Source organism: Oceanobacillus sp. FSL W8-0428 (assembly GCF_038004405.1).
GTDB classification, from domain to species: domain Bacteria; phylum Bacillota; class Bacilli; order Bacillales; family Amphibacillaceae; genus Oceanobacillus; species Oceanobacillus sojae.
In genome coordinates, this window is the sequence record NZ_JBBORB010000001.1 from 4,727,429 (window position 1) to 4,785,099 (window position 57,671).

General features: G+C 38.6%; 53 protein-coding genes, 2 rRNA genes, 2 riboswitches and 1 other annotated feature (2 of these 58 running past the window's edge). Of the genes, 21 read left to right on the forward strand and 34 right to left on the reverse strand.

The genetic code is table 11. From position 1 onward, the window contains the following. The 3 genes from MKY30_RS22760 to MKY30_RS22770 form a co-directional block, all read right to left on the reverse strand. Positions 1-2,678: ribosomal RNA gene (locus MKY30_RS22760) — 23S ribosomal RNA — on the reverse strand; it reaches 243 nt to the left of the window's first position. A gap of 254 nt (positions 2,679-2,932) precedes the next feature. Next, a 16S ribosomal RNA gene (locus MKY30_RS22765) occupies positions 2,933-4,495 on the reverse strand. The 16S and 23S rRNA genes sit together here, the layout of an rRNA operon. A 516-nt stretch (positions 4,496-5,011) precedes the next feature. Further along, positions 5,012-5,320, reverse strand: coding sequence for a rhodanese-like domain-containing protein (locus MKY30_RS22770; protein WP_147211569.1), 309 nt, complete (start codon positions 5,318-5,320; stop codon positions 5,012-5,014). A gap of 121 nt (positions 5,321-5,441) precedes the next feature. Between MKY30_RS22770 and MKY30_RS22775 the strand changes: the two genes are divergently transcribed. Further along, positions 5,442-6,200 (forward strand): hypothetical protein, encoded by a 759-nt coding sequence (locus tag MKY30_RS22775; protein WP_147211570.1) that lies wholly within the window; start codon positions 5,442-5,444, stop codon positions 6,198-6,200. A gap of 103 nt (positions 6,201-6,303) precedes the next feature. Here the strand turns inward: MKY30_RS22775 and leuS are convergent, their stop codons facing one another. After that, a complete protein-coding gene (gene leuS, locus MKY30_RS22780; RefSeq protein WP_156988599.1) occupies positions 6,304-8,718 on the reverse strand; it encodes a leucine--tRNA ligase in 2,415 nt (804 codons plus the stop codon). Positions 8,719-8,828: 110 nt separating this feature from the next. Further along, positions 8,829-9,050 (reverse strand) — a binding site (T-box leader). A 362-nt stretch (positions 9,051-9,412) separates the two neighbouring features. Here leuS and MKY30_RS22785 point away from each other — a divergent pair. Next, positions 9,413-9,979: a class I SAM-dependent methyltransferase gene (locus MKY30_RS22785; protein ID WP_156988597.1), complete on the forward strand. Its 567-nt coding sequence runs from the start codon at positions 9,413-9,415 to the stop codon at positions 9,977-9,979. 21 nt (positions 9,980-10,000) lie between these two features. On the opposite strand, the gene MKY30_RS22790 is transcribed toward MKY30_RS22785, so the two are convergent. Beyond that, on the reverse strand, positions 10,001-10,390 hold the full coding sequence (locus MKY30_RS22790) for a hypothetical protein (RefSeq protein ID WP_147211573.1): 390 nt from the start codon (positions 10,388-10,390) through the stop codon (positions 10,001-10,003). 517 nt (positions 10,391-10,907) lie between these two features. Here MKY30_RS22790 and MKY30_RS22795 point away from each other — a divergent pair. After that, entirely contained in the window at positions 10,908-11,435 is a 528-nt protein-coding gene (locus tag MKY30_RS22795) for a gamma carbonic anhydrase (protein WP_147211574.1), read from the forward strand. 62 nt (positions 11,436-11,497) lie between these two features. Here the strand turns inward: MKY30_RS22795 and metK are convergent, their stop codons facing one another. After that, positions 11,498-12,697 carry a methionine adenosyltransferase gene (gene metK, locus MKY30_RS22800; protein WP_147211575.1) on the reverse strand — a complete coding sequence of 400 codons (1,200 nt, stop codon included), beginning with the start codon at positions 12,695-12,697 and terminating at the stop codon, positions 11,498-11,500. Positions 12,698-12,875: 178 nt separating this feature from the next. Then, positions 12,876-12,981: riboswitch (SAM riboswitch) on the reverse strand. Between the two features lie 182 nt (positions 12,982-13,163). Here metK and pckA point away from each other — a divergent pair. From pckA to MKY30_RS22820, 4 genes are all read left to right on the forward strand, one after another. Further along, on the forward strand, positions 13,164-14,750 hold the full coding sequence (pckA, locus tag MKY30_RS22805; protein WP_156988592.1) for a phosphoenolpyruvate carboxykinase (ATP): 1,587 nt from the start codon (positions 13,164-13,166) through the stop codon (positions 14,748-14,750). Between the two features lie 172 nt (positions 14,751-14,922). Continuing rightward, positions 14,923-15,915, forward strand: coding sequence for an ABC transporter substrate-binding protein (locus MKY30_RS22810; protein WP_341085465.1), 993 nt, complete (start codon positions 14,923-14,925; stop codon positions 15,913-15,915). 12 nt (positions 15,916-15,927) lie between these two features. Continuing rightward, positions 15,928-16,734: an ATP-binding cassette domain-containing protein gene (locus tag MKY30_RS22815; RefSeq protein WP_156988590.1), complete on the forward strand. Its 807-nt coding sequence runs from the start codon at positions 15,928-15,930 to the stop codon at positions 16,732-16,734. After that, the gene (locus MKY30_RS22820) at positions 16,721-17,512 is read left to right on the forward strand and encodes an ABC transporter permease (protein WP_147211579.1); all 792 of its coding nucleotides are present in this window, start codon (positions 16,721-16,723) and stop codon (positions 17,510-17,512) included. Before MKY30_RS22815 ends, MKY30_RS22820 begins: the two co-directional genes overlap by 14 nt. A 42-nt stretch (positions 17,513-17,554) precedes the next feature. Here MKY30_RS22820 and ytkD read toward each other — a convergent pair whose 3' ends face one another. The 9 genes from ytkD to MKY30_RS22865 form a co-directional block, all read right to left on the reverse strand. Next, entirely contained in the window at positions 17,555-18,025 is a 471-nt protein-coding gene (ytkD, locus tag MKY30_RS22825; RefSeq protein ID WP_147211580.1) for an RNA deprotection pyrophosphohydrolase, read from the reverse strand. A 30-nt stretch (positions 18,026-18,055) separates the two neighbouring features. Further along, the gene (locus MKY30_RS22830) at positions 18,056-18,568 is read right to left on the reverse strand and encodes a hypothetical protein (RefSeq protein ID WP_147211581.1); all 513 of its coding nucleotides are present in this window, start codon (positions 18,566-18,568) and stop codon (positions 18,056-18,058) included. Positions 18,569-18,745: 177 nt separating this feature from the next. After that, a complete protein-coding gene (locus MKY30_RS22835; protein ID WP_147211582.1) occupies positions 18,746-19,060 on the reverse strand; it encodes a hydrolase in 315 nt (104 codons plus the stop codon). A gap of 181 nt (positions 19,061-19,241) precedes the next feature. After that, positions 19,242-20,795, reverse strand: coding sequence for a mechanosensitive ion channel (locus MKY30_RS22840; protein WP_341085467.1), 1,554 nt, complete (start codon positions 20,793-20,795; stop codon positions 19,242-19,244). A gap of 117 nt (positions 20,796-20,912) precedes the next feature. Further along, complete coding sequence (locus MKY30_RS22845) at positions 20,913-22,349, reverse strand: o-succinylbenzoate--CoA ligase (RefSeq protein ID WP_147211584.1); 1,437 nt, start codon at positions 22,347-22,349, stop codon at positions 20,913-20,915. Positions 22,350-22,445: 96 nt separating this feature from the next. Continuing rightward, positions 22,446-23,264, reverse strand: coding sequence for a 1,4-dihydroxy-2-naphthoyl-CoA synthase (menB, locus tag MKY30_RS22850; protein ID WP_147211585.1), 819 nt, complete (start codon positions 23,262-23,264; stop codon positions 22,446-22,448). A 27-nt stretch (positions 23,265-23,291) separates the two neighbouring features. Next, positions 23,292-24,086 carry a 2-succinyl-6-hydroxy-2,4-cyclohexadiene-1-carboxylate synthase gene (gene menH / locus MKY30_RS22855; RefSeq protein WP_341085470.1) on the reverse strand — a complete coding sequence of 265 codons (795 nt, stop codon included), beginning with the start codon at positions 24,084-24,086 and terminating at the stop codon, positions 23,292-23,294. Further along, positions 24,083-25,828 carry a 2-succinyl-5-enolpyruvyl-6-hydroxy-3-cyclohexene-1-carboxylic-acid synthase gene (gene menD / locus MKY30_RS22860; protein WP_341085472.1) on the reverse strand — a complete coding sequence of 582 codons (1,746 nt, stop codon included), beginning with the start codon at positions 25,826-25,828 and terminating at the stop codon, positions 24,083-24,085. The genes menH and menD overlap by 4 nt, the downstream gene beginning before the upstream one ends. A 4-nt stretch (positions 25,829-25,832) precedes the next feature. Then, positions 25,833-27,233: an isochorismate synthase gene (locus MKY30_RS22865; RefSeq protein WP_341085473.1), complete on the reverse strand. Its 1,401-nt coding sequence runs from the start codon at positions 27,231-27,233 to the stop codon at positions 25,833-25,835. A 495-nt stretch (positions 27,234-27,728) separates the two neighbouring features. On the opposite strand from MKY30_RS22865, the gene MKY30_RS22870 reads away from it, so the two are divergent. Further along, the gene (locus MKY30_RS22870) at positions 27,729-28,664 is read left to right on the forward strand and encodes a 1,4-dihydroxy-2-naphthoate polyprenyltransferase (protein ID WP_147211588.1); all 936 of its coding nucleotides are present in this window, start codon (positions 27,729-27,731) and stop codon (positions 28,662-28,664) included. A 41-nt stretch (positions 28,665-28,705) separates the two neighbouring features. Continuing rightward, entirely contained in the window at positions 28,706-29,059 is a 354-nt protein-coding gene (locus MKY30_RS22875) for a hypothetical protein (RefSeq protein WP_341085474.1), read from the forward strand. A gap of 263 nt (positions 29,060-29,322) precedes the next feature. Here MKY30_RS22875 and MKY30_RS22880 read toward each other — a convergent pair whose 3' ends face one another. The 4 genes from MKY30_RS22880 to MKY30_RS22895 all read right to left on the reverse strand — a co-directional run bounded on the left by MKY30_RS22880 (position 29,323) and on the right by MKY30_RS22895 (position 34,216). Further along, the gene (locus MKY30_RS22880; RefSeq protein ID WP_147211590.1) at positions 29,323-30,126 is read right to left on the reverse strand and encodes an alpha/beta fold hydrolase; all 804 of its coding nucleotides are present in this window, start codon (positions 30,124-30,126) and stop codon (positions 29,323-29,325) included. Between the two features lie 14 nt (positions 30,127-30,140). Beyond that, positions 30,141-31,223 carry a Gfo/Idh/MocA family protein gene (locus MKY30_RS22885; protein ID WP_147211591.1) on the reverse strand — a complete coding sequence of 361 codons (1,083 nt, stop codon included), beginning with the start codon at positions 31,221-31,223 and terminating at the stop codon, positions 30,141-30,143. Between the two features lie 30 nt (positions 31,224-31,253). Then, a complete protein-coding gene (locus tag MKY30_RS22890; RefSeq protein WP_156988581.1) occupies positions 31,254-32,072 on the reverse strand; it encodes a TIM barrel protein in 819 nt (272 codons plus the stop codon). A 98-nt stretch (positions 32,073-32,170) separates the two neighbouring features. Further along, complete coding sequence (locus MKY30_RS22895; RefSeq protein ID WP_147211593.1) at positions 32,171-34,216, reverse strand: PTS transporter subunit IIABC; 2,046 nt, start codon at positions 34,214-34,216, stop codon at positions 32,171-32,173. A gap of 486 nt (positions 34,217-34,702) precedes the next feature. On the opposite strand from MKY30_RS22895, the gene MKY30_RS22900 reads away from it, so the two are divergent. After that, positions 34,703-35,455: a DeoR/GlpR family DNA-binding transcription regulator gene (locus tag MKY30_RS22900; protein WP_147211594.1), complete on the forward strand. Its 753-nt coding sequence runs from the start codon at positions 34,703-34,705 to the stop codon at positions 35,453-35,455. Between the two features lie 209 nt (positions 35,456-35,664). Here MKY30_RS22900 and MKY30_RS22905 read toward each other — a convergent pair whose 3' ends face one another. After that, positions 35,665-36,246 carry an ECF transporter S component gene (locus MKY30_RS22905; RefSeq protein WP_147211595.1) on the reverse strand — a complete coding sequence of 194 codons (582 nt, stop codon included), beginning with the start codon at positions 36,244-36,246 and terminating at the stop codon, positions 35,665-35,667. Between the two features lie 163 nt (positions 36,247-36,409). Beyond that, a riboswitch (FMN riboswitch) is annotated at positions 36,410-36,533 on the reverse strand. Positions 36,534-36,624: 91 nt separating this feature from the next. Further along, positions 36,625-37,689, reverse strand: coding sequence for a M20/M25/M40 family metallo-hydrolase (locus MKY30_RS22910; protein ID WP_341085475.1), 1,065 nt, complete (start codon positions 37,687-37,689; stop codon positions 36,625-36,627). Positions 37,690-37,874: 185 nt separating this feature from the next. Here MKY30_RS22910 and MKY30_RS22915 point away from each other — a divergent pair, with 185 nt between their 5' ends. From MKY30_RS22915 to MKY30_RS22935, 5 genes are all read left to right on the forward strand, one after another. Beyond that, entirely contained in the window at positions 37,875-38,429 is a 555-nt protein-coding gene (locus tag MKY30_RS22915) for a thioredoxin family protein (protein ID WP_147211597.1), read from the forward strand. Positions 38,430-38,562: 133 nt separating this feature from the next. Beyond that, positions 38,563-39,561, forward strand: a complete 999-nt coding sequence (locus MKY30_RS22920) for a potassium channel family protein (protein WP_147211598.1) — start codon at positions 38,563-38,565, stop codon at positions 39,559-39,561. A 195-nt stretch (positions 39,562-39,756) separates the two neighbouring features. After that, a complete protein-coding gene (gene yugI, locus MKY30_RS22925; protein ID WP_147211599.1) occupies positions 39,757-40,125 on the forward strand; it encodes a S1 domain-containing post-transcriptional regulator GSP13 in 369 nt (122 codons plus the stop codon). 297 nt (positions 40,126-40,422) lie between these two features. Beyond that, complete coding sequence (locus MKY30_RS22930; RefSeq protein WP_147211600.1) at positions 40,423-41,769, forward strand: glucose-6-phosphate isomerase; 1,347 nt, start codon at positions 40,423-40,425, stop codon at positions 41,767-41,769. Between the two features lie 339 nt (positions 41,770-42,108). After that, on the forward strand, positions 42,109-43,296 hold the full coding sequence (locus MKY30_RS22935) for a MalY/PatB family protein (protein ID WP_147211601.1): 1,188 nt from the start codon (positions 42,109-42,111) through the stop codon (positions 43,294-43,296). Positions 43,297-43,398: 102 nt separating this feature from the next. On the opposite strand, the gene MKY30_RS22940 is transcribed toward MKY30_RS22935, so the two are convergent. From MKY30_RS22940 to MKY30_RS22950, 3 genes are all read right to left on the reverse strand, one after another. Further along, positions 43,399-44,007, reverse strand: coding sequence for a superoxide dismutase family protein (locus tag MKY30_RS22940; RefSeq protein ID WP_246145193.1), 609 nt, complete (start codon positions 44,005-44,007; stop codon positions 43,399-43,401). A gap of 72 nt (positions 44,008-44,079) precedes the next feature. Further along, positions 44,080-44,304 (reverse strand): hypothetical protein, encoded by a 225-nt coding sequence (locus MKY30_RS22945; RefSeq protein ID WP_307725852.1) that lies wholly within the window; start codon positions 44,302-44,304, stop codon positions 44,080-44,082. 118 nt (positions 44,305-44,422) lie between these two features. Continuing rightward, positions 44,423-44,686: a phosphocarrier protein HPr gene (locus MKY30_RS22950; protein ID WP_147211602.1), complete on the reverse strand. Its 264-nt coding sequence runs from the start codon at positions 44,684-44,686 to the stop codon at positions 44,423-44,425. Positions 44,687-44,892: 206 nt separating this feature from the next. On the opposite strand from MKY30_RS22950, the gene deoD reads away from it, so the two are divergent. Next, complete coding sequence (gene deoD, locus MKY30_RS22955) at positions 44,893-45,600, forward strand: purine-nucleoside phosphorylase (RefSeq protein WP_147211603.1); 708 nt, start codon at positions 44,893-44,895, stop codon at positions 45,598-45,600. A gap of 141 nt (positions 45,601-45,741) precedes the next feature. Then, positions 45,742-46,221: a divergent PAP2 family protein gene (locus MKY30_RS22960; RefSeq protein ID WP_147211604.1), complete on the forward strand. Its 480-nt coding sequence runs from the start codon at positions 45,742-45,744 to the stop codon at positions 46,219-46,221. Between the two features lie 58 nt (positions 46,222-46,279). On the opposite strand, the gene MKY30_RS22965 is transcribed toward MKY30_RS22960, so the two are convergent. Both MKY30_RS22965 and MKY30_RS22970 read right to left on the reverse strand, forming a co-directional pair. Then, positions 46,280-46,591, reverse strand: a complete 312-nt coding sequence (locus MKY30_RS22965) for a YuiB family protein (RefSeq protein ID WP_147211605.1) — start codon at positions 46,589-46,591, stop codon at positions 46,280-46,282. 394 nt (positions 46,592-46,985) lie between these two features. Next, positions 46,986-48,194, reverse strand: coding sequence for an NAD(P)/FAD-dependent oxidoreductase (locus MKY30_RS22970; protein WP_147211606.1), 1,209 nt, complete (start codon positions 48,192-48,194; stop codon positions 46,986-46,988). A gap of 310 nt (positions 48,195-48,504) precedes the next feature. Between MKY30_RS22970 and MKY30_RS22975 the strand changes: the two genes are divergently transcribed. Then, positions 48,505-49,488 carry an NAD(P)/FAD-dependent oxidoreductase gene (locus MKY30_RS22975; RefSeq protein WP_147211607.1) on the forward strand — a complete coding sequence of 328 codons (984 nt, stop codon included), beginning with the start codon at positions 48,505-48,507 and terminating at the stop codon, positions 49,486-49,488. Positions 49,489-49,711: 223 nt separating this feature from the next. On the opposite strand, the gene MKY30_RS22980 is transcribed toward MKY30_RS22975, so the two are convergent. From MKY30_RS22980 to MKY30_RS22990, 3 genes are all read right to left on the reverse strand, one after another. Further along, the gene (locus MKY30_RS22980) at positions 49,712-50,068 is read right to left on the reverse strand and encodes a HesB/IscA family protein (RefSeq protein WP_147211608.1); all 357 of its coding nucleotides are present in this window, start codon (positions 50,066-50,068) and stop codon (positions 49,712-49,714) included. Positions 50,069-50,145: 77 nt separating this feature from the next. Further along, positions 50,146-51,000: a diaminopimelate epimerase gene (gene dapF / locus MKY30_RS22985; RefSeq protein ID WP_147211609.1), complete on the reverse strand. Its 855-nt coding sequence runs from the start codon at positions 50,998-51,000 to the stop codon at positions 50,146-50,148. Positions 51,001-51,020: 20 nt separating this feature from the next. After that, complete coding sequence (locus MKY30_RS22990) at positions 51,021-51,347, reverse strand: YuzD family protein (RefSeq protein WP_147211610.1); 327 nt, start codon at positions 51,345-51,347, stop codon at positions 51,021-51,023. 176 nt (positions 51,348-51,523) lie between these two features. On the opposite strand from MKY30_RS22990, the gene MKY30_RS22995 reads away from it, so the two are divergent. Next, complete coding sequence (locus MKY30_RS22995; protein ID WP_040979025.1) at positions 51,524-51,748, forward strand: NifU family protein; 225 nt, start codon at positions 51,524-51,526, stop codon at positions 51,746-51,748. 68 nt (positions 51,749-51,816) lie between these two features. On the opposite strand, the gene MKY30_RS23000 is transcribed toward MKY30_RS22995, so the two are convergent. Continuing rightward, entirely contained in the window at positions 51,817-52,782 is a 966-nt protein-coding gene (locus MKY30_RS23000; protein WP_147211611.1) for a 2-hydroxyacid dehydrogenase, read from the reverse strand. Positions 52,783-52,842: 60 nt separating this feature from the next. Continuing rightward, positions 52,843-53,808: a hypothetical protein gene (locus tag MKY30_RS23005; RefSeq protein ID WP_341085480.1), complete on the reverse strand. Its 966-nt coding sequence runs from the start codon at positions 53,806-53,808 to the stop codon at positions 52,843-52,845. 86 nt (positions 53,809-53,894) lie between these two features. On the opposite strand from MKY30_RS23005, the gene MKY30_RS23010 reads away from it, so the two are divergent. Continuing rightward, positions 53,895-54,413, forward strand: a complete 519-nt coding sequence (locus MKY30_RS23010; RefSeq protein WP_147211613.1) for a phosphatidylglycerophosphatase A family protein — start codon at positions 53,895-53,897, stop codon at positions 54,411-54,413. Positions 54,414-54,465: 52 nt separating this feature from the next. Here the strand turns inward: MKY30_RS23010 and MKY30_RS23015 are convergent, their stop codons facing one another. The 3 genes from MKY30_RS23015 to MKY30_RS23025 form a co-directional block, all read right to left on the reverse strand. Then, positions 54,466-55,233 carry a TIGR01457 family HAD-type hydrolase gene (locus tag MKY30_RS23015; RefSeq protein ID WP_147211614.1) on the reverse strand — a complete coding sequence of 256 codons (768 nt, stop codon included), beginning with the start codon at positions 55,231-55,233 and terminating at the stop codon, positions 54,466-54,468. Positions 55,234-55,294: 61 nt separating this feature from the next. Beyond that, positions 55,295-55,930 carry a helix-turn-helix transcriptional regulator gene (locus MKY30_RS23020; RefSeq protein ID WP_341085484.1) on the reverse strand — a complete coding sequence of 212 codons (636 nt, stop codon included), beginning with the start codon at positions 55,928-55,930 and terminating at the stop codon, positions 55,295-55,297. A gap of 30 nt (positions 55,931-55,960) precedes the next feature. Beyond that, the gene (locus tag MKY30_RS23025) at positions 55,961-56,398 is read right to left on the reverse strand and encodes a HepT-like ribonuclease domain-containing protein (protein ID WP_156988562.1); all 438 of its coding nucleotides are present in this window, start codon (positions 56,396-56,398) and stop codon (positions 55,961-55,963) included. Positions 56,399-56,559: 161 nt separating this feature from the next. Between MKY30_RS23025 and MKY30_RS23030 the strand changes: the two genes are divergently transcribed. Next, on the forward strand, positions 56,560-57,671 hold the 5' portion of the coding sequence (locus MKY30_RS23030) for an amidase (RefSeq protein ID WP_147211617.1). It continues 319 nt past the right edge of the window; the window shows 1,112 of its 1,431 coding nt (coding positions 1-1,112); the start codon lies at positions 56,560-56,562; the stop codon falls past the right edge of the window.

Consider the following 57,671-nt stretch of genomic DNA (forward strand, 5'->3'; position numbering starts at 1 on the left):
TACTAAGGACAGCTCCTCTCAAACTTCCAACGCCCACGACGGATAGGGACCGAACTGTCTCACGACGTTCTGAACCCAGCTCGCGTACCGCTTTAATGGGCGAACAGCCCAACCCTTGGGACCGACTACAGCCCCAGGATGCGATGAGCCGACATCGAGGTGCCAAACCTCCCCGTCGATGTGAACTCTTGGGGGAGATAAGCCTGTTATCCCCGGGGTAGCTTTTATCCGTTGAGCGATGGCCCTTCCATGCGGAACCACCGGATCACTAAGCCCGACTTTCGTCCCTGCTCGACTTGTAGGTCTCGCAGTCAAGCTCCCTTCTGCCTTTACACTCTACGAATGATTTCCAACCATTCTGAGGGAACCTTTGGGCGCCTCCGTTACCTTTTAGGAGGCGACCGCCCCAGTCAAACTGCCCGCCTGACACTGTCTCCGAACCGGATTACGGTCCTGGGTTAGAATGGTCATACAGTTAGGGTGGTATCCCACGGGTGCCTCCACGTAAGCTGGCGCTCACGCTTCAAAGGCTCCCACCTATCCTGTACAAACTGCACAAACATTCCATATCAGGCTACAGTAAAGCTCCACGGGGTCTTTCCGTCCTGTCGCGGGTAATGCGCATCTTCACGCATAGTATAATTTCACCGGGTCTCTCGTTGAGACAGTGCCCAAGTCGTTGCACCTTTCGTGCGGGTCGGAACTTACCCGACAAGGAATTTCGCTACCTTAGGACCGTTATAGTTACGGCCGCCGTTTACTGGGGCTTCGGTTCAAAGCTTCGCTCCGAAGAGCTAACTCTTCCCCTTAACCTTCCAGCACCGGGCAGGTGTCAGCCCCTATACTTCGCCTTTCGGCTTCGCAGAGACCTGTGTTTTTGCTAAACAGTCGCTTGGGCCTATTCACTGCGGCTCACTCACAAGTGAGCACCCCTTCTCCCGAAGTTACGGGGTCATTTTGCCGAGTTCCTTAACGAGAGTTCTCCCGCTCACCTTAGGATTCTCTCCTCGCCTACCTGTGTCGGTTTGCGGTACGGGCACCTATGATCTAACTAGAGGCTTTTCTTGGCAGTGTGAAATCAGGAACTTCGGTACTATATTTCCCTCCCCGTCACAGCTCAGAAATTTGTCAGACGGATTTGCCTATCTGACTTCCTCGCATGCTTGGACGCACATCCATCAGTGCGCACTCCTTATCCTCCTGCGTCCCCCCATTGTTCAAACAATCATGAGGTGGTACAGGAATATCAACCTGTTGTCCATCGCCTACGCCTGTCGGCCTCGGCTTAGGTCCCGACTAACCCTGAGAGGACGAGCCTTCCTCAGGAAACCTTAGGCATTCGGTGAAAGAGATTCTCACTCTTTTTTCGCTACTCATACCGGCATTCTCACTTCAAAGCGCTCCACCAGTCCTCACGGTCTGACTTCTCTGCACTTTGAACGCTCTCCTACCATTGTTCGTAAGAACAATCCGCAGCTTCGGTGATACGTTTAGCCCCGGTACATTTTCGGCGCAGCGTCACTCGACCAGTGAGCTATTACGCACTCTTTCAATGATGGCTGCTTCTAAGCCAACATCCTGGTTGTCTGTGCAACGCCACATCCTTTTCCACTTAACGTATACTTTGGGACCTTAGCTGGCGGTCTGGGCTGTTTCCCTTTCGACTATGAACCTTATCACCCATAGTCTGACTCCCAAGTTGAAGTAACTGGCATTCGGAGTTTGACTGAATTCGGTAACCCGGTAGGGGCCCCTAGTCCAATCAGTGCTCTACCTCCAGTACTCACGATCTTGAGGCTAGCCCTAAAGCTATTTCGGAGAGAACCAGCTATCTCCGTGTTCGATTGGAATTTCACCGCTACCCACACCTCATCCCCGCATTTTTCAACATACGTGGGTTCGGGCCTCCAGTCAGTGTTACCTGACCTTCACCCTGGACATGGGTAGATCACACGGTTTCGGGTCTACGACCGCATACTCATTCGCCCTATTCAGACTCGCTTTCGCTACGGCTCCGTGTCTTCCACTTAACCTTGCATACAATCGTAACTCGCCGGTCCATTCTACAAAAGGTACGCCGTCACCCATTAACGGGCTCCGACTACTTGTAGGCACACGGTTTCAGGTTCTATTTCACTCCCCTTCCGGGGTGCTTTTCACCTTTCCCTCACGGTACTGGTTCACTATCGGTCACTAGGTAGTATTTAGCCTTGGGAGATGGTCCTCCCGGATTCCGACGGAATTCCACGTGTTCCGCCGTACTCAGGATACACTCCGGAGGAAATTCCTTTTCAACTACAGGGCTGTTACCTTCTTCGGCTGACCTTTCCAAGTCGATTCGTTTAAAGAATTTCTTTGTAACTCCAATGGAGTGTCCTACAACCCCAAGAAGCAAGCTTCTTGGTTTGGGCTCTTTCCGTTTCGCTCGCCGCTACTCAGGAAATCGATTTTTCTTTCTCTTCCTCCAGGTACTGAGATGTTTCAGTTCCCCGGGTCTGCCTCATCTACCCTATGTATTCAGATAGATGTCCTGTCCCATTACGAACAGTGGGTTCCCCCATTCGGAAATCCCCGGATCAAAGTTTACTTACAACTCCCCGAGGCATATCGGTGTTAGTCCCGTCCTTCATCGGCTCCTAGTGCCAAGGCATCCACCGTGCGCCCTTATTCACTTAACTAAAGTTTTGGAATAAGTTTGCTGATTACTTCGTAATCAGTTGTGTTGCTATATCAATAGCTTTTTTTGCCTTATTTCTAAAGTTTGATGTCGTTGTTACTCTTATTTAGTTTTCAAGGTACAAGCTTCCACACGGATGTGGTGACTTCTGTGTTGTCACATGGACGTGACGGTTTTAACAGAAGTTCCTTGAGAGATTGCTCTCTCAAAACTGAACCAAACAACCAAGTACAAAATTCCGTTATATATCCTTAGAAAGGAGGTGATCCAGCCGCACCTTCCGATACGGCTACCTTGTTACGACTTCACCCCAATCATTCGTCCCACCTTCGGCGGCTGGCTCCAAAAAGGTTACCTCACCGACTTCGGGTGTTACGAACTCTCGTGGTGTGACGGGCGGTGTGTACAAGACCCGGGAACGTATTCACCGCGGCATGCTGATCCGCGATTACTAGCGATTCCGGCTTCATGTAGGCGAGTTGCAGCCTACAATCCGAACTGAGAACGGTTTTATGGGATTTGCTTGACCTCGCGGGCTTGCTTCCCTTTGTTCCGTCCATTGTAGCACGTGTGTAGCCCAGGTCATAAGGGGCATGATGATTTGACGTCATCCCCACCTTCCTCCGGTTTGTCACCGGCAGTCACCTTAGAGTGCCCAACTAAATGCTGGCAACTAAGATCAAGGGTTGCGCTCGTTGCGGGACTTAACCCAACATCTCACGACACGAGCTGACGACAACCATGCACCACCTGTCACTTTGTCCCCGAAGGGAAAACTCTGTCTCCAGAGCGGTCAAAGGATGTCAAGACCTGGTAAGGTTCTTCGCGTTGCTTCGAATTAAACCACATGCTCCACCGCTTGTGCGGGTCCCCGTCAATTCTTTTGAGTTTCAGCCTTGCGGCCGTACTCCCCAGGCGGAGTGCTTAATGCGTTAACTTCAGCACTAAGGGGCGGAAACCCCCTAACACCTAGCACTCATCGTTTACGGCGTGGACTACCAGGGTATCTAATCCTGTTCGCTCCCCACGCTTTCGCTCCTCAGCGTCAGTTACAGACCAGAGAGTCGCCTTCGCCACTGGTGTTCCTCCACATCTCTACGCATTTCACCGCTACACGTGGAATTCCACTCTCCTCTTCTGCACTCAAGTCCTCCAGTTTCCAATGCACGTTTACGGTTGAGCCGCAAGATTTCACATCAGACTTAAAGAACCGCCTGCGAGCGCTTTACGCCCAATAATTCCGGACAACGCTTGCCACCTACGTATTACCGCGGCTGCTGGCACGTAGTTAGCCGTGGCTTTCTGGTCGGGTACCGTCAAGGTACGATCAGTTACTATCATACTTGTTCTTCCCCGACAACAGAGTTTTACGATCCGAAAACCTTCATCACTCACGCGGCGTTGCTCCGTCAGACTTTCGTCCATTGCGGAAGATTCCCTACTGCTGCCTCCCGTAGGAGTCTGGGCCGTGTCTCAGTCCCAGTGTGGCCGATCACCCTCTCAGGTCGGCTACGCATCGTCGCCTTGGTGAGCCATTACCTCACCAACTAGCTAATGCGCCGCAGGCCCATCTGTAAGTGACAGCAAAAGCCGCCTTTCAACTTACCATCAGGAGATGATAAGTATTATCCGGTATTAGCTCGCGTTTCCGCGAGTTATCCCAGTCTTACAGGCAGGTTGCCTACGTGTTACTCACCCGTCCGCCGCTCGTTCCACGAACGTCCCTCCGAAGAGTTCTGTCCGCTTCCCGCGCTCGACTTGCATGTATTAGGCACGCCGCCAGCGTTCGTCCTGAGCCAAGATCAAACTCTCCATAAAAGTGTTTGTTTCTTTAGCTTTCAGAAGTCAACTTCTGACTTAAATATTCAAGAAAAACGAGGTGTTTTTCTTCTTTCGTACTGGTTGTTTTGTTCAGTTTTCAAAGAGCAATTTCTTTGTCGCTTTAAAAAAGCGACCAAATAAATATATCATATATCCAATATCTCGTCAACAACTTTTTATTGAAATCTTTTAAAAAGTATCAACTGAACATTGGATTTTTATTATAGCATTATCGACAAATTAAGTCAACACATGCCCGGTAACTTTCTTCTCGTTAAAACAAACTGCATTTCCTGTCCTTTTTTATACTTCTTCCTCTATAAAAATACATATAATATACTCACATTTTGTAAGTACCTTCTGTAAACAGAATGCAGAGCTACAATAACTCTCTTTACTTTAATAAAGAATGTCTTCCTGCATTCAAATTTATTCCGCAGGTTTTTCACTTCCCTGCGGAACATTTTCTTTGGCTAATTATATATAGGCCAACGTTTATGATGAGCTTAGTTATTATTTAATAATAACTTCTCCTTGCCAATTTAACATTCCGCCGCTCATATTCCTCACCTTGAATCCCTGTTCTTGTAAAAAAGCAGCTGCATTATAGCTTCTTCGTCCAGAACGGCAAATCATAATATATTCTTTTTCCTTATCTAAGTCTGCATAGACATCTGTTATATCACCTAAAGGAATGTGAAGTGCATTTTCAATGATTCCTTGTGCTACTTCTTCATCTTCTCTAACATCAATAAGCTGAATATTATCATTCTCTTTTATAGCTTCTACTTCCTCCGGGGAAAGCTCTTTAATATCTTCCATTTTCTCTCATCTCCTTTTATTACATTCTTCTTTATCATATTAAATGGATAGTGAATAGGATTCAACTCGTTTGATTAAACTAAAGCAAAACTTAATCTCTTTAGAAATAGAAGGTGACATAATGGTTTATATCAGTTTATTGTTTTTAACTCTATTTTTTGCTCCGGCAGAAGCGACTCCAAATGACGGAATACTTATCCATACTTACGAAGAGGATGTTACAGGTGATGGAGAAGTAGAACTGTTAGAGTTAAAAGGGAAATTATTTGCTGAAGACGGTGTTTATTATCAAGATATTTGGGTCGATATTTCAAGCCATTCTTCTGATAAAACATGGCGGATTAACTATGGCGGAGGTTATGATCCGGAATTACAATTTGCCGATTTAACACATAATGGCGTAACAGATATTCTTTATCAGAGTCCAACTGGTGGAAGCGGTGGACTGTATACTTCTCAACTGAATCAATGGGAAAAAGATAATTTTATTGAGCTTCCTCTTCCTGTAGAACAACCGGTGAAAGGAGAATTTATGAATGATTTTAAAGTATCCGTTCAGTTACTGCCAAAAGAACCCCCTATCATTTTAGATGTCTCCGGGCAGAAAGAAGAATATATTCGTTTGAAATTATACAATGATCAGGGTCAGCTTTTGGAACCGACAACGCTGATGATTGATCCGGTTGCATTTTTTGAAGTAATTGATTTAGAAGATAAAAATGAGGCAGGCTTAAAAAGTTATCAGCAAATCAGCGGGGCTTATCATGCAGACCGAATTGGAACTGTTGAATCAATTTGGGTTTACGATAAGGACAAGTGGATATTGCTAAAAACTGCTTTACAAACGGACCTCCCTCATATAGATGACTCTGCCAGCTAAAAAATTCATTTTTTCCGTTAAAAAACCGGACTAATCATGTTCTCACGGTAGAACGTTGATTATAGTCCGGTTTCTTATAATATACATTTATTTAATAAAGGTATTAATTAGCTACAACATTAACAAGTTTATCTGGAACAACAATTACTTTCCGGATTGTTTTTCCTTCCAACCACTTTTGAACGCTGTCTTCACTTAATGCCATTTTTTCAAGATCATCTTTTGCAGTACCTACTGGAACGCTTAGTTTTGCACGAACTTTCCCCATTACCTGCAGAACTACCTCAACCTCATCTTCAACAAGCTTCGATTCATCATAAGCAGGCCAGCCGGCATAACTAATAGATTCTTCGTTGCCAAGCTTTTGCCAAATCTCTTCACACATATGTGGTGCAACCGGAGAAAGAAGCTTCACAAACCCTTCTGCATAATTTTTGGGAATCGAATCTGCTTTATAGCATTCATTAACAAATACCATCATTTGAGAAATTCCTGTATTAAAGTGAAGGTTCTCAAAGTCTTCTGTTACCTTCTTCACCGTTTCATGATAAACCTTATCCAGCTCTGTTGCGGCATCATCTGTAATTTTATCTGTTAACGAGTTATCGTCATTAATATACAGTCTCCAGACACGGTCCAGGAAACGGCGGGAGCCGTCTAAACCATTTGTTGACCAGGCAACAGATGCATCTAATGGTCCCATGAACATTTCATACAACCTTAATGTATCTGCACCATGAGAAGTAATTATATCATCCGGATTAACTACATTCCCCTTTGATTTACTCATCTTCTCATTACCTTCTCCAAGAATCATCCCTTGGTTAAACAATTTCTGGAAAGGTTCTTTTGTAGAGACAACGCCGATATCATAAAGGAATTTATGCCAAAAACGTGCATATAGAAGGTGAAGTACAGCATGTTCTGCACCACCGATATAAATATCAATCGGAAGCCATTCTTCCAATGCTTTGGGATCAGCAAGCTGTTCTTTATTATGCGGATCAACATAACGAAGGAAGTACCAGCAGCTGCCCGCCCATTGCGGCATTGTATTTGTTTCTCTTCTGCCCTTCATCCCCGTTTCGGAATCTACTACATTCACCCATTCTTCATTCGTAGCAAGTGGAGATTCGCCAGTTCCTGATGGTTTAATCTCTGTCATTTCAGGAAGTTCCAGAGGAAGTTCCTCATCCGGCACTGCTGTCATACTGCCATCTTCCCAATGAATAATTGGAATAGGTTCACCCCAATAACGCTGTCTAGCGAAAAGCCAATCACGCAAACGATACGTAATTTTCTTTGTACCTTTTTCATTTTTCTCCAGCCAATCAATCATTTTTGAAATAGCTTCGTCTTTACTCAGACCATCCAAGAACTCTGAATTTACGTGAGAGCCATCTCCGGTATAAGCTTCTTCTTCTATATTTCCACCAGCAACAACCTCTTTAATTGGAAGTTCAAAAACTTTGGCAAATTCATAATCACGCTCATCATGTGCAGGTACAGCCATAATTGCTCCACTGCCATAACTCATCAATACATAATCTGCTACCCATATCGGCATTTTCTCACCGTTAACAGGATTTACAGCATAGGCACCAGTAAATACACCTGTTTTATCTTTAGCAAGGTCTGTACGCTCTAAATCAGATTTTGTTTGTACTTCATGCAAATAATTTTCCACAGCTTCTTTTTGGTCAGCCGTTGTAATCTTTTTAATAAATGGATGTTCAGGAGCCATTACTGCATATGTTGCTCCGAATAATGTATCTGGACGTGTCGTAAATACAGTAAAGGTTTCATCATGCCCTTCAATAGAAAATGTTACCTCAGCACCTTCTGAACGCCCGATCCAGTTACGTTGCATTTCTTTCAGGCTTTCCGGCCAATCCAGATCTTCCAAATCAGAAAGCAGGCGATCTGCATACGCAGTTATTTTAAGCATCCACTGTTTCATCGGTTTACGGACTACCGGATGCCCTCCTCGTTCACTTTTACCGTCAATTACTTCTTCATTTGCAAGGACGGTTCCAAGAGCCGGACACCAGTTTACAGCCACTTCATCCATATAAGCAAGATCATTTTCATAAAGCTTTTTGAAAATCCATTGTGTCCATTTGTAATAATCAGGATCTGTTGTATTAACTTCTCTATCCCAATCATAGGAAAAACCTAACTCTTTAATCTGTCTCTTAAAGGTTTGAATATTCGCTTCTGTAAACTCCTTAGGACTGTTTCCAGTATCAATTGCATATTGTTCAGCCGGAAGCCCGAATGCATCCCAGCCCATCGGGTGCATGACTTCATAACCCTGCATTCTTTTCATTCTGGCTAAAATATCTGTAGCTGTATATCCTTCCGGGTGTCCAACGTGTAACCCTTGACCGGACGGATAAGGAAACATATCAAGTGCATAAAATTTTTCTTTATTGGAAAATGTATTTGTTTTGAATGTTTTATTTTCATCCCAATATTTTTGCCATTTTTTCTCGATTTCCAAATGTTGAAAGCTCATTGTAATCCTTCCTTTCTTTCATGACTGTTGCATCGTTCAATCACACACGACACTGGTATCTATAACCTAACACCCCTAAAATTAGGTATAAAAAAAGCCACTCATCCCTATGAAGGGACGAGAAGCTGTGATTATTCCCGCGGTACCACCCAAATTAGCGCATCAGCGCTCGCTTGACATCAGTAACGTTGATGAAACGACAGTAACTACTTTATTTTCATTACTGCAAACTAAAAAGGTGAGTTCATATGTTTACCAGTAGCAGTTTTCACCACCCACTGCTTCTCTGGAACTGATACAACCTATTACTGATCCTTTTTCACTGTCTTTAATTTTATGATATTGGAATTATAATGAAATAAACATACCATGTCAAGTTGATAAAAATTTATCTTACCTTTAGTATACACAATTTTATGTATTTGGAAACAGTATATTGAAGAAATTTGGATAAACTTATTTATTTTTCCTTATATAACTAATAAGCATGAACCTGCTTTACTTTGTTATAATAAAAAGAAAACTTCATCATTTAAGACCGAACCAAGTTGGAGCGTTACTGAATGCTTGGTTTCCGCTTAAAATTTTTGCTTTCTTTCCATTTTGGGAGCAGAGGTCATATAGTCAACTACACTGTGATAAATGATGATATTTTGAACACTTGAGTCAGAAAAGTACATAAGGAGACAGCTACATGCTATTAAATATTTTAACCTACGCACATACCCTATTAAGAGAAAGTCTTAAAGAAGGAGATATAGCAATTGATGCCACTTGTGGAAACGGTCATGATACATTGTTTTTAAGTCAGACAGTTGGATCTGCAGGCAAAGTTTATGGATTCGATATTCAAGAGCAGGCTATTCAAAAAACGCAAGAAAAGCTTCAAGAAAATAACTGTCATAATGTATCTTTAATTCAAGACAGCCATGAAAAGATTCCTGAATATATTAAAGAAAACATTTTCGGCGGAGCTATTTTCAACCTTGGTTATTTACCAAAAAGTGATAAATCTATTATTACAAAGCCCCATTCTACTCTTGCAGCTATAGAAGCTATATTGGAAAAGCTAAAAACAAAAGGTCTGATTATCTTAGTTATATATTACGGACACGCCGGCGGATTGGAAGAAAAAGAAGCTGTTCTTTCTTACACTTCGCAATTAAATCAAAAAGAGTATCAAGTACTCCAATACAAATTTATTAATCAACAAAATCAGGCTCCATTTTTAATCGCTATCGAAAAAAAGAAACGCTCCTGAATCAGGCGTTTCTTTTGATTATTAAGCAATCCCTAAAAATAATAATCGGAAGAATAAATTTAAGAAATGTCCGGTTGTCATGATAATAAATATAATAAGTGCAATCATGAGAACGCGGCTCCGCAGTGTTTTATATTTCTTCGGATAGGGAATCCAAATATAAGCCGATACAATCATCAGTGGAACTGAATACAAGTACCCGAATACGTAAACCCATTGTTGCAGTGCAGAAATATCGAATAGTTCAGAGTTCTGCAGACTGTTTAACTCCGTAATATACCCAATTGCAAAAATGATCGTTAACAAAATAATATAACTGTACGTTGTTACGCGCAGCCATTTTTGTTCATCACTAATCAGTATATAAACACCAATAAAAAATAAAATTCCTATGACAATTTGAATTAACATGAAAGTACAACCCCATTTTTTACCGATAAATCAGTTTTCTTCCTGACAGGCCAAAAATTCATTTTCAAAGAAATACTTTTACTTTAAAAGTTCACCTGTTTGAATAATATTTTAATCATTGATAGATTAGACCGATTTATACAATTACTTGTCCCAGTAATAACTGAAACAACTGCCGGTTTCCCCATCTCCAAGATTACGAATGGAATAAACCAAGATAGCATTTATCTATTTATTTATCACTATCGTTATGTAACCAGCTTATTTATTCTACCATAAAAATATTCGTATCTGTAGAGGTTATACAGAAATAAATATACATTCAAACTTATTATTCATAAGAAATAAGCGGTTTAGAATATATGCCTATAACTTAAAAAATCGTTTTAAAATGGTGTAAATATAAATGATTACCCTTTCCATAAACAGCTGAAAATCATCTGTTTTTCAGACTTCTTTCCAGAAAATATTTCCTCTGATATACTTTAATCATTATAAATTAGTTGGAGGAATACAGATGATTGAATCTTATAAAGGAATCTCTCCATCTATTGATCCTGCTGCATTCATTGCAAAAAATGCTGTGATTAATGGTGATGTAACAATTGAAGAAGAAGCAAGTATTTGGTTTCATACTGTTATCCGGGGAGATGTCGCCCCTACAAAAATTGGTAAACGGACAAATATACAGGATCTTTCTATGCTGCATCAAAGTCCAAATATGCCGTTAATACTTGAACATGATGTAACAGTAGGTCATCAGGTGACCTTGCATTCAGCAACTATACGCCATCATGCACTTATCGGTATGGGTTCCATTATTTTGGATGGTGCAGAAATTGGAGAGCATGCATTTGTCGGTGCCGGGAGTCTGGTGCCTCCAGGGAAGAAAATACCTCCTAGAACCTTAGCAATGGGCAGGCCTGCTAAGGTAGTCCGTGAATTAACGGATAAGGATTATGAAGAAATGGAACGTATCCGCAAATCCTACGTGGAAAAAGGACAGTATTATTTAAGAGAAACATCAATGGGGATGGATAAATAGCATCACTACCATCTTGATTGCATGTAAAAAATGTCAGGCATCCTCAGATACCTGACATTTTTTTATTTAGCAGTTAAAGCTTTTAATTCTTCCACTTTATCTGTTTTTTCCCACGGGAATGTAATATCTGTGCGGCCAAAATGACCATAAGCAGCGGTATTTTTAAAGATTGGTCTTCTCAAATCCAGCATACGGATAATACCTGCCGGACGCAGATCGAATAGCTCGCGCACTGCTTCCACTAATTTTTCTTCACTGACGAGCCCTGTGCCAAATGTATTAATCGAAATAGAGACCGGCTGTGCTACACCAATAGCATAGGCTAATTGAACTTCACAGGAATCAGCCAGACCTGCAGCAACGATATTTTTAGCAACATAGCGTGCAGCATAAGCAGCAGAACGGTCCACTTTCGTTGCATCTTTCCCGCTAAAGGCTCCACCGCCATGTCTTGCATAGCCTCCATATGTGTCAACAATGATTTTTCTTCCTGTTAAGCCGACATCCCCTTGTGGTCCGCCTAATACAAAACGGCCAGTCGGATTAATGAAGTATTTTGTCTTATCATCCAGTAATTCACTTGGTACAACAGCTTCTACAACATGTTTAATAATATCCGCTTCTATTTGTTCATTTGTTATATCTGGATGATGCTGTGTAGAAACAACAATAGTATCTACACGTAACGGCTGATCATTTTCATCATACTCCACCGTTACCTGAGTCTTTCCATCAGGACGCAGGTAATCCACAATTTTCTCTTTACGGACATCTGCTAATCTTCTGGATAAACGATGAGCCAAAGAGATTGGCAGAGGCATAAGCTCTTCTGTTTCATTGCAGGCAAACCCAAACATCAAGCCCTGGTCTCCAGCTCCTATTGCTTCAATTTCCTCTTCAATTTCCTGTCCCCGCCTTGCTTCTAACGCTATATCCACACCTCCAGCAATATCAGGAGACTGCTCATCAATAGCAGTTAACACTGCACAAGTTTCAGAATCAAAACCATATTTTGCTCGGGTGTATCCAATATTCTTTACTGTTTCACGTACAATTGCAGGAATATCTACATACGTACTTGTAGAAATCTCTCCGGCAACTAAAACAATTCCAGTTGTAACAGTTGTTTCACACGCTACTCTCGCATTTGGATCCTTCGAAAGAATCTCATCCAGAATAGCATCAGAAATTTGGTCAGACATCTTATCCGGATGCCCTTCAGTAACTGACTCAGAAGTAAATAAACGACGATTTGCAGCCATAAGGCTAACTCCCCTTTTCCTTGTATGTTACGGAACTCTGTTTCAATGTAAATCTATCATTCCACCCAATGTGGTTTCATTTTTTATGCAAACTTTTAATATATTTAAAAAGTCTCCTAAAAACAAAAAAACCTCTCCTTCAAAATACATGAGGAAAGGGAAACATATTGGCCTTTCGCTCTTATTGTTCAAGGAATGATCCTTGCATCAGGTTAGCACCTTTCACATTATGTGAGGTTGCTGGGCTTCATCGGGTCTGTCCCTCCACCATCTCTGAATAAGAGTATCCGTTCAATAATTAGATTAACGAAACAAGCCTCTCCTGTCAACCCAATTACCCTATGTAGCATAAAAAATATTTTTTCATAAAGTAGTATGGACTATTATATTTAATGTGTTATACTAATAAACATATTTTAAGGATAAAATGAATTCTACACCATTAAAAGGAGTGAATAATTGTCTTATGAAAATATTGCGGAGAAGTATTCTGGAGGAGTTCACTTCAACAAATATTTACAGCAACTATTCTGTAGGCCAACTTATTGAAAAAATTATCAATCGTGATGAAGCGAAATTGACAGCTACTGGTGCTATCCGTGCTACCACTGGAAAATATACAGGACGTTCTCCAGAAGATAAATTTATTGTAAAAGATGCCTTATCAGCAGATAAAGTAGACTGGGGAAATGTCAATCAGCCAATTGATGAGGATACCTTCAATCAGCTGCTTGACAAAGTGATTGCATATTTAGATAACAAAGAAGAAATTTTTCATCTCCAGGCCTATGCCGGTGCAGATGAAAAGTATAAACTGCCTATTCAAGTTATTAATGAATATGCTTGGCACAATTTATTTGCAAGACAATTATTTATTCCTATTGAAAAAGAGATGGAGCAATTGCACGAAGCTGATTTTACAGTAATCTCTGCTCCCGGTTTCAAAGCCAATCCTGAAGCAGACGGTACAAATTCAGAAGCATTTGTTTTAATTTCTTTTGAACAGCGCATTGTACTTATTGGAGGAACAGAATATGCAGGAGAGATAAAAAAATCAATCTTCTCTGTAGTTAATTTCCTTCTGCCTGAGCAAGATGTCCTGTCCATGCATTGCTCCTCCAATGTAGGAGAAGAAGGCGATGTAGCTTTATTTTTCGGATTATCCGGAACTGGAAAAACTACACTCTCAGCAGATGTTGACAGACGATTAATCGGAGATGACGAACATGGCTGGAGTGAAGATGGCGTATTCAATATTGAAGGTGGCTGCTATGCAAAATGCATTAATTTATCGGCAGAAAAAGAGCCGCAAATTTTTGATGCTATCCGCTATGGATCTGTTTTAGAAAATGTAGTATTAGATGAAGATACGCGGGTCCCTGACTATGATGATACTTCTTTAACCGAAAACACACGTGCTGCTTATCCATTAGAAAATATTGATAATAGCCTAGAGCCTAGTGTCGCTGGACACCCAAATACCATTATATTCTTGACAGCGGATGCATCAGGAACCTTACCGCCAATCAGTAAACTGACAAAAGAACAGGCAATGTATCATTTCCTGAGTGGATACACCAGTAAGCTGGCTGGAACAGAACGTGGTGTGACAAAGCCTGTTGCAACATTCTCAGCATGCTTTGGTTCTCCATTTTTACCGTTAAATCCGTCAGTATATGCAGAAATGCTTGGAGAAAAAATTGATAAATTTAATGCCAATGTATTTCTTATTAACACAGGCTGGACTGGTGGTGCTTACGGGGTTGGAAACAGAATGAAGCTCTCCTATACCCGGGCAATGGTCCATTCAGCTTTAATTGGTGAACTGAATAACGTGGAAACAACAATAGATGAAATTTTTGGATTAGCCATTCCAAAATCGATTCCAGGTGTTCCAGATGAAGTTCTTGTTCCTAAAAATGCTTGGGAGGATAAAGAAAGCTATGAAACAGAAGCAAAGGTACTGGCTGGCAAATTCCATATGAATTTCGAGAAATTCACAGAAGTAAGTGAAAACATAAGAAAAGCTGGACCACTTTATAAATTAGTATAATCATCTCCTCTATAAAAGGGTAAACTCATTATCTTGAGTTTACCCTTTTTCACTTTTCCTCTCCCTGTAATTATCCGCAGCCTATTTATCCTAATTTATAGGCGTTCACACAATCATCCCGCCAATCATATATTTATAGAAGATGTTCAAGATCAGTTTTTGAGAAAGGAAGATGAAAGTGAGAAAACTTTCCTGTTTCATTTTATTAATAAGCTCTCTTCTTCTAATTAGTGCTTGTAATCAAAATAAAGTGACTAAAATAGACCTTGCGGAAGTAACTCGTTCTATTTTTTATGCACCGCAATATGTCGCTTTAGAAAAAGGCTTTTTTGAAGAAGAGAGGCTGGAGGTGGATTTACAAACAACTTGGGGTGGAGATACAACGATGACAGCACTTTTGTCTGACAGTGCTGATATTGCTCTTGTTGGTTCCGAAACATCTATCTATGTCTATGCTCAGGATTCCAGAGACTATGCTGTGAACTTCGCCCAGTTAACCCAAACGGACGGCACATTTTTAGTAGCCAAAGAAGCAGATGAAGACTTTAATTGGGAGGATTTACGGGACAGCAATTTTCTCGGACAGCGTGTTGGCGGGATGCCGCAAATGGTTGGAGAATATGTCTTGAAGCAGCATGATATTAATCCCCATGAAGATTTAGATTTAGTTCAAAATATTGACTTCGCTAATATTCCAGGTGCTTTTGCCAGTGGTGATTATGAATACGTTCAATTATTTGAACCTACAGCAAGTATTTTTGAAGCAAATGGTCAAGGACACATTATTGCTTCCTTCGGCGAAGAATCTGGTCAGGTCCCATATACCGTCTTCATGGCAAAGGAAAGCTTTTTAGATGAAGAGGAGGAAACTGTTAAAGCATTCACCAGGGCAATTTATAAGGCTCAACAATGGGTGCAGGAGACAGACTCATTAGAAATTGCCAAGGTAGTAGAGCCTTATTTTGAGGATACAGATGTAGAAATGCTCGCAAATGCAATCGAGCGTTATAAACAGCAAGGCTCCTATGCTACATCTCCACTGCTTGAAGAAGCTGCCTGGGAAAATCTGAAAAGCATTATGGATGAGGCCGGTGAACTCCCTGGAGATGCTCCATATGAAGATCTTGTTAACACTGATTATGCTGAGCAAATTATTGAAGAATAAAGGAGGGTAAAGATGTCTTATCTAACATTAGATGGAGTATCTCATTATTACTTCTCCAAAAAGCAGTACACAGAATCATTGCACAATATTTCTTTCTCTGTTAAGAAGAATGAATTTGTTGCTTTACTCGGCCCAAGCGGCTGTGGAAAATCAACATTGCTTTCGATGATTTCTGGAATGCTCCAGCCTGCTGAAGGTGAGATTTTAATAAATAATGAAAAAATAGAGATTAGCGATTTAGAAATTGGCTATATGCTGCAGCAGGATTATTTATTTCCATGGAAAACCATTATAGATAATGTACTCTTAGGACCCCAGATTAGAAAAAGACAGACAAGTGACTTAAAACAAAGAGCAATAGCTCTCCTGGAGGAAGTTGGACTCGAAAATGTGGCTGATAAATATCCAAGTGAATTGTCCGGCGGGATGCGGCAGCGGGCTGCTTTAATAAGAACGCTTATCACGGAGCCGGAAATTCTATTGCTGGATGAACCTTTTTCTGCACTCGATTTTCAGACAAAATTAAAACTGGAAGTATTGGTATCCGATTTACTTAAAGCTTATCAAAAAACGGCTATACTGGTAACACATGATATTGGAGAAGCAATTTCTATGAGCGACCGGATTATTTTAATGTCCTCGAACCCTGGTGCTATTGCTAAAATATACGATGTACCTGTTGAATTAAGGGATGAATCTCCTTTTCTCGCAAGGAAACATCCTAAATATGGACGGCTGTTTGACAAAATCTGGGCTGACCTAGACCAGCAGAAGCATACGGTAAAACCGATAGAGGAGAATGCTTATGAACGGTCCTAAGTTATTTGCAGCTTATCAGCAAAAGTTAAAAAAAGAAGCAAAAATTGTACTGACCTGGCAGCTCTCCATTCTGATTCTTTTTTTCGCCTTTTGGGAAGTAGCCAGCAGATTGTATTGGATTGATCCGCTTTTATTCAGCTCTCCCAGTCGTGTATTCAGCTCTATATGGAGCAGACTTATACAAGGTTCTTTACTAGGCCATATTCAGATTACACTGCTCGAAACCATACTCGGCTTTTTAATAGGTACTATTGCCGGAATCATCATAGCTTCCATGCTTTGGAGTTTTCATCGTTTTTCAAAAGTCATGGATCCTTATCTGGTTGTCTTTAATGCTATGCCAAAGGTTGCACTTGGACCAATACTTATTGTAGCTCTCGGTCCTGGCTATTTATCAATTATTGCGATGGGGTTTATTATTTCTGTTATTGTCACAACCCTTGTCGTGTTTGCAGCTTTCAATGAGGTTGATCAAAATTATTTAAAAGTATTAAGGAGCTTTGATGCAACAAAATGGCAATGCTTTAAAGAAGCTGTCTTTCCCGCTTCCTTACCCGCCATTATCTCCACATTAAAAGTAAACGTCGGGCTTTCCTGGGTAGGGGTTATTGTCGGAGAATATCTAGTTTCCAAACAAGGTTTAGGATATTTAATTATTTACGGTTTTCAGGTGTTTGATTTTACACTCGTTATGTCGAGCCTGGTCATTATCGCTATCCTTGCTGCAATTATGTACAAAACTGTAGAGAAAATTGAGCAATTACTGATAAGAAAATAATCTTCTAAAGTAAAAAGCAGACAGCTAAGTGCTGTCTGCTTTTTACACATATGTTTTTTTAATCCGGAGCATGCAGGATTCTAACACTGCATCCTTCATAATAAAACTATAATTTGATTTTCTTTTTACATTCGCCGGTACCTCTCTAAGTAATACCGGCCCGTTTGTTTCATAATAGGTGGGCTGCGGCGTAAGTTCATCTATTTCCGCAAAGTAGACGTTCTTAATCACTGTTTCGTATCGCCCGTCCACCTTATACTGACCAATGTAGTGGAGCTTTTTTACTGTCGCTCCTGTTTCCTCCATTACTTCCCGGATAGCTGCTTGTCCGGCTGTTTCCCCAGGTTCTACCTTTCCACCAGGAAACTCTATTCCTCTTTCCTTATGATCTGTTAACAGCCATTTATCTTTATATCGGCAGATGATCCATACATGCTTTGGATTTTTTGAAAATGGATGATCTAAAAAAGATAATTGTACCTTATTATTGTAATAATCTTTAAAAACGTTCACTTCTTCCACTACTTTCCCACGGTGGTGTCATCACTTATAGCTTATATCTTGGATTTTCCAGCCGTTTTGAAGTGTCATCTCCACTACAAGAGTGTAACTTCCTACCATGTCATTTTCATTTTCCTGTACCAGTCGTACGGAATGATTAGATGTATTAATCATATCATATTCATTTTCTTCTTGAAACCATGGCATTGTTTCTGTCGGAAATACATAAACGCCATCTGCTTCTACCCGAAAATAATAATCGACAAACTGCTCAGCTAATTCTGTTGTTAGATATGCTTCAAAGGCCTCCGTCAGTTCCTGTTCTGTCGCATAGTCCTTCAATTTATAAGAATCATCTGCATCCTGCTTCAGGGTATCTAATAATCCATTCATTACACGAATAATTTCTTCTTTATCAGGTTGTGTTTCTTCTGCCTCTGCAGCAGGTATATCAATTTGATTCTCACCTTGTACAGTAACTTCTCTTGGCGCAGTAATAGAGAAAATAATTGCTATCATTACGGTAAAACAAAGAATTAAAGCGAGTTTTCTCATAGTTAGCACTCCCTGTGGATATCTATGTTTTAATATACTTTTAAAAATCCGGTTCCTCTGAAAGTTAAAAGTCATTTTTAAAATTTTATCTAATATACTGTACCTTTTTATTATACCATCTAAACATTCCTATCATAAAGCACTGTTTTACTTGGTGCTTATTCTCCTTTATAATAATTATTTTCCATCTAATATACCCATAGTTCGGATATGGTTCTTTGTCTGTTCATCTCCTAGATCATACAACGTTTGGTACACGTCCGACATGGTTTCATCATATACATCGTTGGCTGTATCCAGATGATATGGAATAAAAGGAATATGCGAACGTTTATAGGTATCAAAACTTGCTTCATGCATCCCTTCAAATTTTCTGCGCAGCATTAACACCTCATCCGTAGTCGCATAAATAACAAAGTCGTCATTTCCCTGATACGGGATCCGTGAAATTTCTCCTTGTCCGATACTGATAAAATATTTTTGTTTATCCATTTTAATCACCTCCCGTTTATATTCTCCTCAAAAAATAAAAATAAACGAAATATATAAGTTGAAATAAAAGTTTTACCTTCTAGCATTCGCTTCAGAAATACATAAATAAATGATTTCAATTAATCCACTAAAGGAAAAAGCGCATATACCCATTTGAGTACATACGCTTTTTTCGTTTCTATTATTGATAATCTCGACTGTCAGGATTATCTTGATTTTGCTGCTCCTGATTAATGGAAGTACTATCGATGGTTCTGTCAAATTTCTGCAAGTATTTTGCGGCGAAATCTTTTCCTCCCAAACCGAACGCAAGACCAAATGCTAATGCCAATGCAGCAAGAAGTAAAATAAAGGCACTGTTAACGATTGTTGATGCAATACCTAACTGTGAAACCGCCATAAAGGCTGCAAGAATTAAAATACTATACTTCGCAAAACCTGCAAGTGCAGCCGATGCCGGACCATTTAACAGATGCAACAGTAGTTTCTGCACGATGGAAGCAAGTAATAAGGCAACTCCTAAAATAAGCACTGCTGCCAGTACATTCGGCAGATAAGCGGTAATTGCTGTTGCTATTCCTACTAAGAAATCCAGCTGTATCAGATATAGAGCCTGCACAGTTAAGAAGAAAATAATTAAAATCTGTACAACGTATCCGGCAATATAAGATGGTGTCCATTTAGTCTGAACCCCTGCTCTGTTATTGCTAATAGTAGAAACAAATCGATTAAACCCTAATTTAGCAAGATAATCTCCGGCAAATTCTCCAATCAGCTTACCTAACCAGATTCCGACCAATATTAAACCAATTGCAATTAAAATATTCGGCAGCATCTGTACGACGTTGTGCAGCATACCAATTGCCGGTTCTGTGATTCCTGCCAGCTCTAATTGCTCTAAAGCAGAGATGGAGATTGGAATCAAAATTAGAATGAAGACAATGTTTCCGACAAATTTTGCAAAAGATGTTCCTTCAAATAAATTGGACAGCTTTAATTTTTTTATCCATTTTTCTGTACCTGCTGCTTCTAATAAATTCGTCACAATACTGCGGACAATCTTTCCGACAAACCATCCTACTGCAAAAATAAGTACTGCTGCAGCCAGTTTAGGAATAAAGTTTAAAACAGAAGCCAATAAACCGCTGAAAGGTTCAGCTACGCCCTGAATATTTAAAGCCTGCAATACTCCAGGAATAAATAAGAGTAAAATTAGATAGAATGCAAATTTACCGACTGTTTCTGTTGTTTTTCGAATTCCTTCTTCAGAATCTGCAATTCCTAATTTTGTAAATAAACGCTGAATACGTAATTTTCTGCTTCCCTGGACAATAAGCCACTGTACAATTGTTGCAATTACCCAAGCCAGCAGTAATATTAACGCTGCCTTAATCACTGCCGGGATAAAGTTTAAGAACGTTGAAATCAAATCCGATAATGGATTGGCAATCATAGACAGATTAAGGATATTTAAGAATAAGATTAAAGCAACAATCAGCAGTATGTAATAAACTACTTTTGCAATAATCTTTTCCGACTTCACCGGTTCCCCTTTTAACCGGAACCGGTTAAATAGTTTGTCATCCCAGTTCTTTTTCTTTAACGCTTTTTCTACCGTATTGCTTACCAGTTTAGCAATTAACCATACGATAAGAAAGACAATAAGCGCTATAACTACATTTTGGAGCCCCGTCCAAAAATTTGCTGTAAAATAATCATTCATAAAGTTTTCCATAGATTTATGCTCCCTTCTAAACAGTATATTTAGCGCTTCCCTCCATCAAAAAGAACAAAACCTATGTTATGAAATTGTAATAAAACAGCAAAGAACATGCTCCAAATTGTCATGTATTTAGAGATATTTCTTTAATGCTTGGCGAACCAGTTTATTTGCTGCATTTCTCGGCAGCTGGTCAACAAAATAGACCTCCCTGGGCTGCTTGTAACGTGCTAATTTATTTCTTAAAAATAAGTTTATATCTCTAATTTCTATTTCTCTGTCAGTTACAATAAACGCGATTGGAACTTCTCCCCACTCCATATCTTCTCTCCCGGTTACTCCTGCTTCACGAATCCCATCTATCTGCAGTAATACATTCTCAATTTCTGAGGGGTAAATATTCTCACCGCCGGAAATAATTAAATCGCTGCGGCGGTCCACAACATATAAAAAACCTTCCTCATCGAGGTAGCCCACATCTCCTGTTGCCAGCCAGCCATTATCAAAAGATTTTTTATTTGCTTCCTCCCTGTTGTAATAACCATGTGTTACCATTGGGCCCTTCACAAGAATTTCTCCTGCCTCATTTAGGCCTTGTCCCTGGATTTTTAATTGTGCCGGAAATAATGGTTTACCAGCAGAACCAATTTTACGCAATGCATCTCCCGGGCTTAATGTCACAATTTGCGAAGCCGTTTCCGTCATCCCATAGGATTGAAATACAGGAATCTGTTTTTCTTTTGTCTGTAAAAGCAAAGATTCTGGAGCAGGGCCTCCTCCGAGCAGCATACAGCGGAAAGATTCTGGATAGCTTGCTTCTCCAAGATGTCTTATCAGGTGCTGAAGCATCACTGTTACCACAGATGCCATAGTGACCTGCTTATTCATAATAGCATCATGAACATCCTTAACAACGAATTTTTCCAGTAAATAAATAGGCATGCCATAAATAATCCCCTTCAGCATTGTAGACAAACCGCTCACATGAAAAAGAGGCAGGGGGATCAGCCATTTATCATCTTTGTGTATTCCAAAATTCAGACCAGAGCTTGTTGCGCTCCACCAATGATTTTCATATGTATGCTGGACAGCCTTTGGAAACCCGGATGTACCTGATGTATACATCATTGTAAATACATTGGACAGTTCTATTTCTTCTAACAACTGCACTTCCTTCGAAGCTTCCAGCTGCTCAAGCCCTTCAAATGTCAGCTGCTTTATTTCTCTTAAATCAGCTTCCTCAGCTTCTGTAATCAGAATAGTAACCTCAGCATCCAGCATCTGCTGCTTTCTCTCATAAGCTGTTAACCGTTTATTTAATAACACCACAACTACACCTAAATAGCTGCATGCGTGAATCATCTCCATCATTTCAATACTATTTCCCGAGAGAATAGCAACGTGATCTCCTTTTTTGATATTAGCGGATGCAAGCTGTCTTGCTTTTATCCTGCTATTTTCAGCAAGGCTGCTAAAGGTCACTTTTGTTCCATCCCTAAGTTCTACCGCTACTTCATTTGGAGATAAATCGGCTTGTTTATCAAGCCAATGGGGAATAACTGTACTCATTTTTCTTCCTCCATCGTTATTATTGTCTTCTGTGTATTCCTTCCTCTTGCGAAAAGAAACCTTTGCGTTATCTGCAAAGGTTTCTTAAATACAAGCTTAAGGGAATCTAGGGAACTGCTTGAAGTCCGGCTTTCTTTTTTCTTTAAAAGCATCTCTTCCCTCTTTCGCTTCATCCGTAGTGTAGTAAAGAAGCGTTGCATCTCCGCCCAGCTGTTGTAAACCTGCCAAGCCGTCTGTATCTGCATTAAAGGATGCTTTCAAGAAGCGTAATGCCATTGGTGATTTTTCTAAAATTTCCTCACACCATTGTAATGTTTCTTCTTCCAGCTTTTCTAAAGGTACAACTGTATTTACCAAGCCCATCTCATATGCTTCTTCTGCATTATATTGACGGCATAGGTACCAAATTTCACGCGCACGTTTATGTCCTACTAATCGAGCTAAGTAACCTGCGCCATAACCAGCATCAAAGCTTCCTACTTTTGGTCCAGTTTGTCCAAAGATTGCATTGTCAGCTGCAATGGTTAAATCACAGACAACATGAAGCACATGGCCACCGCCAATTGCATACCCGGATACCATAGCAATAACTGGCTTTGGAATTGTACGGATTAAACGCTGCAGGTCAAGTACATTCAAACGTGGAACTTCATCGCCGCCGACATAGCCTCCATGTCCACGCACTGACTGGTCTCCACCAGAACAGAATGCTTTATCTCCTTCTCCGGCTAAAACAATCACACCAATAGAAGAATCATCTCTTGCTTCCGTAAAAGCATCAATCATTTCTTTTACAGTATTAGGAGTAAATGCATTACGTTTTTCAGGACGATTAATCGTTACCTTTGCAACTCCGTTATATTTTTCATAAATAATTTCTTCATAGTTCTTTACTTTTTGCCATTCAACTGACATGTTAATGACTCCTTTCAAGCTCAAGGCTTATGTAATAATATAATTTTCACCTAAGAACACATTTACCATTTTACCAAAGTTTCGTGATTTTTCCACATGAACAGCATGTCCGGCTTCTGGATAAATGCTAAATTCTGCATGTTGAATTTCCTTTTGCATCATTTTATTTATCTCAACAAACTTTTCATCTTCTTCACCGGCAATTAATAAAGTTGGTTTCGAAAGCTTTGGCAACTCCCCCCACCATGAGGGCTGAGCTCCGGTTCCCATAGTATGAAGGGACATTGCTAAGCCCTCTTTATCTTGAGAAAGACGTTCGTTTCTGATTTGTGTTTGTGCAGCTTCCGGCAGCCGTTTTTGCGTTGCGAACAAAGGAAGCTCCTGCCACATATTTACAAAATCCTTTACTCCATAATCTAAAATACGTTGCGCAAGCTTTTCATCCTTTTCTCTTCGGACAAAACGTGCTGCCTCTTCCTTTAATCCTGGAGAGGAGCTCTCTAAAATAAGGGAAGAAACATAATCCGAATAATACATTGCAAAGCTTAACGCTGTTCTTCCTCCCATAGAGTAGCCAATGATATGTGTTTTATATATTCCTAATTTATCTAACAGATCTATGAGTAAGGAACAGCAATCCTTCATAGAAGAAATTTTTGTGTTTGTTTTCCCATGACCAGGCAAATCAACTAAAATACATTGGTAATTTGTTAAATAGGAGCAGACCTCTCTCCAAGTCTCACGCGTTCCTGTAAATCCATGCAATAACAGTACAGGATCTCCCTTACCAATAATTTCGTATTGTAAGCCGTCTGAACTCATTGCCATCCCTCTTTTATTTCTTTCATAATCCGGTCCCATTTCTCCCTATGCCAGGCAGCATTTTCAACACGGTTTGTTCTTACTTCAATGATGGATAAACCATTATTCTCATAACTTTGCTTCAGCTGCATTTTTAATTCACTTTCTGTGGAAGCAACCGTGTAATCAGCTCCATATAACTCCCCAGCCTTTTCAAAAGGTAAATCAACAGGTGTACCAAAAAGCGCTTCAAAATGCTTCTTATCATTTGCTTGTGGAAGGAAAGAAAAAATTCCACCACCATTATTATTCACGAGTACAATTGTGATTGGAAGCTGATATTGCTTTGCTGCCAGCAGTCCATTCATATCATGGAAAAAGGATAAGTCGCCAATAAGCAATGTAACACGCTCTCCGGAGGCGGCTGCTCCCACAGCACTTGAAGTCACTCCATCAATACCATTTGCACCACGATTGCACAGAATCGAAACATTTTTCGAGGTTGTCATAAAAAAGCTTTCCACATCACGGATAGACATGCTGTTCCCTACGTACAGAGCTGTATGATTCGGAATGACATCTGCTATTCCCCGAACTGCTTCTCCTTCTGTAACCTGTGCTTCTTCGCCTGATAATAAATGCTGTTTGGCAATTTGATTGTATTTCAGCCACTCACTCAGCCACTCATCATTATTCTGCTTATCTGATGAAATTTCTATCAGCTGATTACATACATGCTTCGGATCAGCATAAATATAAACTGTATCATTACCTGATGGATCACGGAAACCTTCATTCTCCTCCACAATAAATTGTGGAATATGTCCATGCTCTTTTATAAAGAATAAATATGCTTTCGATACGGGCATCGCTCCAAAGCGGATAATATAATCTGGTTTCAGCCGCTCACGAATATCCGAATCACGTAAGAAAGCATCATACCCTTCTATCACCTGAGTTTTATTATGTGCGCCTGTCCTCACTTGTGATAACGGATCAGCCAGGACAGGAATATTCCAATGATGTGCTAACTGGCACACATTTTCTGCAAAATCTGTATCCAGCTGTGGACCACACACAAGAAGACCCCTTTGAGAAGAACCAAAAATTTCTGTAAGCTCCCTTACATTTTCAGCAGATAAATATTTCACGCCTTCCATTCTACTTATTCCGGAAGTATTTTCATTTCTTTTCGTCCCCCAAATATCCGGAAGCGAAAGATCAGGTGTAAGTGGTTCCCGAAATGGAAAATTCACCTGCACAGGGCCCTTATTTCCCTGCTCTGTATAGGCAAAGGCCTGCGCTGCTTTTTGGCGGGAGTACCTGAGCATTTGTGTTGATCCTTCTGGTATCGCCATTTCATGAAACCATTTCACGTAGTCTCCATACATTTTAATTTGCTCAATTGCTTGAGGAGCACCAACCTGGCGTAATTCGTGCGGACGGTCTGCTGTCAATACCAGCAATGGAACCCTGCTGTAAAAAGCCTCTACAACAGCGGGATAATAATTCGCAGCAGCTGTTCCTGATGTACACACTAAAGCTACTGGACGATTTGATTTTTTCGCTAAGCCCAGTGCAAAAAAGGCTGCTGACCGTTCATCGATTACAATCCATTCTTTAATAAATGGATGTTCAGAAAATATAAGTGCTAAAGGAGTAGACCTGGAGCCGGGGGAAATAATAACATCTGTCATTCCATTCTTCACCAGCTCATCAACAAAGTTTGCAGTATAACGTGTTAAACTTTCCGTATAATTCATTTCTCTAATCCACTCCTAAAACAGATAACATCGGCATTAATTTAATCTTAGTTTCTTCATATTCACTCTCAGGAACAGAATCTTCTACAATTCCGCATCCAGCAAACAGTGAGGCTTCATTCTGTTGAACAAGTGCAGAACGTAGGGCTACAGCAAATTCCCCATGATTATTACTGTCCATCCAGCCAATAGGGGCTCCATACCAGCCCCGGTCCAATAATTCATTATCACGGATAAATGCTAACGCATCTTGTCTAGGTGTTCCTCCAAGTGCGGGCGTTGGATGCAATCCGCTTATAATAGAAAAAATACGATGATCCTCTTTTAACTTTGCCCGCACAGGAGTATATAAATGCTGCAGCGTTTTGTATTGATGGACAACAGGCTCATCAGGAACCACTATATCCGTACAATATGCTTCCATCGTACTGCGAATCATTTGCACAACATAATCATGCTCTTCGCGGTTTTTCGGGTCTTGAAAGAGATTGTTTGCTATTTGCTCATCCTCTTCTATTGTCTCACCTCTTGGCGCCGTTCCAGCCAAACAGGTTGATAACACTTCATCGTCCTTTACCTTTACAAGACGCTCTGGTGTTGCTCCAAGAAAACAATCCTCGCCCATTTCATAACCAAACACATATGAATTGGGCTGCGTACATACAAGACGCTGGAGAATGTCTGGAATGTTTGCTGACTGATTGAAATGTAACCGCACTTCTCTCGCAAGAACAATTTTATCAACTGCAGTTTTTTTCATAACATCCGTAGCTTTTTTAATTGTTTCCTTCCACAAGTCAGGTGCAATTTCCTGTTTACTTTGAACACGTAATACTGATGCATTATGGGGGGAATCCGTATTATCCATCAATGCCTGACGATTATTTTGTAATTCCTCCAATACAGATGAATAAGACTCCCCGGCGCGGATGAAACGATTTATAGTAAGGTAATAATTTCCATCCGTGTACGTTAAAATATAACTTGGAATGGAAAAATGACTTTCAGGAAATTTTCCCCATAGTTTTGTCTGAGGCTTTAACGGGTCAAAAGAAAATCCTCCTAATGCCACAACCCCAGTTCCCGATGTATGGTAAGGATTATAGATAACAGCATCATCTAACAAGGCATTCCATTTCTGCTCTACTTGATCATAGCGATATTTAGATACCTCCGCAGTTAATTCAAAAGCATGCCCTGCTCCTGCCAGCTGAAAAACCTCATCTGCACTGGACCAAAATGTCCGTGGGAGCTTCAATACCCCAGCTTTTTCTAAAAATCTATATAAGTTAACTTGATTTATTTTTTCTGTATAGCTAAACAGTTTATCTTTTTGATCTGTGTGAATAGACTGTATGGCAGCTTCTAATTCAACTGTAAACTGTTTTTCTTTTACTTCAATCATGACGATAAACCTCCATAATAGTGCGTGTTCAAAAGTCCGATAAAAAGGACCAAGAAGTTCAAGACGGCGCAGCATTGAGCAACGCTTTTAATAGGTCGAGTAATCGCAGACCTCAACGGAGCGTATGCTTTTAGATACGCGAGTAGTGGAAAAGCAAGCCAACGCAGAAATTCGATATGTCATTTTTGTTGAACTTTTAAACATTCTCTAATAGTTGGACAGGTATTTAATTATCCTTTACTATTTTATGCCCTTTTCTCTACTTTCTCAAGAGAAGCCTTCTAATTCATTCAAATACGTCTTTTTTTCTAATTTTCTGTCGATAAATACTTCATTTTGAAAAAGGAAAACAATATAGAAATAAAAATAGGTATTTGAACTAATAAAAAAGAATTACTTCCTTCTTCTTCCTGTCAATTTTATAAAATAGGTTTGACACGCCCATACCACTTATCTAAAATAAATACGATATTGTTTTTTAGGAGGAAGCAGGTAATGACGACAAATGATTCAGCTAATATAAAAGAATTATTAAATGAACGGGAAGGATTTCATAAATGGTGGCGTTTAATCCGGCCCCACACACTTACAGCATCCTTTGTCCCTGTTTTCGTCGGGACAATGATTGCTCTTAATGAAGGGACCATTAACTGGCTGCTATTTTTTGCAATGATGATCGCTTCTATACTTATTCAAGCAGCAACCAATATGTTTAATGAATATTACGATTTTGTACGCGGTTTAGATAATGACCAATCAGTAGGAATCAGCGGATCTATTGTCCGCGACGGGATGCATCCGAAGCGAATCCGTAATATTGCCCTCATTTTTTATGCTATATCCGTTGGGTTTGGTATTTACATTTGTATAGCTTCCAGCTGGTGGATTGCAATTATTGGTTTATTTTGCATGGCAATCGGTTATTTATATACTGGAGGCCCTATTCCCATTTCTTATACGCCTTTTGGAGAATTATTCTCTGGTGTACTGATGGGGACAGTTATTATAGGGATTACGTATTATATTCAAACCTCTTCTATTACAGCGGAAATGATTTGGATTTCCATTCCAATCACAATTTTTATCGGATGCATTAACTTTGCAAACAATATCCGGGATCGCGATGGAGATGAAAGAGGGGGAAGAAAAACAATCGCCGTGCTTATCGGCAGACCAAATTCTGTTAAGCTGCTTGGGATTTTATTTATTGTTGCTTTCTCTATAACAATTATTCTCATTCTTACCGGTATTCTTCCAGCATGGTCCTTCCTTACATTATTAAGCGTCCTGCCGGCAATCGGTGTGATAAAAGGATTCCAAGGAAAAACAAAAGCGATAGAGATGATGCCTGCTATGGCAAAAACAGCAAAAACAAATACGATTTATGGTATGCTTTTAGGTCTCTCTTTATTAATTTCTGGATTGTTGTAAAGTATATGTGCATTCTGACTTAGAAAGGATGACACACAATCATGCAAGCAGAACATTTAACCAAAGAAGATATAGCTCTTTTTAAGAGAAGGCTTTTAGAAATGAAGGAAGAAGCTGAAGATTATACGGAACAGGGAAATAAACAAGAGGATGAGCTGGCTTCTGTCAATAATCATCCAGCTGATTTGGGAACAGAACAATTTGAACAGCAGCGAGATGCCGGCATTGATCAGATGCGGAAAGAAGAGCTGAAGAATATTGAAGATGCCTTACAAAGAATAGAAGACGGCACTTATGGAATCAGCGAACAATCCGGCAAACCTATTCCGAAAGAAAGACTGGAAGTAATGCCTACAGCCAGAATTCTTGTGGATGAAGCTTCGGAAACCAATTAACAATATAAAGAAAATATATCACTTCATGTACAAACAGAGAGAGGGCAACCCTCTCTCTGTTTGTACCTCAATATATTAATTAATGAAGTTTAAACGGTAATGAAGCCTCATCTCCAGCCCGGCTAAATACAGTATTCATTCTCACCAATAAGATAACGCACTTTAAATCAGTCCATATTATCCTCCATCTGCTGCAATAACGACAACAGCATTGGTTTGCACAACACGAATGAATGTTATTTACTTTCTCATCTACTAAACAGCTAGTCTGTGATAAACTTACGAATTTCTGTTACAGTATCCATCTTATGCCTGCTCCCGGAAATAGTTTTCGATGTTATTTCTTTAAAATTTGAATCCGGAATACCAGCATAGAGTGTTTCCGCAAATTCAAGCGGATGCAATGGGTCCTTCTCGGATGCTAAAATCAAAGTTGGAACAGATACAGACTTCCAATCTTTTTTGCTGCTATTAGGACAATCTGATGGAATACAGATTAATTTTGGTGAAGTTTCCTTAGCAAAAGGGTAATCAAATTGTCCTAACAATGTCTTTCCGGCATAACTGGAAATTCCGTTCATTTTTTGATAAATCGCTGTTTGCTTAAATGTCTCTTTATTATTCAAGACAGTATCATCATTCAATATCTGATAAATCGTTCGAAAAGCTTCTTGTATTATCTCTGGCTGAGGCTGATCCTCCCAAGCCGGACGGGAAAGAACTAATTTTTGAATTCCTTTTGGGTAGCGCAAAGCAAAATTCAAAGCCACTCCGGCACCAGTAGAGATTCCACCAATGATAAACCGGTCAATTTTCAAGAAATCGATTAGAGCTTTCACATCATCTGCAAATTGATGGAAACTCAGCTTACCAGTTTCACCGAAATTAATTGTTTTTCCATGAGCCCGAAAATCAATTGTGATACGTCTGCTTTGTGGAATTTCATTCAAAATTTCCTGTGTTTGATTTACATCCCCGCCAAGTCCATGAAGAAATATAAAAGGTATTCCTTCGTTGCAATCATCCTGATAATAAAAATGGATCTCGTCAAAATTAAATATAGGCATTCTTTATCTCCCTCCTAAAGGTCTCCAGAAACAGAGTCCACCCGAACCTTTTGACCGATTTCAACCGATTTTTGAACTGCCTGCATAATTTTCATTGTTTCAATACCATCAAAAACAGTTGCACCTCTTCCTTTCTCACCGGTCAATACGGTACGTGCGAAATCTTCAATTTGACGACGATAGAAGTGACCATCCGCAGCAACTGGACGATGGTAACTGTCATCTGAGGCTTTAAAAATTTCCACATCGCTTCCTTTAAAGAACCATGGATTATATGTTTTTGCAATAATTGAGCCATGTTCACCATAAACTTCGAAGCCTTCATGCCAATCCATCCGAACTTGTAAAGTTAAATCTAACTGCCCAACAAACCCATTTTCATATTCTGCTGTTACAAACCATGAATAAGAACCATATTTTTCAGTTAACCAGGCAGTAACTGCAATAATATTTCCACCTAAATAGCGTGCGGTATCAAATAAATGACTTCCATGACCGCGCATATAATAACGGCGCTTGTCCGCTTTCGGATTTCCGGCAGGCTTTTTCGCATTAGGTCCTTCTAAAATAACCGGCTGCACATTATCTGTTGTTGTATAACGATACGTGTTATCACAATACCAAGCTTTTAAAGCCAGCATCTCACCCATTTCCTGATCAATAAAATCCTTAGCTGCTTCAATTCCCGGATCAAAGCGTTTCATGTTTCCTACTTGAACATGCAGATTGGAATTCTTAACATACTCGCCTAATTCTTCAACTTCTTCAATGGACATACCTAAAGGTTTTTCTACTAAAACCGGCTTACCTGCTTGAACTGCTTTAATAGTCATTGGAACATGAAAATTATCTGCAATTCCTATTACAATCGCATCAATTGCCGGGTCAGCCAGCATTTCGTCATAATCGCGATAAAGCCTAGCTGGATGATAGATAGCATCCATTTCATTTAAAAGAAATTCATCCAGGTCACAAATCGCGTAAAGCTCTGCATTACTGGATCTTCTAATAGAATCGAAATGTGCTGCTTGTGAGATTTGTCCTGCTCCTAATACACCGATTTTTACTAGCTTATCTTCTTTTTTAATATTCGTCATCTAACATTCTCCTCTTTCATTTATATCCATTTAAAAGTGCGTACTTTTTAATGCAAAGGCGATATCTTCTTCATCTAATCCATGCATAATCACTGGGCCATCATAGTATTTTTTTAATTCCTTTAAATATTGATTTAATGGAAGACTGCCTTTACCTATGGGTGCAAATGTAATTTTCCCCTTCGAAACAAGGCAGTCTTTGCAGTGGGCCACTGCAATATACTCACTCAGTTCCTTCAAAGATCTGTTAATTTTATTTTCCAATTGGCCAATATCATCAGTAGTTATAATATTGGCAGCATCAAACAATACTTTTAAATAAGGACTTTGATAGTGATTCATCAATTTCTTGACATCCTCTATCGTACTAATGACATTTGATTGTTCCGGTTCAATTACAATAGTCACTCCATTACGAGAAGCAATATCCAGCATTTCATCTAATGATTCGAACAAATAATTCCAGGCTTTTTTTGTATGGTTTTCAGGATGCGGACTCCAAAAATCCTCCTGATTAAAACTGCCTGTTGAAATAGAAACATATGGCACATTTAGCTTTTTGGCTGACTCTACCACATTTTTAAATCCTTCTATATTTTTTTTCCGTGTCTCGTTATTTAATTCTAGTGTATTATATGTTCCAGAGATAACAGAAATTGAAATCCCTGTCTTTTCACAAGTCTCCTGTATCTGCTCAAGAATTTCATTACTGACTTTTTGGGGCAGGCTGGGCAGCCCTACATTAGCAAAATTAAATTGTACTGTACTAAAACCAAATTCACGAATCTTTATAAACGCTTCTTCTAAGGGATATTTAACAAATACTTTAGAAAAAATTCCTTTTTCCATCAGGTAACCTCCTAAATTTATTATATAAATAAAACATTTTAACAGAGTAAATAATTGATTAATTTAATTGGAATCATATAAGTTATAATTAATTTCAATTAAAATTTGATCAGGTTTTTTTGACCAGCTTTGATTCTTCCTTGCACTAAAAGTTCAACTTCGTACATTTCTTTGTCCAGATTCGTAAAAATAATTGGTGTAATCAGAGAATAACCTTTATTTCTGATTTGTTCTGCATTGATTTCAGCAATTAAGTCATTTTGATTAACCACATCGCCTTCTTCAACCAGCAGGCGGAAACCTTCTCCTTCTAAATTAACTGTATCCAGACCAATATGAATAAGAACTTCATTACCAAAATTATCGACAATAGATATAGCATGCTTTGTTGGAAATACTCCTACAATTTCCCCTGACACGGGGGCATAGATCACATTATCCTGCAGTTCAATTGCAAAGCCATCCCCCATAGTTCTTGTAGAAAACACCTGATCTGGAACTTCATCAACTGAAATTATTTCTCCGGCTGCAGGAGCTGTGATATCTAAAAGTTTAGCTGGTTCTGATTGAACAGCTTTAGCATTTTTTCCCGTCTCAACAATCGGTTCATAATCATCTCCCCGAAGCTTTGTAAGTACCCCTTCTTTAATTCCAACTGCTGCGTTACCATAGATCACTTGAACGTTTTTACCTAAAATACTTACACCAGAAGCTTCTAATTGATCAGTGAAAATATCTTTATCAACAACTGCAGTATCTGCTACATCCACACGTAATCTTGAATAACATGCATTCACATTACGAATATTTTCTTTGCCGCCTAAACCTTTGATAATATTCGTAATTTGATCGCCATCATAATTTTCGTTAGATTTTTTTATGTTTTTATCTTTGTCTGTCATACGGCCAGGAGTCTTCAGATTGAATTTCACAATTGCAAATCTAAATAAGAAATAATTGATTGCAAAGAAACTCAGTCCAACCGGGATAAGGATCCACCAATGTGTCCGGGTTGTCAGTAAATTAAAGAATGCAAAATCCAGCAATCCTCCTGAGAAGGAAAGTCCTAAATGCGCCCCCAATAGATTCATTGCTGTAAATCCCAGACCGGTAACTACTGCATGAATTAAAAATAGGACAGGAGCAGTAAAGATAAATAGAAATTCTAATGGTTCTGTTACACCTGCGATTAAAGAAGTTAATCCTGCAGATAATAAGATGCCTTTCACTTTAGCTTTTTGTTCTTTTTTCGCTGTATGATACATTGCTAAAGCAATTGCCGGTATAGAGAAAATTTTCAATACAAACAATCCATTCATGAAATTACCAACAGTAATTGGTACGTTATCTGCTAATTGAGAGAAGAAAATCAATTGATCCCCATTGACAACTTGACCTGCGGCATTTGTATATTCTCCAGCTTGTAACCAAAATGTTGGCCACCATACGTGATTCATACCGAATGGAATAGTTAATCTTTCTACAAAACCGAACATAAAACCGGAAAAGCCTGCGTTTAAATTTACGATAAATGTAGACAAATTATTAATTCCGCCTTGAATTGTCGGCCAAATAATAATCATTATAAAACCTAAAAACAAAGCGCTAAAAGCAGTAATTATTGGCACGCTTCTTTTCCCGGCGAAAAATGCTAATGATGTTGGTAACTTAACATCGTGAAATTTATTAAATATAGTTGCTGAAAGCAGCCCAACAATGATACCTCCCAAAACTCCTGTTTGAACGGTTGGAATTCCTAAAATTTCAACATACATATCTGATTCAGCAACCATCTCTGGTGTAATCCCCATTGTTCCGCCAATGGTTACGTTCATAATCAAATAACCTACAATAGCTGATAAAGCTGCTACACCATCATTATTCGTTAATCCGATAGCTACCCCTGCAGCAAAAATCAATGGTAAATTAGCAAAAATAATATTTCCTGTAGCTAATAACACGTTAAAGATATTTTCCATCACTGGATTATCTGCAATAGGCATCATTTCCAAGAAAGCAGAATTTGTAAAAACTGTTCCTAAGGCTAATAACAGTCCTGCAGCTGGTAAAATAGCAATGGGCGTTTGCAATGACGCGCCGATACTCGTCAATTTATTTACAAACTTCATAAGTAGATTTTTCATTTTGTCATCTCCCTAAAAATCTTGTTGATTCGCAGAAATAATTACTATTTTCAAATAATTAAAATTAATAATGCCCATTCTCCTTATAGTTTTTATGACTTCAACCTTTGGTAACGCATACATTAAACTACCCAAGTAAGTCGCACAATCACATTTTTTGATACTGTTGACTTATAAGTTCATGCCTCTTCATACTTTATATCACTTCCTTTTTAATTGTTTTTTATTGAATTGAATTTAATATTATCGTTTTTAATTGATTATGTCAATAAAAAGGATAAAAAGAAATTGGATATTCGGATATTAGCTGATTATAACTTCACTTATATTGGCCTATCTTTCTATCCAAAAGACAGAGTAACGAACGTCTTTATAATTTCCACAGTCATTAATAGTACTTCTTTATTTATTATGATATAATTATTTTTATAAATAACCCGATATAAACAATCTAATTCAATTAAATACAATAAAAAGGTGATAAATATGCTAAAAAAAGAACGTCATATCTACATATTAGATAAGGTTCAATCCGAGGGAAGAGCATTGGTTTCTGAATTAACGAAGGAACTGAAGGTAAAGGAAGACACTATTCGAAAGGATATGCAGGAGCTGTCGGCAAAAGGATTAATTAAAAGGGTTCATGGCGGGGCATTAAGCATTGTCAATGACAAGGTAGACTTTAACACGAGAATTGATCAAAATGCTAAAGTTAAGGAAGAATTAGTCAAACTCGCTGTTCCCATTCTGGAAAAAGCGGATGTACTTTTTATTGATGGCGGCACCACTAACTTAAAGCTGGCTGAGAAGCTGCCCCAGTCTTATAAAGGGAGAGTATTAACGAATAGCCCTTCAGTGGCTTTTGCCCTAAGCAACCACCCTCATGTACAAATCTATGTTATTGGTGGTGAATTCAATAAGAATTCACACGTTAATACAGGTTCCTTTGCTATTAAAGAAATTGAGAGGATTCACGTAGAATTATGTGTACTTGGTATTTCATCAATTGATTCCAATCTTGGAATTACAGTTCCTCTTTTTGAAGAGTCCCTGCTAAAAAGTCAGTTAATTAAACAAAGTTCTCAAATACTTAGTGTGGTGACCAAAGAAAAGTTAGAAAAAGTCTCTACTTTCTTTGTCGAAAAAAGTAATGCTTTAGATTATCTAGTAACAGAGAAATCTGTACCGGCTAATATCATTGATGCATACAAGCAAAATGGGATAGAAGTCTTGCAATAACATATCCCTTTTAATCTCATGGATAGCTAACTATAGTAAGTCATACCTTTCACCTGATTTCTCAATATAGCACTATTCGTTTGTTTATTTTTCATGCACCAAAATAATTTACTCTCTTTTTATGCACTTTTAAATTAACAATAAGAAAGAGGCCGGAATTTTGATCCGGCCTCTTTCTTATTGTACTCCTTAGTTCTTTTTATATTGTATTATATAAACCTCGTCCGCTGCTGCTGAATCCAGCTCTGCAGCTTATTGAACAATGGGATAAACAAAATTCCGATAAAAATTCCTTTAATTATATTAAATGGCAGCACGCCACCAATAACTGCAATCCATTTCATTTGTTCAGACATTTCCCAGCCCATAAACCAGCCATAAGCAGGTAAAATTAGATAATAATTGAGTACACTCATTCCGACTGCCATAATAACAGTACCTGTTGCCAATCCGCTGACAAGACCTTTTAAACCCTTTATCCGATGATAAATAAGTGAAACCGGTAAAACAATCATTAATCCGGCAACAAAGTTGGATAAAACACCAATTGGCTCTCCAGATCCCGAAACAGCCAAATATAACAAGTTCTTAAATCCAACGACAAGCACTCCTGCCATTGGTGAAAAGATCAAAGATGCAATTAATGCAGGTACATCACTGAAATCCACTTTTAAATAAGGTGTTGGTAAAAACGGAAGTGGAAAATTTAGAAAAAATAAAACAAGAGAGATAGTACTTAATAATGCGATAATAATTAACTTTAGCAGCTGATTTCTTTTCTTCTTTTGCATCAGCTTACCTCCTTCATCATTTTTCCGATTCCAACTCGTGATGAAGGTACGATGCTATTTTTAGCCTGTAAGCAATTAAAAAACCCTAAAGCATAAGGGCTTTAGGGTTTGAGTCATCGCTAAATAAATACACACAAAACATGCGTATGGTTAAAAACAAGCTCGACATCTTCTCCCATCCAGACTATTACTGTCGGTTCTGGAATTACACCAGATCAACTGCATCAACGTACAGCTCGCGGACTATTTCCGCCGGTCGGGAATTACACCCTGCCCCGAAGATTGGAATCGAATATTTAATTACTTTCAGTATACCATAGCATATTCATTTGACAAGAGAAAAGTTTTTAATTCAAAGTAATTTCATATTTCCTTATATCAAACATCATCATGCAATGGATTTAAATCTTCCTTCCCTGTCAGGTTTTCAAGCATCGTTACTAATAATTCAATTTCCTTATCAATATCCTTCTTGCTTACTGTTTCTACTGGTGAATGCATATATCTAAGCGGTAGAGACACTAATGCCACCGGTACTCCTTTCCCTGTGTATCGCATTTTATCGGCATCGGTTCTTGTAGCATCCGGTGTTAATTCATATTGTAAAGGAATTGATTTGTCTTTTGCTGCTTTTTCCAGCCAACGATTGATTTTGTGGTGAATTGGTGCTCCTTTTGCTAAAACAGGGCCGCCTTCTAAATGAACCTCAGCCAGCTTTTTCGGATCAACATTTGGATAATCTGTTGCAAAGGTAACATCAACAGCAATTGCAAAATCGGGCTTTATTCCAGCCGCGGCAAAGTAAGCTCCCCCCATATTTGTCTCTTCGTTCACCGTACTTGCACCGTAAACGCCAATCGACAAATCTTTTCCAGACAGCTTGCGAATTACTTCTGCTACAATGAATGCTCCGGTACGATTATCCAGCCCTCTGGCGGAAATATACCGATCCTGTAATATTTCCGGCTCTGTTTTTAACACACAGAGATCCCCAATCTGAACCTTTTTAAGTGCCTCTGCTTTTGACTGAAATCCACAATCCATATAGAGGTCCTGCACACCGATATCACCTTTGATACCTCCATGATGCTGTGCGTTGACACCGATGACCCCTGTAAGTGTTTCCTGATATCCCAACACTGTCACCCTCATGCCAATAGCTGCTTTCAGATTAATTCCACCCAATTTTTCAAAAAATATAAAACCACGTTCATCAATACGCTGAATAATGAATCCGATTTCATCACAATGACCTGCTAAAAGAACTTTAAATGGTGCATCTGGATTAACCACTGCAATCACGTTCCCAACATGATCTGTCCTAATTTCATCGGCATACTCCTTGACATAATTAATCCATTTCTTTTGTATTTCCATTTCCATACTTGATGGAGATGGCGTATGAAGTAAGTCCATTAAAACATCATATTTTGTATCTGCCATGTTATAGCCTCCTATAAATGCTTGTCCAAAAGGACGATGAAAAATTCAAACCGCCATTTTCATTGTACCTTCTAAACATTCCCTATAAATTCTTCCCTATCCTTCTTTACAAGGTAACTTTGGTTTACCAATTCTGCAGAAGAAGGTAAACTAACTATATCAAATAATTGAAATGAGGGATATAGATGTCATTAAATGAATGGTATGAAAAAGGGCTTGATCCAGATGAATACATCGAAGCAATGAACGTAAACAAAGAGGATTTATTGCACATTTATGATAACTTTTCATTACCTGCAGATGAAGCTTTTTTTGAAGAAATCAGAAGCAAGAACTTAAGAGCAATTATTCTTACAGAAGATTGGTGTGGTGACGCGATGTTAAACATGCCGATTCTTCTTAAAATTTCAGAGGCTGCCAATATGCCTGTCAAGGCTTTGCTTCGGGATGATAATCTTGAATTAATGGATCAGTATTTAACAAATGGAACAGCCAGATCTATCCCTATTATCATCTTTATTAATACAGAGGGAAAGGGAGTCGGAAAATGGGGACCAAGAGCCCCAAAAATTCAAGCGTATATAGACGAAGCACGCGCCCAGCTTCCACCAAAGGATGCCAGTGATTTTGAAGAAAAGCAAAAACAAGTGCACCGGTTTATTTCAAAATCCTATCGCGATAATCAGGATAACTGGTCTATCGTTTATGAAAGCATCAAAGAAACTTTAAAAACAATATAATTTTTAAAAACCATCGATTTCAAAGTATAAATCGATGGCTTTTTAAATTATGTATATTTATAGTTTCGGTTTTAATGAATAACATTCCTTTCTATCTGCGTATACTAACGAAAATAGATAGGAGGATTCCTTAATGAATGAGCGTTTTCTAAAACTTCTTTACTATCGCATTCCTAATATACTGAAACTGCTGCTTCTTGTTATAATTTCATTGTCGCTCTTCGGGTATCTTATTTATTTAATCGAACCACAGCGTTTTCCTACATTGTTAGACGGAATATGGTGGGCACTTATTACAGGAGCGACTGTCGGTTATGGAGATTATGTTCCTGTGACCTTGCCAGGCCGGCTGATTGCAGCATGCTTAGTTTTAACTGGCGGCGGATTAATTGCGTTTTATATCGCCTCCATATCCACTACAGCTATAAAGCGTGAAAAAAATTCACAGGAAGGCAAGCTTGCTTTTCATGGTACAAACCATTATATATTTGTCGGTTTTAATGAACAGACCCGGCAGCTTATTGACTTAATCATTCACCATTACTCAGATAAAAAAATTGTTATCATTGATCAGACTTTAACCAATCTTGCTTATACAAAGCTGCCAGTGCATTATATTAAAGGAAATGCAGCAGAGGATACCACTCTCCATATGGCCAACATTAAAGCAGCTTCCTGTATATTTGTTGCTGCCGATAACCAAAAATCCGATTATGAATCAGATACTCATGCTATCCTGACTACCATCGCTATCCGTGGGAATAATCGGGATATACCTGTTATCTTAGAAATTCTAACAAAGAAACAAATTGATAATGCCGCCCGTGCAGGTGCAACAACAATTATTCGATCAAATGATTTTATGAGCAGTCTGTTTTTCCATGAATTAGACCCGGAGATACAGGCAACACCTTTTGAAGATATTTATCATCTTCTTATCCAGCATAAATTTATTCACCAGCCTGTTCCTGATTCACTTATTGGAAAAACTTATTTAGAAGCGGTAACTCCCTTCCTGGAAAAAGGATTCCTTATAATCGGTGTGCTTCGTGAAAAAGAATATATCCTTCATCCAAAAACTACTTTTATCCTTCACGAAAAAGATACACTTATTAATCTTGCCAACCGGTAACGTTAAGTTGGATATTTCCTATACTTTATGATAAAGTAGTATATTGTTGAAAAAAGCACGTGTTCAAAAGATGCAGAAAAAGATTCCCATTTTTATTTACTAGCTTTATAGCTGGTATAAAAAGCTGCCTTTTCTTTTTCCATCCACTTTGGATAACTTAAAACAGAATTGAAAAAGATATAGGAGATGTTCAATATGGCTACAAACGTAGAAGTAGGTCAAGTACTAGAAGGAAAAGTAACAGGCATTCAGCCTTATGGTGCATTCGTTGCAATTGATGGTGACACACAAGGGTTAGTTCATATTTCTGAAATCATGCATGGATATGTAAAGGATATTAACGAACACTTAAGTGTCGGCGATACTGTTAACGTAAAAGTCATTCAAATCGATGAAGGAAAAGGAAAAATTTCTTTATCTATCCGCGCTACAGAAGAAGCGCCAAAAGAAACTGCTAAACAAGATAATACAGTAAAAAACTACGATTCCAGCAATGAATCAAGCGGTTTTAACATTCTTAAAGATAAACTGCAGGACTGGATTGACCAGACGCAAAATAAATAAGCTGACAATGATCACCAAAAACAGGTGCCTGAATTTTCTTCAGGTACCTGTTTTTTAATGAAGTATACCTCTGTTCAGATTATCTTTTTTCAGATGCACCAAAATGTTTTTATAAAGACTCTCTCAAACTATTTTTTCTCTTTTAATTTAAGGGATTTCTGCTATTATCAACATCATTTTTCAGCACTTTATTTCCGGTTTAAATGAAAGCCTTTCAGGTCGTTACCCTTGATTTCATCACATTAATAGATTAAAGTAGAGTCATATATGGAATCAATTTTAAAGGGGGAACTCTAAATGACACATGTAACTTTTAAATATGATAAAGCACTTTCGTTTTTCGACAAAGAAGAAATTAAAAACCTTTCTCCATTTGTATTACGTGCACACCAAATGATTCATGAAAAAATTGGAGCCGGTAATGACTTCTTAGGCTGGGTTGACCTTCCTAAAAGCTATGATCAGGAAGAATATGCACGTATCAAGAAAAGTGCAGAAAAAATCAAAAATGACTCTGACGTTCTTCTTGTAATTGGTATCGGCGGTTCTTATCTTGGAGCCAAAGCAGCTTTAGAAATGCTGAACCATTCGTTCCAAAACCTTCTTCCTGCTGAAGAAAGAAAAGCACCCCAGGTAATTTTTGTAGGTCATCATTTAAGCTCTACTTATATGAGTGAGCTGACTGACGTACTAAAGGATAAGGATTTCTCTATTAACGTTATTTCTAAAAGTGGTACAACAACAGAACCGGCAATTGCTTTCCGTATCTTTAAAAAGCTTTTGGAAGAAAAATATGGTGAAGAAGAGGCTAAAAAGCGTATCTATGCAACTACTGACCGTCAAAAAGGCGCTCTAAAAACAACAGCTGATGAAAACGGTTATGAAACATTCGTTATTCCAGATGATGTTGGCGGACGTTATTCTGTATTAACAGCAGTAGGCTTATTGCCAATTGCGGCAAGCAATATTGATATCGACGCAATTATGAAAGGCGCCCAAGCCGCAATGGATGACTTATCGGTGCCTGACATAAATAGGAACCCTGCTTATCAATATGCAGCCGTACGTAATATTTTTTATCAAAAAGGAAAAGTAACAGAATTACTCATCAATTATGAACCTGCCCTTCAATACTTCTCTGAATGGTGGAAACAGTTATTTGGCGAAAGTGAAGGAAAAAATCAAAAAGGGATTTATCCATCATCAGCAAACTTCTCAACTGATTTGCACTCTCTTGGTCAATATATCCAAGAAGGAAGAAGGAATATTTTCGAAACGATTCTTCATGTAAATGAATCTAAGAAAAATTTAACTGTTGAAGAAGAAGCAAATGACTTAGACGGATTAAATTACTTAGCTGGTAAAAGTATTCATGAGATTAATGATAAAGCATTCCAGGGAACACTATTAGCTCATACAGATGGAGATGTTCCAAACTTAATCATTGAAGTTCCTAAGTTAGATGCTTATACTTTCGGCTATTTAGTATACTTCTTTGAAAAAGCATGTGCTGTCAGCGGCTATCTGCTTGGTGTTAATCCATTTGACCAGCCTGGTGTGGAAGCATATAAGAAAAATATGTTTGCTTTACTTGGCAAACCAGGATTTGAAAACGAAAAAGAAGAACTTGAGAAAAGATTATAATATGAGTGCGTGTTCAAAACAAAACTTCATTTCACGGGGATAACAATCTCTATGAAATGAAGTTTTTTCTATGGAATCCTGATTGTTTAACACGGTCATGCGTTAATAAAAAATAAATCTAAATTTTTTTAAATTATTTGGTTTATTCTTTTTAACAACGGGTATTACTATTATTGTAAGGCTTTCTCGTATTCCCCCTGTAGGCAGAGCGTATGACGCTTTGCTTTTTTTTGTCTAAAAACGGGAACTCTAAAGAAGTTTTAGACCAGTTTTCTACCTTTCTAAAGTATCTTTGTTATAATAGAAAAATGATAAGAATGCAAGGAGGCAAATAAAATAATGAGTTTTTTTGAAGAAGTACATGATCGCAAGCAAACAAAATCTATGAAATGGGATATGCTGCAGATGAGATTCCAGTCTGACGATGTTCTACCGATGTGGGTAGCTGATATGGACTTTAAAGCCCCAGAAGCTGTCAATCAGGCACTTATCCAACGCGCAGAGCATGGAATTTATGGATATACAGTAATTGATGAGGATGTTACATCTTCAGTGACCGACTGGTTAAAAAACCGTCATGGGTGGGATATCGAGCCTGAATGGCTTAACTACAGTCCTGGAGTAATTAATACACTTCATATGGCTTTACAAGCCTTTACAGAACCAGGTGATAAGATTATGATTCAAACACCTGTTTATACGCCATTTTACAATATTATAAACGTTTTAGACCGTGAAATTGTGAAGAATCCATTGATTCATCAGGATGATTATTACACAATTGATTTTGAAGATATGGAAAATAAATTAGCAAGTGGTGTAAAAGCTTTTATTTTATGCTCTCCGCATAATCCGGTTGGCCGCGTCTGGACTGAAAAAGAGCTGCGTAAAATGGCAGAGCTATGCCTGCAATATGATGCAATGATTTTTTCTGATGAAATTCATGCGGATTTAGTTTTTCAAGGACATAAACATCTGCCAATTGCGAGCCTGTCAACAGAAATTGCCGATAAAACAATTACTTGCATGGCACCATCTAAAACATTTAATTTAGCTGGTCTGCAGGCTTCTTATGCGATTACGCCGAATAAGGAAAACAAGGAAAAATTAACAAATGCCTTTCTTCGTCAGGGATTCAATAACTCCTTAAATGGAATGGCCGTAACAGCAATGGAAGCTGCGTACCGTCATGGACAACCCTGGTTAGAAGAACTGCTGGAAGTTATCCAGAGTCATACTGAATATATCAAGGAAATGTTTGCTGCGGATGCTCCTGAATTAAAAGTGACAAAATCAGAAGGAACATATCTTGTCTGGGTGGATTGCTCCGAATTAAATATGGACAAAAAAGAATTAAACCGATTCATGATTGATAAAGGACGTGTAGGCTTAAATCCTGGTCAGGACTATGGCGTAGAAGGGGACGCATTTATGCGTATCAATGTCGCATGTCCACGGGCAACTATCGAAGAAGGCGTTAAGCGGATTATCCATGCTGTAGAAGTTTGGAGAGAATCTAATAATTAAACCTATAAATAGAAAGAAGCTGCATTTCGAATGCAGCTTCTTTCTATTTATTCCATTATAATTGCCTCAAATTTTCGTTAGCACATGAAGTAGCCGGAGGAATTACCCATTTTCTTCATTTTCCTGTTTATCATTACTCTCTGTCGGGTCTGTAGGTGCTTCTTCTCTATCTCCGCTTTGAGAATCATTTTTAATAGCCCCGCAAATAATACGGTCACCTGAATCCCCAGCCGGCTGACTCATTCCATCATCCACTCCATCATGAATAATTAAAGAAGTACCATCATTAGTAATCAAGCTATTTTTACCTTTTTTCAACGTTGCTTCAGCAATTACCAATTCTTCTTTAACGTTCCCGTCTTCATCCGCTTCAATGTTGGGAAGGTCTCCGAGATGAGGCCCATCCGTCCGTAAAAGACCATGTTCTTTACCGTCAGGATTAAAATGGTTACCGCTTGAAGAAAAATCGGGACCCTCACATTTTCCATACTCGTGAACATGGATAGCGTGGAACCCTGGATTTAATCCTTCAACTTCAACTGTTACAGCTACTCCTCCATCCGTTTCATTTAACCTGGCTGTTCCTACTCGGTCTCCATCTGCATTATACATTTCTACCATTTCTGAGTTTGCGTGCGGCAGCAAACACCCTGATAAAAGAAATAGCATTGCGAAAGCCATCAACATAATCCATTTATTCCGTATGCTCATTGATAAACTCCTTTGCTTTTTCCATAGTTTGAGCAAAGAAGCGATTTTTTATGTAAAAAAACTCCTCAAATCCTATTGATTAGAGGAGGAATTTGTTACATTATTATTTTCGTTGTTCTGTGCCTGATTTAAAGCATCCTGGTATTCCTGCTCAAAATTTTCCTGATCTCTCTTCGATTTTTTCATCATCCAACGCATAAAAAATACTGCTAAGATCAAAAAAAGAATCAGTGTTATTACAGCAGGAATATACTCCGTTTTATCTTCCGGAAAATAAAGAAATGGCATCATAATCATAAAGAATTCACAACCTTCCTGAAACAATTATAACAAATGCTTAAGGCATGAAAATCGTTCGATGTATAACGTATAAAAGCGCCCTGATGCCAGAGCGCTTTTATACATTTGTTAAAAATTATTCGCCTAAATGTTCTTTGATAACGTCAGCGATACCTTTTAAAGCATCAGCTTCATCTTTTCCGTCTGCGCTTACTTCAATTTCAGCACCTTTAGGAATTCCTAAAGACATAACGCCCATAATTGATTTCAGGTTAACGTTTTTGCCTTTGTAGCTAACTTCAATTTCAGAATCAAATTGACCAGCTTTGTTTACCAGCAAAGTAGCCGGGCGTGCGTGTACTCCGGTTTCCGCAGTAATTTTAAACGTTTGTGACTTCATTATATACAACATCCTTTCAATTTGAAAATCTCTGTCGTTTATGTACCTGTTATTCACCTCACATAAACCTATGTTATATTATATACAAAAATCACGAAATATGAAATACATATCTACTTTTTTTATGAAAATGTATTCATTTGTTTTTCAAAAACCTTTATGATACCTTTATCATAAGGACAAAATGAATAATGGAGGTTTACAAAATGAGTGTACATATTGGAGCAAAGCAGGGAGAAATTGCAGATAAAATATTATTGCCGGGAGATCCGTTACGTGCTAAATATATCGCTGAAAATTATTTAGAGGATGCAAAGCTTTACAATGAAGTCAGAGGTATGTACGGTTATACCGGGACCTACAAAGGAGAACGTGTTTCTGTACAGGGAACCGGCATGGGAGTGCCTTCTATCTCCATCTATGTGAATGAGCTTATTCAAAGCTATGATGTCAAAAAACTCATCCGCGTAGGTACATGCGGAGCAATCCAAAAAGATGTTAAGGTTCGCGATGTTATCTTAGCTCAGGCTGCTACTACAGATTCACAAATGAATCAGCTTATCTTTAACGGAATTGATTATGCTCCTATTTCTGATTTTAAATTATTAAAAAATGCTTATGAAGCCGGTACAGAAAAAGGATTGCAGCTACGCGTCGGAAATGTATTTACAAGCGATACCTTCTATCGTGATAATGCCAAAGAAGTTAATGAATTGCTTGCCAAATACCAAGTACTTGCTATTGAAATGGAATCTACTGCATTATATACTCTGGCAGCTAAATATGGTCGTCAGGCACTATCAATTCTTACGGTTTCTGATCATATCATTACCGGTGAAGAAACAACCGCTGAAGAACGTCAGACAACTTTCCATGAAATGATGGAGATTGCTTTAGATACGGTTATTAAATAAATATTTTACGGGAATATGTATTTTTTAACCTGCAATACCGCATATTCCTGTTGGTTCCTGATCCTTTCTTTTATTATGATACAGACTATGGTAAAATAACAGAAAATTGATGCGTTAGTCAGGAAGGAAGTACCCTCATTCATGACATTATTGACGAATTTCCCATTATGGGCTGCACTGATTGCTATTGTATTTGCGCAAGTTATAAAGATACCTATTAAGCTGATTTTCACAAAGGAATTTCAACCTGGACTTGCTTTCAGTACAGGAGGAATGCCCAGCAGCCACTCTGCAGCAGTTACTTCTTTAGCAACTGCCATCGGTATTGTAGAGGGTGTATCATCAAGTGTATTTGCGCTGGCTTGTATATTTAGTGTGATTACAATGTTTGATGCTTCCGGAGTCCGCAGACAGGCGGGTGAACAGGCCATTGTTATTAATCAGCTGGTTCGCGATTTTCAACTAATAACCTCCAGTGCCAAAGGCTGGAGTAAAAAGAAAGAAAACGAAAAAATACAAGAACTAAAGGAATTACTTGGACACCAGCCAATAGAAGTATTTTTTGGTGCAATTACAGGGATTATTATTGCTTTTTCCCTTGCTCCGCTCTTTTCTTATTAAATAAAGAAAGCCAATACCTAGCGGCACTGGCTTTCTTTATTTTTATGTAATTTATTTTTTAAAACATTTGGTAGCCGCTTTTCCTTAAAAAGCGAATAACAAAGCCCGATACAATTGTACCAATAAAACCAGATAATAAAATCACAATATCAGCAATAGTTAAGCCGACAATTCGATCTCCAAGTGCTGAAAAGGATTCCCCGGTACTTGTAAAATAGCTAATAAAAGAAACATTATCTATAATAAAAATCATTACTATAGGAAATAAACATGCCATCAGCCATGTTTTTCTTAATAACATATTTAAAATAAATGCAATGCCAAAAAATATAACAAAATACAATACAACAGAAACAACAAGTTGAACCATTCTCTTCCCTCCGTCCTTTCTTAGGATGCATACAAGGGACATTTTATCTTAAAACTGCAAAAAAGCAAAGCAGCATCTGCCAAGCTTCGCTTTTTTGTCAATATATTTCTATAAGTGCGTGTTCAAAAAGTCCGATAATTAGGACCAGTCGGCTAAGGTCGCAACGTCCTGGGGTTGCGATTACTCACCCCACCGAGGACATTTGTTGCAAGGCCAACACTAGCACGTCCTATGCGTCGAAAGTTCAAGGCGACGAAGATTTTTCAAACGGATCGTATGCTTTATAATACGTGAGTAACGCTTTTGGTGGGGCGAGTAATCGCAGCCCCATTGAAAAATCTTCGTCAACGCAGAAATTCGCCGTGTCATCTTTTTTGGACTTTTTGAACATCCTCTATAATAAATGAAAATTCCCCTTCTTCAACAGCAAATTCCAACCGCCTAATTTATATAAATAATGATTGTCAGAAATTCGTTTTATTAATACTGCTTTCCAGCCGAATACCTTATGATTCTGTATCGTCGCTACCCCGTCATCCCTTCCTAAGGTTGCAAGCATACCTTGCTTAACCGGCTGACAGGAAGTAAGTTCTTTATTCTTTAGCCTCAAAGAGATATTTCTTGCAACAACAGCTGCCTCCCCTATGGCTTTTTTTGCAGTAGGAAGGATTTCTTCTCCATTTTCATTCGCAGTATATGCACAATCTCCGACAACGAATATCGAATCATCTTTGGTAGACAGCATATTTGAATATACTTCTATTCTTTTATTTTTTAAGTTTAGTCCAGATTTTTCAAATACTGGATTAGCTTGTACTCCGCCGGTCCAAATAAAAGTGTGAGAAGCAATAACATGTTCTTTCCCTTCCACTTCATATATCACCTTGTTATCCTGGCACTCTTTCAGTTTAGCCTGATGGATAATTTCTACTCCTCTGGATTGTAAAGAAGTGATTGCATAATGTGCCAAATCCTCATCAAACTTCTGCAGCAAAGAAGTATTTTCTTCAAGCATATATAGATGCACCAGTGTTTTCTCAACATCATATTCTCTACACATAACCGGGATCTGATTGATAAGCTCCCCGGCAAATTCAACACCAAGAATCCCTCCGCCACCAATCACAATATTTAATTTGCTCTCATCCTTTTTAATATCATTGGCATAGCTGGCAAAATTGTATTCTATATGTTCACGAATAAAACGGGCACTGTTAATATCTGTGATAGAATAAGTATACTCATTCAGTCCTGGAATCCCCTCCGTATTTGGCTCAGGCCCCATTCCAATTACGAGTAAATCATAATGAAGCTTTCTATTTTTAAGCTTAATCTTTTTGGCTTCCCGTTTGATTGAAACAACTTCATCTATTATAAAATTTATTTTTGAACGATTGATGATATCTTTTATTTTTATTTTAGAGCTATCTTGATGCAGAGTACCAGCAGCATTCTCATGTAAACAGCTTGTTTGGAAATGATAGTCATATTTATGCACTAACGTGATTTCGGCTTCATTCTGTCCAAGCTGCTTCTGAAGCTTTACTGCTGTCATTATACCTCCATAACCCGCTCCTAATATTACAATATGCGGTTTATTCATGGTTTTTCACTACTCCTATTAATTAATATAATTCTTACCAAAATATTTTTGTCATATAAATAACTTCATTTTGTAATCAAACTGTAATAATCACTAACTTATCTTAAATGCTCTGATAAAAAATAGCAAGCTTTAAAATCTCTTTTTTATCTATACTTATGAAGAAAAAGTGAAGACATGCAAAGAGTATTAAATTGTCAAAATAAGATATCTTTGAATTATCCTTCCTTTTGAAGCGATTTAATACAAACAAAAACGAGTTTATGATACCATAGGATTGGTAAACGTCTAGAAAGAAAAGAGGTATTTTATGGAGAAAGTTTTTGATGTAACAATCATTGGAGCTGGACCCACTGGCTTATTCACAGCCTTTTACGGCGGCATGCGTCAAGCTAGTGTTAAAATAATTGAAAGCCTGCCTCATATCGGAGGTCAATTGACAGCACTATATCCGGAGAAATATATATATGATGTTGCAGGGTTTCCAAAAGTTCGTGCACAGGAGCTTGTTGACCAATTGGAAGAACAGGCAAAATTATTTGACCCTGAGATTGTACTTGGACAGGCTATTGAGAGTGTTGAACGGTTGGAAGACGACAGCTTTCGTCTCATTTCAAACACTGGAGAAGTTCACCTGACAAAAACAATCATTATTACTGCCGGCAATGGTGCATTTCAGCCTAGAAGATTGAATGTAGGTGATAGTGAAGCGTACGAAGGTAGAAATTTACACTATTATGTGAAGGATATGAATAAATATAAGGATAAGCATGTTGCTATTTTAGGCGGAGGAGATTCAGCAGTAGATTGGGCATTGATGCTGGAAAAAACTGCTGCTAAAGTAACATTAATTCACCGGCGCGATCAATTTCGTGCACATGAACATAGTGTAGAGCAACTAGAGGCATCCACTGTTGAAAAACTCACACCATTTGCACCAGCAGCAATTGTTGCAAATGAAAAGATTGAAAAGCTTATCTTACAGGAGATAAAAGGAGAAGAATTAGTCGAATTAGAAGTAGATGATGTCATCTGTAACTACGGCTTTATTTCCAGCCTTGGACCAATCAAAGACTGGGGTCTGGAAATTGAAAAAAACAGTATTGTCGTTAATTCCAAAATGGAGACTAATATCCCAGGAATATATGCTGCAGGAGATATTTGTACGTATGATGGTAAAGTCAAGCTGATTGCAACTGGATTTGGCGAAGGGCCAACAGCTATTAATAATGCCAAAAATTACATCGATCCAAAAGCTAGGATTCAGCCAAAGCACTCAACAGCAATGTTTTAATAAATATACCGAAGCTATATAATGTTTTGATTAAGAACGTTTGAATGAAGAAGCCTTTTCATTCAAACGTTTTTCTTTTACGGATTGCTGAAAAGGAAGGAAATTGCAGGCAGCTGTCTGCCTTTACCGAGGTGATATGCTGCAGCAAATATAGGGAAAATCTATCTTTTATTGAGGGATTAAAAGAAAGATTGGCAGAATAATTCTGCCAACCTTTTCTCCTTTAACAATCACCGGGCGCTCCGGCATGCTCTGCAGTACGGAAGGAAGAACCGCACCCACAGGATATAATGGCATTCGGATTATCAATACTAAATCCTCCGCCCATCATATTCTCTTTATAATCAATCTTTGTGCCCTTAATAATAGGTATATCCTGATTAAAAAAAACAATTGGAATATCATTAATGGTTTCAACAATATCCAATTCTTCATTAACCTCATCTTCAAAGCCCAATGAATAGGATAGACCGCTGCACCCGCCACCTTTTACGCCAAAGCGTAGAAGTGATTGATCTGGTTCTTCTTTCATCATTTCTTTAATCTGTGCACTTGCACGATCAGTCAGTTCAATGATCATCTTCTGAACCTCCTTTATCCTTGTATATCCCATAAGCTTAGTATACACCTGCACTTGTCAGAATCAAGTAATTCATTCTACGCGTAGAAAATTCCTGATGCAATTGTTTCTGCTCCGCCAGTCATCCAGATATGATCATCTTCTTTCCATTCAATGACCAAATCTCCGCCAGCTAAATGCACAATTACTTTTTTTCCTTTCGTGACTTTATTATTTAATGTCGCAGCCACAACAGCTGCACATGCTCCTGTTCCACACGCTTCCGTAATCCCTGAGCCGCGTTCCCACACACGGAAATGTAATTCCTCGTCAGACACAACTTCAATAAACTCTGCATTGACACCTTCAGGGAACCGTTCATCTTTTTCCATAATTGGGCCAAGCGTTGTCAGCGGCGCTTCATCAATAGCATCAACCATCGTTACAACATGCGGATTTCCCATTGAAACAGCAGTGACATGTAATATTTCATCAGCAATCTGAAACGGCTCATTAATAACTTTTGTCCCTGCTTCTCCAAGCATTGGAATCTGCTCTCTTTGTAAAATAGGCTCCCCCATATCAATAGTAACCTCTTCTACTTCCTTATCTCTATTCACTTTAACAATAGCATGGACAACATTTGCTTTTGTCTGTATGGAAAATTCTTTTGTATTTACAATTCCTGTCTCATAAACATATTTTGCAGTACAGCGCAGCCCATTACCGCAATTCATTCCTTCCGAACCATCCTTATTAAAAATTCGCATTCCTACTTCTGCTTTTTCTGCTGGATGAATCAGGATCATCCCGTCTGAACCAATCCCTGTATTTGGATTTGACATTTTAACAGCTAATTCAGACAGTCGTTCTTCTGGTAAATCTGTATGAAATAGATCAATATAGATATAATTGTTTCCTAATCCATGCATTTTTGTAAAGGGTATTTTCATCCGTTACTCTCCTCTTCTGCTTATCCTTCTTTGATCTCTAACCCAAGCTGATCTAATACTTGATAGATCGGCTTTAAAGTTGGAATACCTTCAGCTACCATTTTATCATTTACCCATATGATAGGATAAAAAAGATCCTCTTCGATTATTTTTTCGACATACGCCTGATGAATAGAATCCGATTGCGGTTGATTTATATCAATATAATTATATTGAACACCGTCAGAAGCATACTTTCTTCCAATGGCGGCCTGGAGCCATTCGTACGTATCTTTGGAGCCCGGCGCGCCAACACAGCTGGCACAGATTTGTTCGCTTCCATAGACTGTTATCGTTATTTCCGGCATCTTTTACACTTCCCTTCAGAGTCATGCTATCTCTTAACATATACCTATATTAATTATTTTACAAAATAAGAGGAAAAAGATAAAATATAATTAACCAGCTAATTGAAAATCATTTTCAAATAGATTTTTTTGTTTAATCGCGTTATAATAGATTTGTAGGAAAGGAGTAGGTTATTGTGGAAGAACAAGTACAAGAAGTATTAAGCAAGCTTCGTCCATTCTTATTACGTGATGGCGGGGATGTAGAATTAGTTGACGTTGATGATGATGGCGTCGTTTTATTACGTCTCATGGGAGCATGCGGCAATTGCCCAAGTTCAACCATTACATTAAAAGCCGGAATTGAACGCGCACTTATGGCAGAGGTTCCTGGTGTAACAGAAATCGAACAGGTTTTTTAATGAATTTAATATAGAACGGAGCGCTCTTTTGCCTTGATAGAGACACTCCGTTTTTTTATTACCTTTATTTACGATACTGGTGTAACAGCAGGCTCCCCTTTGACAACTGCCTGAATATTATCCAGACAGAGCCGAACCATTTTTGTTCTTGTTTCTACACTGGCAGAGCCGATATGCGGGATGCATACTGTATTCTTCAAGCCAACAAGCGGATGATTTGCTCTAATTGGCTCTTCATCAAAAACATCCAGGCCCGCTGCCTGAATTTCCCCAGTTTTAAGCGCCTCTGCTAACGCTTCTTCGTCCACTACTTTTCCGCGCGAAATATTTATAAAAATAGCACTGGATTTCATTTTTTTAAAAACAGCCTGATTAAATAATTTATCGGTTTCTTTAGTGTGTGGCACAACTGTCACAATAAAATCAGAAGTCTCTAAAAGTTCATCGAAGCTGACATACTTTGCATTTAATCGTTCTTCTGCATCTTTTTTCCGGGAACGATTATGGTACTGTATATTCATGTCAAAACCAGTTGCCCGTTTAGCAATAGCTTCTCCAATTCTCCCCATTCCAACAATTCCAAGTGTTTTCCCGTAAATATCGGTGCCTGCAAAGAAAAATGGGGCCCATGACTGCCACTTATCCTGCTTCACCCATTCATCCGCCTCCACGATACGTCTGGCAGTAGCCATAATTAGTGAAAAACCTAAATCTGCAGTTGTTTCCGATAAAACATCAGGAGTGTTCGCAACAACAACTTGATGCTTTTTACATGCTTCCACATCAATATTATCGTAGCCTACAGCCATATTAGCAACTATCTTTAAATGAGGAGCTTTTGATAACAGCTCTTCATCAATAGAATCACTTAACACCGCGAATAAAGCATCTGCATTTGCTATCTCTCTAAAAAGCGTCTCTCTCGGTACAGGCTCCTCTTCTTTTTCCCACATGCAAATCTCTAATTCGTCCTGATAAGCTTGTAAGTATTTTTCATCAATTTTACGGGTAATGTAGACCTTTGGTTTAGACATACTGGTATTCTCCCTCCTGCGAATAAATGATAATTCCTGTTCTAGTTATGATGATACTGCTTACAACCAGCTTATCATAGGAATCCGCCAATCGGAAACATCTACACCCGTCATTTCATAAAATCTTGCCAATCTCCTCTCGTACACTTCCTGATGCTTTATCAATTGCTCTAATCTTTGAAAATCCTGATACTGAAATCCTTCTTCTAAAAAATCATAAAGATGTATCGGAAAGAATAACCTCGCAAATATAAGTCTCCATGCAAACACTGATAATGGCTGATAATTTTGATAATCATTTAAGAATTGATTAATTTCTGTGTCCGGTCGATTATGCAAAAAAGAAAAACGAATATATTCAGCAATGTCCCGAGTTGGATGATCATACACGAGTTCATCTGTCCAGATAATTGATTTCCCGAAAGTACTCCATCTGGAGAAAGCCACTGTTCCCTGATCCGTTTGTAAGATTCGCTGTTCTTTCTCACTTTCCCGTAAATATTGAATAGCATTTTCGCTAATTCCAACAATATATGGTAAAACATCCATTACTTCCGATAAATAGCTGCTTGCTGCCTCTTCCTTTGCCTGCCTGGTCAATTCTTCTTCAAAAAAAGTAAGCTTTTCTTCCCAAAGCTTTCTCCATGTACCATAGCTGGATATAGCTTTAGGCTCATACTGAAAACTGCTGCCAATGCGATGAATATCTCCAAGTTTTTTCCCTGTACTCTCACTTACTGAAGCCTGTGAATAATCTTCTAATACGAGAACCATCCAAAGCCCATTTCCATGATTGGTAAACCATTCCCCGTTGATATTACGAATTGGGTAAGCTACAGAGGACATTCCATTTTCTCTTAAGAAATATGCTAAAGTTGCCTGCTCCATTAATATCATTTCCTTGTTTCCAGCAGGAATGGTAAAATAAATATAATACTCTTTTTGATATCCTTCACGCTCTTCAATGAACTGCTTTCCTTCAACCTGGATTGCATATTGACTTCGGAGCATTTCTGACATAGGCATCAACAAACTCCTCCTTATCGTATATATTAAATATATGAAGGAAATGACTATACAATCATATTAAATCGAAAAAGGTGTGTTTTAGAATGACGAAATATACAAGTAAAACAAAATTGGAAGTAAGAGCAAGACAATTGCTAAAAGAACGTGGTGTAAAAATAGATGATATTGCCGAATTGGTATACTATCTGCAGTCAAAATATCATACAGATTTAACAATGGATAAATGCCGTTTTAACGTGAATCGTGTTTTGACCAAAAGAGAAGTTCAAAATGCTGTTATAACGGGTATTGAATTAGACATGCTGGCAGAGAAGAAATTATTAAGCGAGCCGCTTCAGGAAACAATTCAAATTGATGAAGGGTTATATGGAATAGATGAAGTAATTGCCTTATCTATTGTTAATGTATACGGGTCCATTGGCTTAACTAATTTTGGTTATATTGATAAACAGAAGCCCGGTATTTTAGAAAAACTAAATGATAAAAGCAGTGGCGAAATTCATACATTCTTAGATGACATCGTTGGTGCTATCGCTGCAGCAGCATCCAGCCGTCTCGCTCATGGAGATGCAGAGAACGAGCATGAGGAACTGGACGGATAAAAAAAGAAAAGCATTCATATTCTGTTTTATATAGAATATGAATGCTTTTGTATTACTCAAAAGTCCATTCTGATAAATTTTCAATTATATAGGTCGGTTGTTCCTCAAAAGCCACCAATTCTTCCTTAGAGGTAACTCCTGTATGAACAAATAGAGTATCCACACCTGCATTAAATCCTGATTGGATATCCGTTTGATAATTGTCCCCCACCATTAAAACATCCTCTTTCGGAAAACCAAGCACATCTAGTGCCTCTTTCATAATAATTGTATCCGGTTTTCCAATAAAAACCGGATTTTGCTGTGTACTGGTTTGCACCAATGCTGTAAAAGCGCCATTACCAGGTCCCATTCCCGCTTCAGTCGGAATGGCATGATCCCGGTTGGTGGAAATAAACTGTGCACCTTTTCTGATAGCAATACATGCTGTCGCAAGCTTATTATAATTAATATCTCTGTCTAACCCTACAACAACAGCATCCACATCTGTACTGTCTGTCAATTGGATACCATGTTCCTTTATCGGCTCCTTCAAACCACTTTGTCCAATACAGTAGCATGTTTTTACAGACTGGTCCTGTAAATATTTTGCAGTAGCCATACTGCTTGTAACAACCTGATTATGATCTGCCTTAATCCCTAATCTGTTTAACTTTTCAGCCACTTCCTGGGTACTTTTAGTAGAATTATTCGTTACAAACACATAGGGAATATTTCTGTCTGCTAATTGCTGAACAAATGGAACAGCTTCGGGAATGACCTCATTCCCTCTATACATTGTTCCATCTAAATCAATAAGATATCCTTTATAGTTTTTCACGTTATTACCTCTCTATCTCTATTCCGCCATTGAAATTTATAATACCATGCTGTCTAATCAATCACTCTGAGGTTGCAGCAATTCTCCATTGACAGCATTTCTCCCCGTCAACAAGCAATGATTTTGTCTTTATTTCCTGATTCGGAAATAAAGCTTCGTACATTTCTTTTTCATGCTGGCACATGACCGGATAATCCTTTGCCACTTCTAAAAAGGGACAATGAAAATTATTTAAATGAAATCCACCCTGTCCCTTATTCTCCACTTGAAACATATAACCGCTTTTGTTCTGCAGATCCTTCAAAGCAGCTATTTTCTCTTCAGTAGTCGAATACTTATCTAAATACTTCTTTAATTGTTCTTTTTCCTTGGTTGATTGTTTTTTAAGAAGATCACTGATAAGCTGGTTTCCCTGTAATTCTTCTAAGTCATGAAGCAAATCTAAGGAGAGTTCTTTATAGCGATTGGGAAAACATACCTGGCTCTGTTCTGTCAGGCTATATGTGTGATAGGGCCGCCCAATCTCTTTTTTATGCTGCTGTATTTCAATAAACCCCTCTTGTACAAGCGTATGGAGCTGTTTCCTGACAGCTGTCTCAGAAATAGCAAAGTTCTCCATAATGGCATCCATTGTTAACGTGCCCTGTTCCTTCAGCACCCGGATAATCTTATCCTTTGTCGAGATACGTTTTCCCATCCGCTTAAGCCCCCTTTTTAAGCATGCTTGTTACTTATTAGTAAAAGCATTTGCAACGCCTAATTCATTCTGCAGATATTTATCAATCCAATCTGAAAAGTGCATGAATATATTTAAATTCTCTTTGAAAAACTGTTCTAAGCTTTTATGATCGATTGTCTGGTAATCATGTACTAAAGGTTTCCGCCAGAGAATGAGCGCTTTATAAGCTCCCTCTTCCTCCACAGGAATAACTTTTTCATCCACTAAAATATCAATAATATCCTCATAACTGCCGGGATCTCTCATAATAAATCCGTCTATCATCATATTCCCGACGTCCAGCGTTCCTTCAATAAAAATATGCGCCATACGCTCTAATGCCAGATAATCTATTTTGCTTTTATAGGAATGATTTCTCAATGTATCTAAAATGTCAGTCATAAATATCAGTGTGCGCCTAATTTTTTCTTGATCTACAAAATACATTATTGATACCTCCAAAAACGTCTATACTATTATCATATCATAATTACCAGAGTAATTTCACCGGACTTTCATTGAAAATAAAGAAGACAAACGAATTTTATCCTTCTTTTTCAAAAACATGGTATAGTAAGTCTAATAAGAATTAAGGGGACGTATGCACATTGGAAAAGCTACAAATTTTAAAAATGGATGCAAGCAGTATTGCAACGGCAATAAAAAAGAAACAAATTACCTCAGTAGAAGCTGTGACAGTTTTTATAGAACGAATTAAAGAAATTAATCCTTCTATCAACGCTGTTGTGGAAGACCGTTTTTCTGAAGCGCTGCAAGAAGCACATGAAGCAGATGAGCAGCTTCAAAACAATAAATCTGTAGGCAGATTACATGGCGTACCAATCAGTATCAAGGAATGCCTCCATGTGAAAGGGATGAAGACAACAGGAGGCTTAGAGCATCGCCAGGATCTTATTTACCAGGAGGATGCCGAAGTTGTAGATCAATTAAAGCAGGAGGGAGCCATTATTCTTGGAAAAACCAATACACCTGCACTTTGCTTTTGTCAAGAGACAGATAATAAACTATATGGCAGAACGAATAACCCTTGGGATCCAACTAAAACTGCCGGCGGATCAAGTGGTGGAGAAGGTGCACTGCTGGCTGCTGGCGGCGCAGCAGTTGGTATTGGTTCTGATGTTGGCGGGTCCATTCGTTTTCCAGCGCATTTTAATGGTGTTATCGGCTTCAAGCCAGGCAACGCTACCGTATCCGTCGAAGGACATTTCCCAGCGGTTCAGCATGACCTGCAAAAACGTATGCTTACTGTGGGGCCAATGGGAAAGTCCGTTCAGGATATGCAGCTTATCTACGAAATTTTATCTCATTCGCCTGTAAAGCCGCAAACTTTGCGTGAATTTAAAATAGAGATATTACCGCTGAATCCCGGCTACCCTCTTTCTACAAAGACAGGACAATTATTAGGACAGCTGGCGAATTTCCTTGAAAAAATTTATAATGTCCAGCAGATTATGCCACCTTATTTTAGAGATAGTGCATTAATCTGGCAGGAAGTGATGTCCATCAATGGAAGTAAATTAGTTGAAAATGAAGCATTTAATAATGACCGCTCCGGCTTACTGCGCTCGTTTTTAAGAGAAAAACTGAACCAGCGCACAAAAGTTCATCCTTATTTATCCTGGGCAATCATGGGAGCTAAAATGTTCAAGCCTTCCCGAAAAAGAATCATGGAAATCACTGATATTCTCCAGCAGGGAGA

Bases quoted from the DNA above. Each gene is read 5' to 3' on its own strand.
- MKY30_RS22770 (WP_147211569.1), bottom strand. From the start codon at position 5,320: ATGGAAGATATTAAAGAGCTTTCCCCGGAGGAAGTAGAAGCTATAAAA.
- MKY30_RS22775 (WP_147211570.1), top strand. From the start codon at position 5,442: ATGGTTTATATCAGTTTATTGTTTTTAACTCTATTTTTTGCTCCGGCA.
- leuS (WP_156988599.1), bottom strand. From the start codon at position 8,718: ATGAGCTTTCAACATTTGGAAATCGAGAAAAAATGGCAAAAATATTGG.
- MKY30_RS22785 (WP_156988597.1), top strand. From the start codon at position 9,413: ATGCTATTAAATATTTTAACCTACGCACATACCCTATTAAGAGAAAGT.
- MKY30_RS22790 (WP_147211573.1), bottom strand. From the start codon at position 10,390: ATGTTAATTCAAATTGTCATAGGAATTTTATTTTTTATTGGTGTTTAT.
- MKY30_RS22795 (WP_147211574.1), top strand. From the start codon at position 10,908: ATGATTGAATCTTATAAAGGAATCTCTCCATCTATTGATCCTGCTGCA.
- metK (WP_147211575.1), bottom strand. From the start codon at position 12,697: ATGGCTGCAAATCGTCGTTTATTTACTTCTGAGTCAGTTACTGAAGGG.
- pckA (WP_156988592.1), top strand. From the start codon at position 13,164: ATGAAAATATTGCGGAGAAGTATTCTGGAGGAGTTCACTTCAACAAAT.
- MKY30_RS22810 (WP_341085465.1), top strand. From the start codon at position 14,923: ATGAAAGTGAGAAAACTTTCCTGTTTCATTTTATTAATAAGCTCTCTT.
- MKY30_RS22815 (WP_156988590.1), top strand. From the start codon at position 15,928: ATGTCTTATCTAACATTAGATGGAGTATCTCATTATTACTTCTCCAAA.
- MKY30_RS22820 (WP_147211579.1), top strand. From the start codon at position 16,721: ATGAACGGTCCTAAGTTATTTGCAGCTTATCAGCAAAAGTTAAAAAAA.
- MKY30_RS22830 (WP_147211581.1), bottom strand. From the start codon at position 18,568: ATGAGAAAACTCGCTTTAATTCTTTGTTTTACCGTAATGATAGCAATT.
- MKY30_RS22835 (WP_147211582.1), bottom strand. From the start codon at position 19,060: ATGGATAAACAAAAATATTTTATCAGTATCGGACAAGGAGAAATTTCA.
- MKY30_RS22840 (WP_341085467.1), bottom strand. From the start codon at position 20,795: ATGGAAAACTTTATGAATGATTATTTTACAGCAAATTTTTGGACGGGG.
- MKY30_RS22845 (WP_147211584.1), bottom strand. From the start codon at position 22,349: ATGAGTACAGTTATTCCCCATTGGCTTGATAAACAAGCCGATTTATCT.
- menB (WP_147211585.1), bottom strand. From the start codon at position 23,264: ATGTCAGTTGAATGGCAAAAAGTAAAGAACTATGAAGAAATTATTTAT.
- menH (WP_341085470.1), bottom strand. From the start codon at position 24,086: ATGAGTTCAGACGGCTTACAATACGAAATTATTGGTAAGGGAGATCCT.
- menD (WP_341085472.1), bottom strand. From the start codon at position 25,828: ATGAATTATACGGAAAGTTTAACACGTTATACTGCAAACTTTGTTGAT.
- MKY30_RS22865 (WP_341085473.1), bottom strand. From the start codon at position 27,233: ATGATTGAAGTAAAAGAAAAACAGTTTACAGTTGAATTAGAAGCTGCC.
- MKY30_RS22870 (WP_147211588.1), top strand. From the start codon at position 27,729: ATGACGACAAATGATTCAGCTAATATAAAAGAATTATTAAATGAACGG.
- MKY30_RS22875 (WP_341085474.1), top strand. From the start codon at position 28,706: ATGCAAGCAGAACATTTAACCAAAGAAGATATAGCTCTTTTTAAGAGA.
- MKY30_RS22880 (WP_147211590.1), bottom strand. From the start codon at position 30,126: ATGCCTATATTTAATTTTGACGAGATCCATTTTTATTATCAGGATGAT.
- MKY30_RS22885 (WP_147211591.1), bottom strand. From the start codon at position 31,223: ATGACGAATATTAAAAAAGAAGATAAGCTAGTAAAAATCGGTGTATTA.
- MKY30_RS22890 (WP_156988581.1), bottom strand. From the start codon at position 32,072: ATGGAAAAAGGAATTTTTTCTAAAGTATTTGTTAAATATCCCTTAGAA.
- MKY30_RS22895 (WP_147211593.1), bottom strand. From the start codon at position 34,216: ATGAAAAATCTACTTATGAAGTTTGTAAATAAATTGACGAGTATCGGC.
- MKY30_RS22900 (WP_147211594.1), top strand. From the start codon at position 34,703: ATGCTAAAAAAAGAACGTCATATCTACATATTAGATAAGGTTCAATCC.
- MKY30_RS22905 (WP_147211595.1), bottom strand. From the start codon at position 36,246: ATGCAAAAGAAGAAAAGAAATCAGCTGCTAAAGTTAATTATTATCGCA.
- MKY30_RS22910 (WP_341085475.1), bottom strand. From the start codon at position 37,689: ATGGCAGATACAAAATATGATGTTTTAATGGACTTACTTCATACGCCA.
- MKY30_RS22915 (WP_147211597.1), top strand. From the start codon at position 37,875: ATGTCATTAAATGAATGGTATGAAAAAGGGCTTGATCCAGATGAATAC.
- MKY30_RS22920 (WP_147211598.1), top strand. From the start codon at position 38,563: ATGAATGAGCGTTTTCTAAAACTTCTTTACTATCGCATTCCTAATATA.
- yugI (WP_147211599.1), top strand. From the start codon at position 39,757: ATGGCTACAAACGTAGAAGTAGGTCAAGTACTAGAAGGAAAAGTAACA.
- MKY30_RS22930 (WP_147211600.1), top strand. From the start codon at position 40,423: ATGACACATGTAACTTTTAAATATGATAAAGCACTTTCGTTTTTCGAC.
- MKY30_RS22935 (WP_147211601.1), top strand. From the start codon at position 42,109: ATGAGTTTTTTTGAAGAAGTACATGATCGCAAGCAAACAAAATCTATG.
- MKY30_RS22940 (WP_246145193.1), bottom strand. From the start codon at position 44,007: ATGAGCATACGGAATAAATGGATTATGTTGATGGCTTTCGCAATGCTA.
- MKY30_RS22945 (WP_307725852.1), bottom strand. From the start codon at position 44,304: ATGATTATGATGCCATTTCTTTATTTTCCGGAAGATAAAACGGAGTAT.
- MKY30_RS22950 (WP_147211602.1), bottom strand. From the start codon at position 44,686: ATGAAGTCACAAACGTTTAAAATTACTGCGGAAACCGGAGTACACGCA.
- deoD (WP_147211603.1), top strand. From the start codon at position 44,893: ATGAGTGTACATATTGGAGCAAAGCAGGGAGAAATTGCAGATAAAATA.
- MKY30_RS22960 (WP_147211604.1), top strand. From the start codon at position 45,742: ATGACATTATTGACGAATTTCCCATTATGGGCTGCACTGATTGCTATT.
- MKY30_RS22965 (WP_147211605.1), bottom strand. From the start codon at position 46,591: ATGGTTCAACTTGTTGTTTCTGTTGTATTGTATTTTGTTATATTTTTT.
- MKY30_RS22970 (WP_147211606.1), bottom strand. From the start codon at position 48,194: ATGAATAAACCGCATATTGTAATATTAGGAGCGGGTTATGGAGGTATA.
- MKY30_RS22975 (WP_147211607.1), top strand. From the start codon at position 48,505: ATGGAGAAAGTTTTTGATGTAACAATCATTGGAGCTGGACCCACTGGC.
- MKY30_RS22980 (WP_147211608.1), bottom strand. From the start codon at position 50,068: ATGATCATTGAACTGACTGATCGTGCAAGTGCACAGATTAAAGAAATG.
- dapF (WP_147211609.1), bottom strand. From the start codon at position 51,000: ATGAAAATACCCTTTACAAAAATGCATGGATTAGGAAACAATTATATC.
- MKY30_RS22990 (WP_147211610.1), bottom strand. From the start codon at position 51,347: ATGCCGGAAATAACGATAACAGTCTATGGAAGCGAACAAATCTGTGCC.
- MKY30_RS23000 (WP_147211611.1), bottom strand. From the start codon at position 52,782: ATGTCTAAACCAAAGGTCTACATTACCCGTAAAATTGATGAAAAATAC.
- MKY30_RS23005 (WP_341085480.1), bottom strand. From the start codon at position 53,808: ATGCCTATGTCAGAAATGCTCCGAAGTCAATATGCAATCCAGGTTGAA.
- MKY30_RS23010 (WP_147211613.1), top strand. From the start codon at position 53,895: ATGACGAAATATACAAGTAAAACAAAATTGGAAGTAAGAGCAAGACAA.
- MKY30_RS23020 (WP_341085484.1), bottom strand. From the start codon at position 55,930: ATGGGAAAACGTATCTCGACAAAGGATAAGATTATCCGGGTGCTGAAG.
- MKY30_RS23025 (WP_156988562.1), bottom strand. From the start codon at position 56,398: ATGTATTTTGTAGATCAAGAAAAAATTAGGCGCACACTGATATTTATG.